The organism is Paenibacillus wenxiniae (assembly GCF_039822605.1).
Lineage (GTDB): Bacteria > Bacillota > Bacilli > Paenibacillales > Paenibacillaceae > Saccharibacillus > Saccharibacillus wenxiniae.
In genome coordinates, this window is the sequence record NZ_JBCGUH010000002.1 from 230687 (window position 1) to 288357 (window position 57671).

The following is a 57671-nucleotide window of genomic DNA, read 5'->3' on the forward strand; positions in this document are numbered from 1 at the left end:
CGCATCAGATCAATCGAAATGATCTGGTTGTTATCATAGGCTGGCGCCAGTGTAGCAAAGGCGAGAATACGTCCTTCAGCTTCACGCAGTAGCGCAATAGGAGCCTGTTGAAGATAAGGCTCTTTGAACCAGCCGAGTGAATAGGCTTTTTCCTTGCGATCGCCAAGCCACTCATTCGAAATTACACGTAGCTCATTCAATAGCTCATTAGAAAAAGGCGGCTGCAACACTTCAAACTGCTGTCCTTCGCGCTCTGACTTGTTTTTAGCCGTTCTCAGCCCTTGATTGCTCTTACCGGACAGTGTGAATTTATCAAGCGGTACGAGCGCTTCTTCACCCAGCTTAAAGAAGTTATAGCCATTCTCATGATAGATCGACAAATACTCTGGTGATACTTGATAAAATACAGCGGTCAATGCATAGTGATCAGCATAACGCTGGAATTCCTGAATGGCTTCACCGACAAGCGCTTTATCACCAATCGGATCGCCCAGCACAACGAGCTTATCGCGTACACGCGAATAGGGGATCAGTACACGATCTTCCTGTGCCCAGTAAAAGGATTTATCTCCCAAATAAAGTAGATGCGAAAGCAGATTACCCTGCTCCTGTTTCAAAAATTCACTCAACTTCTCCAGCTCTGCTGCATCCGGCAAATGCTCAATATGACGATTCGGCCGTAATGCGAAAATAGCAGCCAGCAGAACCAGTGCACTAATAAAAGCAATAACCGCCGTTACCGCATATTCGTGCGGATTGAGAAACCATTCCTGCGCTCGTGCTGGCAGATGACGAAGTAGTTTCGGATGAATCTGCGCACCGACCAGATAATACGATAGGGACGAAATGAACGCAAGCACCACCCAGATTCCCACACTACGTGATGATAGAAGCGCACTTTCTCGATTAAAGCGAGCACGTGACACCCAGAGGATCACAGCCACGACGAGCAAAATAATCGCTTCTTCATAGTCGAAGCCTTTTGCAAAGGTAAACACTGCACCTGCAACGAGCAGACCGGCTGTCCAAATAAACGCACGCCGGATACGAAGTGAAATACCACGTGATACGATAATGAGCATAATCCCGATCACAACCGATAGTTGCTCTGAGAAGCGCATTAAGGGTAGAGACAGTATATTTTCCATAAAACGAAGACGGTTGATCAGACCCGGTGTCGCAGCAGACAGCAGCAAGATAATCCCGCTCGCCAGAACGAGCTTACCGAGCGCCCATGCGCCCAGATCACCGAGCAAGCCAAATTGTGAAGGCCAGCCCCAAAATTTAATCCAGGCATTACGTGATGAATCGACGCCGTTCGTAATCATATCTTTCATTTGACGACGGTTAGGACTAATCTCAAACGCAGACAATACCAATCCGATTAACCACGGAATTAAGAAATAAAAAATACGGAACAGCAGCAACGCCGTAATTGCAGGCGTTGCATCAATGCCGAGTGTTTGCAAACCGAGCAGCGCGGTCAGGTCAAATGCACCGATTCCGCCTGGAGCCATACTAATAATACCGGCGATAGCCGCCACGATATACACACCGATCACAGATGCAAATGGCAGATGATCCAAATCATGATACACGATCAGCCAGAACAGCACAGCCGCACATGCCCATTCCAAAAAAGAAGCAATGACCGAGGCAATAACTACATTCCACGGCAGCTTACCTTCACCTTTATGAAACCATTTTGCAAACAATGAAGAGCGCTGCATCAGCAAAAAGAATGGGAAATATAACGATATGCCCCACACTGCCCAGCGTAGCCACGGATGGGCATCAAACAATCGTTCAGCCGGAAACACGCCGAAAATAACGAGCCAGCCAAGCAAAGATAAGCCAACGAGAATGATCGGTGACAGGAATAGTACAGCAGAACCCATCGTTTTGATCGGAACGCCGCTCTTTTTATAAAGAATGGCGCGTAGTCCAACCCCGGTCAAACCGGCAAAACCGATCATATTATTAAACGTATTCGCAATCCAGGCATAACGAAATGTAGCTTTCCAGTCTACATCCAGCTTGAACTGGCGACGCAGCAAATAGTCATACGCACTCATCGCGGCTACCGCAATAAAAGCAACAAGTGAGATTTCCACGATTGCGGACACCGGCATACGACGTAGTTCAAAAAATACTCTAGCCAGATTAATATGCTGGATTTCCTTGCGTCCTTGAATAAAGATGATGACTAGGATCACAACGGGAATAAGAATTTTAATAATTCTGGCCCTGAACAGGGCAGTAAGCAATTGTAGTATTTTCAGCTTGCGCAGCGATTCTTTCATGAGTGTATAAACTCCACCTTTGTCGATATAATTGGCAATTAGGCTGATGGCTTCAAGCTTACATTAAGTATAGGTTGGTGTGCGGTTTATTAATATTAAATCAATTCCGATTTAAGGGTACACGCAAATAGTTATGTTGTTAACGATTGAGTATAGTACGGAATAATCCGGCACAATGTTCCAGTTATCGGCTCCATGATCGATTTACGGTAAAAATACATCGTACATACATCTATACATCAGTTACTACATCGGTCATCTTATATCTATTCATTATGAAAACGATAAAAATAGTCGTATTGATTTTGACTGCTGACCATTATAGTTGCTTTATGAAGACAGCTAACCGGATCATATAGAAGATATACCCATGATGATTTAACTTCTTACCTATTGTATACTATCCTGCGGTACAATTTAAATCTACGGATAACAGACGAATACATACAGCTAGCCTGATCATACATGCTCTATCATACGGGACGCTACGTTTTTATTGGCTACATTTATGTAACAACTAATAAGGATTCGCCAAACATCGATCTAACGTGTTAATATATAGGTCTGTGATGTTATAAATGAGACGAATCGTAGGTCTAAAGGGATTGCTAACTTGTATCGGATTGCAACTTCAAGGCTATCTGCAAATGATGACAAAAATGTTATAATTCAAGCTCGGTAAGTGTTTTATTTGTAACATTACTGTTTAATAATCCATCACATGGCTCAATAATGAACGTTTTTGCACAATTTAAACGCGTTCATACCGTAATGGATAGACGAAAAGGAGGGACAACAAGCAGCAACACACATAGAAGTTCTGAGCCGAATACTTAACAGCATGATGTACATCAGAATGCAGTACATGGATTCCAACATACAATTATACGGAGGATGATGATGAACATGGTACATTGGTCTAAAAAAGCTTCAGCAGTACTTGCCATTTCTATTTTGACAGCGGGAAGTAGCCTGCTGGCAGCCCCGAGTGCGCATGCAGCGGTTGAAACGAATCAAGTGATGAACGATATTACATGGGATAACGCTTCTGCACCGGCTGCTCCAGATCAAGTATCTGCACGCGCTGGCTCCAATCAAGTTGTTGTCACCTGGGCACCTGTACAGGGTGCTTCTAGTTATGAAGTACGTCGTTATACGGTTATGAACAACACATATAACAGCGTACAAAACAACACGTATGCGATGCTGAGCACAGGTATTACAAATGCTACGTTTACAGACACTTCGGTAACGAACGGTGAAGTATACGGTTATGTTGTCAATGCGGTACTGGCAAATGGTCAAAAAACACAAATGTCCATGCCAGCGATCGCCGCTCCAACAGAGCAATCGGCTAATGTCGAGCAATCACTCGTACTGCAATCCCGTATCGGCAACAGTGGTTCCAATACAATCAATCCAACGATCAACATCTTGAACACAGGTACAGCAGATGTGAATCTGAGTGACATTCGTGTGCGTTACTACTTCACAGGTGGTACAGGACTGACGGCTCGTAATGTATCGTTTAATAACGTTCCATTCAATTCGAGAAATGTAGAAGCTCATATCGTTAATATGCAGCAACCACAATCTGGCGCAGATAGCTATGTAGAACTGCTGTTTAATGCCGAAGCAGGCGTTGTGCCAGCTGGTGGTGAAAGCGGGAATATGACATTTACCATTCAAAGAACATCCGGTAGCGTAAGCTCCGATTATTCCTACAGCGATAATTCCACACTGGCTGAAAATGCCAAAATCGTTGTTTACTATCAAGGTGGACCGGTTTGGGGGAATGACCCAGGCGTGAAAGAGAACGATCGAGTGAACTAATGTCTTGTACGTCTAGTGTGCATGGATACACATGATCGAATATTGAACTGGGTTTACTACAGGTAGCAGATCGCGTGAATAGATCTGCTTACCCACTTCATCATTAATCATAATATCAATAACGAGAATCGTAATATCAATAACGAGTATTAATAATGAAAGCCTCTCATTTGCTGGTGCAGATGAAGAGGCTTTTATTATTGTTATCGTTAATACGTAAGCCCGCTTATTATGGAAAGTCTGATTTATTTCATCTAATGAAGATTCACACCATTACGATATGAACTCATCTCTGCCAGGATGCATCATATTTTATGTGTAGCATAGTCAGTGTACGGGGACAGTTGCGCAAACTTGTATAGGTGTAAGTCAGAGTGGTGTCTGCTTCCGCCAAATCGTTTGTATACATATCCGGGTGCTTTTTTAACGTTTGGTTTAATAAAAAGTGATTTTGCGAAGTGAACATCGGTTATTACGTTTGAGCTTAGGAATGTGTTCTTTTATTCCTTATCATAATGGGGGATGTTCTACAATTTCCTTTAGCTCACATCTTTTAATATATTTTATATAGATAGTTGACTCGATATAAATACAAAATGAACACTTGAATAGTTACTTACAAAATGTTATTATACTAATAAATAATAACTAATACTAAAATTTAATTAGTGAAAGGAAATATTCCTATGTCTACTTCAGTTATTCACCCTGCACTTGAAATCGGTCTTGTTCACATTAAAGTTAGTCAGTTGGAGCGCTCGCTTGCTTATTATACGGAAATGATTGGCTTGCAGGTGCTAAGTCAAACAGCAACAACAGCAGAGCTTACAGCGGACGGTCATACGGTATTGCTGATCATTGAGGAGATTGAAAACGCAACGATTCCTCGTCGTCAATCGGTAGCAGGTCTGTATCACTTTGCCATTTTGTTGCCGGATCGTGTTAGCCTCGGATTGGCTCTACGCAATTTGCTGGAGCAGCGTCAAAATATTGGACAGGGCGATCATCTAGTAAGTGAAGCGTTATATTTGTATGATCCTGATAACAATGGTATTGAAATCTATGCCGACCGCCCACGATCGACGTGGCAAAAAGACGAGCGTGGACAATATATTATGGGTACAGAGCCTGTAGATGTAGAGAGCTTATTGGCGCTAGCAGAAGGACAGCCCTGGCAAGGACTACCTGCCGGCACCAAAATCGGTCATGTTCATTTCCATGTATCCAGTCTGGATGAAGCGCGCAAGTTCTATGTGGATACACTCGGTTTTGAAATTGTATTAACCGATGACCGCTCCGTATTGTTCATCTCAGCTGGTGGTTATCATCATCATATAGGTTTGAATATATGGGCAGGTGCAGGCGCACCTAAAGCACCAGCGAATGCGACAGGTATTGATCATTATACGCTGCAAATGCCCGATCAAGCAGCTATACAGGAAGTGGCTGATCGTGTTCAGGCGGCAGGGCTGCCGCTGGAGTATGATGGCAAAGAGTTGTGGATCACCGATCCCTCCAATATTCGTATTCGCTTTTATGTACCACAGGCTTAATGTGTAACTGTATGAATCTACAATAATACAACTAGAAAAGAGGACAGCATATGGAGTCATGCTGTCCTCTTTTGGTGGGTAATGGGATAAGAGATCATTAATAAAAATCAGAACTATCATTTTGCTGGAAAGTAGGCTCCCAGTAGTCAGAACCATTATTGGAATACTCCTGTAGAGAAACGCCGATAATGACGACGATAAAGATGACGAACAATACATGCAGTAGCAGACCAATAATTCCGCATACAAGACCGCCGACCGCCATGCCTTTTCCATTCAAGTAGGAGAGTTTCAGTTCCTTGAAAGCTAAAATCGCAAAAATAATGGCGAGTACTCCGATAATCGCGCCAAAGCCAGGCAAAAAGAACAGTGAAGCGATAGAGGAGATACCGAGCACGAGCGCTGCAATCGCTTTTCCACTATTCGGCCGATAATTATTGTAAGGATCGTAAGGGTTTTGATTCTGATATCCGTAAGGGGGTTGTGAGCCATACGGAGGCTGAGAGTGGTGTGGGGGTTGATTAGGGTCCATAATATGGATTCCTCCTTTATGATATGTATATCGTGCTAGAATGCACCCGGCTGTATACGATGTATTCAACCATTTTCTATATCATAGCAACAATTTTTTATAAAAGCATTGAAATTCATGGAAAATGTTAGAAGTAAAGGGCTGTCTCGTGTCGCCTGTAAACGATGAGACAGCCCTTTTTAGGTCTGGAAATAGTAATGATACTTCAACGATGCTGATTTCTGTGATGAATTCCTATGAATATAATTAGAGTGAGCTAGGCAACGAACGGGTCATGTTCAAATACACCTGTGTTAATTCGTCGAACCATTCTTTATCTTTGATCACCAGTGCAAGGTCGATCAGTGATTTCAATTGCTCCGATTCCAAAGTAACATGATCTTGGAAAGAAATTTCTGCTGTAGCCGATACAGTACCTTCCGCATCCTGTTTCATAAACACACGAATGGTGCTATCCATATATTCCTGTCTGAGGAAATAAATAACTTCGCTCATCAAAATCGGGCGGGAGTGAGTAGGATATACACAATCCATCACTTTAACCCAGTAATGTTTATTAGTCAGCTCAACTTCGTTTTCATTATTGATCAGGCGGCTATCGGCTTCAATATGATATTGCAACTCCATCGTTTGTACAGGGAAATTGCGATTTAATTGTTTATGAAGGACAGCATAAATTTGCTTTTCGTCTAATTTAATCATGCTAATCATTCCTTTGCTAATGTTCTCGTTTAATGGTAAAAGTTAGTATCCATGTGTTGTGCCCATTTACGGCTTTTTAGGAAGTCAGGTGACGATGCTTAAAAATAGAAATATACTTGGTTGATAAAGTATATCGGTCTATAGTCATATCTTTTGTATAGTATTTTTGTCGAAATAGATAAAAAAATGGTAACAGTATTGATAGAAATGACTATAACGTATGTGAAAGGGGCAAAAAAACATGCCAGCTATACCCGATCATTTGCAGCAGCAACTAAATATTTTATTTGTCGGTTTTAATCCGAGTCTTCGTTCAGGTGAAGTAGGACATCATTATGCCAATCCGCGCAATCGATTCTGGAATATTTTGTATCGTTCCGGGCTAACGCCGAGACTGTACCATCCAGACGAAGATGGCGATCTGTTAGAGCTTGGTTACGGCTTTACGAACATCGTTTCACGTCCTACACGGGGGATTGATGATATTTTGCCGGAGGAATATGCAGAAGGACGGGTAGAACTACGTGAAAAAATTGCCCAATATCGTCCGCGTATCGCCTGTTTTGTCGGTAAAGGGGTGTATACGAAGTATAGTCAGCGCAGTCAGGCACCGTGGGGCATTCAATCCGAACCGGTCACTGAAGGTGTAGTGGAGTTTGTAGCGCCTTCATCCAGTGGGCTAGTACGTATGCCGCTAGACGATATTATCGATATTTATCGTGAGTTGCGTATATACGCAAATGGTGAACAAGATAACGACTGATTTAAATCCAGCTAAAAGTAAGCAAAAAGAATGATCTTCATCATTGTGGGGTTAGCATCGACTGTGAGTAAGGCTGTTATCGAATCCTATTTTATTGGAATGTAGCGAAATGTATACAGACTGATTAGATCAGCGTACAAAGTTTATAGGAGACCATTTACTACTATGTCATGGAGGAAATAAACATACAGGGTAATGAGTTGAAATAAATATACAGGCATCATCTGGAGCAGAGACGGTTTGAATAAAGTCTCTGCTCTATTTAATGCAGAGCTAACAATGAAAGACTACGATATGAGTTGCAAGAAAAGTCGTTATTTTGTTTATGCAATAATTTAAATTATAGATAATTTGACATTTGGCTCATTTCGCGCTTTAATTATATAGACCAATCGTTATAATTGTTAAATAAGCGGATGAATGACGGAAGCGATACGAATGGATTATGCGTTAGAGGAGTGATTTCATTGGGCGAAAAGTCCAATGCTAAGGAACAAATTGTGAACACGGCTGCACGCTTATTTTTCTCACAGGGATATCATGCGACCGGTCTTAGCCAGATCATTAAGGAAAGTGATACGCCAAAAGGCTCGTTGTATCATTATTTTCCCGAAGGCAAGGAAGAACTGGCACTGGTATGTATTGAGAAAGCGAATCTGCATGTGATGGATAAATTTCACGAGAGCTTTTCCAAACATAAGACAACAGGTGATGCCATTTATGATTTTGTATATCATATGGCGATCGAGACGGAGCAGTCAGGATATACGGGATTTATTCCGTTTAGCTTCTGGGCATCAGTAGAAGCATCCTGTATTAGCGATCGATTGCGGCATGCATGTCAGGAAGTTTTTGCAGGCTGGCAGCACATTATTGCAGCACAGCTATTGCAAGAAGGAGCAGACGAAGAAGCGGCAGAGAATGCCGCCATTTTGACGCTATCGATGATGGAAGGTGCACTCATCATTAGCCTGACAAATCAAAACAACAAGCCATTGCTGACGGCTGCACAATATTTGTCCAGTGTGATGAATACCGTTCGTCGTCGTGGTTAAACTGTGCCTGTCTTAGAAGGCATATACTACACATAGAGAAAGACAATCAAGGAGGATGGGAAAGTGGACGCGTCCATGAATCAAGGTTCTGCTGAGAACCAACAAGAAACAAAACAATACAAGGTAATGCCTATTTTATTTGCGATGCTACTGAGTGGTTTTATCGGTTTATTCGGTGAAACGGCACTAAATGTAGCGATCACGCCGCTGATGGGGCTGCTACAGGTCGGACCCACAACGATTCAGTGGTTAACTACAGGTTATTTGCTCGTCATGGGTATTCTCGTTCCGGTGTCGGGTACGTTGCTACAATGGTTTACGACACGTCAACTGTTTACAACGTCGCTAGTATTTTCGATTGCAGGTACAATCGTTGCGGCGATGTCACCTACATTTGAAGTGTTGATGATTGCACGTCTGTTGCAAGCGGTAGGTACAGCATTGCTATTGCCGCTTATGTTTAACACGATTCTCGTTATTTTCCCGGTAGAGAAACGCGGTTCGGCAATGGGGCTAATCGGGCTTGTTATTATGTTCGCTCCAGCTGCTGGTCCGGCGATCTCCGGTCTGATTCTGGCAAGTCTGTCCTGGCATTTTATTTTCTGGATTTCACTGCCGTTCTTTGTTATCTCGCTCATCTTTGGTTTGCGTTTCCTGCCGAATATTTCTAAGCTGACCAAGCCGAAAATCGATGTATTATCGATTATACTGTCTACGCTCGGCTTTGGCGGTATCGTCTATGGTTTCAGTAGTGCCGGTGGACATGGCGAGAGCGGAAGTGGCTGGAGCAGTCCAATCGTGATCACAACGCTTGCGATCGGCGCAATCTCGCTGCTGTTGTTTAGTATCCGTCAATTGCGGATGGAACAGCCGATGATCGATCTGCGCGCCTTCCGTTATCCGATGTTCACGATCGGTCTAGTGCTCGTATTTATTTGTATGATGGTTATTCTGTCTTCGATGCTCATTTTGCCTATGTATTTGCAACAGGGGATGGCACTGAGTGCCTTAACCGCAGGTCTGGTGATGTTGCCAGGTAGCCTGCTCAACGGCTTCCTGTCTCCAGTTATGGGACGTCTATTTGATAAATTCGGTCCTAAATGGCTCGTGACGATCGGTCTGGTCGTTGTGGCAGCTGTATTGTTCCTGTATACAAGCATTCATTCGACGACGCCGATTGCGGTCATTGTCACGCTGCATATTTTCATGATGGTCGGTATTTCGATGATTATGATGCCTGCGCAGACGAATGGTCTGAACCAGCTGCCAAGTCATTTTTATCCGCATGGTACCGCGATTATGAATACGCTGCAACAGGTTGCAGGTGCGATCGGTACTGCGCTGGCTGTTAGTATTCTGAGTGCAGGTCAGAGCGGTTATTTGAGCCGTGTCGCTGATCCAGCCAGTACGACGAATCAGCTCGCTGCCTTTACTGCGGGCGTGCAGAACGCGTTTGTTTTCGCTATGGTTCTGGCTGTTGTAGGCTTGTTGTGCTCGTTGTTTATTAAACGTGTACGTGTTGGCAAGCAAGCTGGACAGGGTTCTGCGCATTAAGATTGTGGTGTAGAAGCGATTAACATTTCAAATATGCGTTTCTAATATAGTGTGTATACCGTGCATTACAGATGATTATATCTGTGATGTGCGGTATTTTATTTTGTAGCTATTGCGGTATTATATTTGCAGTGTTTGGATAAGAAGTAGGGGAAAAGCAGAAGAGGAAAAACAACCTTAATATCGCTCGCTGGTACAGGAGAAAGCTAATTACGTTTGGTTGCCTGCTTTTAGCTGTAAGCCTTAGATAGCACAAAGAAGCTGGATATTGCTCGCTGGTACAGGAGAAAGCTGATTACGTTTGGTTGCCTGCTTTTAGTTGTAAGCCTTAGATAGCACAAAGAAGCTGGATATTGCTCGCTGGTACAGGAGAAAGCTGATTATGTTTGGTTATCTGCTTTTGGCTTTAAGCCTTAGAGCAGGGTATTTCTCTGTTATTGTGCTAAACTGCTGCCGAATCTGCTTTTATGGACCGCGGAATTTTGGTATGCTACGGCGTATAAGCAGCTGTGAATAAGCTGCAAAGGATAGTGATATGACCCGTTGTACCCGATGCTATACATTTGGAAATGGACAAGAAGGGGAGTTAAGCTCCATTTTATCCATTTGCAAGTTTGGATAGACGGGTTGGGTATCGATGTATTGTTTACACTGGCTTGATACTATGGATGAACTACAGGAGGCGTATACAATGATTACGATTGATCCGCAATCGATTTCTACTGTGCAAAATTATAAGTTGGTGACCGGCTCGGTTGTACCGCGTCCGATTGCCTGGGTCAGTACATTGACCGAGGGTGGTGTATTGAATGTGGCGCCATTCAGTTATTTTAATATTGTCGCATCCGATCCGCCGATTGTCTCGGTATCTGTAGCGCGCCGAGAAGGGCAGATGAAAGATACTGCGCGCAATGCGGTAGCAAGCGGCGAACTGGTGATCCATATCGTCAGTGAGCATTTAACCGAGGAGATGAACCGTACAGGTTCTACCCTTCCACCGGAGCAGAGCGAGCTGGAATTGACGAGTCTTAGCACCGTACCTAGTGAGCGTGTAGCGGTGCCAGGTATTCGTGAAGCGCTGGTGCGATTTGAATGTAAGCTGGAACAGCATATTCCGATTAAAAATGATGCAGGCGATATATCAAATGATCTGCTGCTGGCACGCATCGTATGTTATCATTTTGATGAAAAAGTCGTTGACGCTGAAAAGTTTTATGTGCACACGAATGAGCTTAAACCTGTCGCACGTATTGCCGGTAATGAGTATGCACGTTTGACAGATCCGTTTGTCGTTGAACGTCCGCTCTGATTGGCGTTGTTGTCAACTATTGTAACGCTATAGAGATAGAGGGGGAGAAGGCATGTCTAAACCGTTAGAGGGCAAAACAATCGTGATTGCTGGCTCGCGCAAGCTAGATGAGATGACCGCATTAATCGAACGTCAGGGTGGAGCAGCTGTTGTACGCTCTTTGCAGGGTATGACGATGTTTAAAGAGGAAGAGATCCAGCAGGAGCTGCGTACACTGATCCAGCATCCTCCAGACTGGATGATATTCACAACCGGTATCGGTACAAATGCTTTATTTGGAGCAGCAGATCGTCTAGGTATTGGCGATGCGTTCCGAACTGCGATCAAACAATCCCGTCTGGCGATTCGGGGCTACAAAACGTATAATGCGCTCAAAACCGAAAATCTGGCTCCAGATGTACGCGATTCAGATGGAACGGTACGCGGACTGGAAGAGCAACTACAGGAAGTAGATTTGAGCGGTGCGCGCATCTGGGTACAGCTACATGGAGAGCCAGCGCCTGAACTGGTGCAATTTCTAATGAGCAAAGGTGCAGAGGATGTGCATACATTAATGCCGTATTTGAATATTCCGCCAGAGCAAGCGACGTTGGAGCAGCTTCAAGCGGAAATCCAGACTGCTAGCATAGATGCCATTTGCTTTACAACGGCAGTACAGGTGCGTAATTTATTTGCCAGTGCACATGCGATTGGCGATGAGGATGGACTGCGAAAACAACTGAATGAAACAGTGGTAGCCGTTTCGGTCGGTAAAGTCACTTCGCAAGCACTGGAGGAAGAAGGGATCACACGCATCGTTGCACCGGAAAATGAACGTATGGGTGCAATGATCATCGAAATGTGTCGCTATTATGAGCAGCAGTCCGTATAGGGCTGCTGTTTTTTTGAGCAGCATCAGCAAAAGATGCATACGATACTGAAATGGTTATTGAGTGGAAATGCAAGTATAATGGGTAATATTACTATTGATCGTGTTCATGATTTTCTAACACGATGTTCAATAAAAAGGGATGTTGCAAAGCCCAATATGCTACTGCTGAACGTGTTAGCGCTATTGTAACATGAGGTTGAAGAAGAAGTGTGCGTTAAGCCAAATGTCTTACTTCTTTAACAGGTTCGTTTGCCATCGATCTAGTCTCTAATCTATGCAAACGACTACTAACCAATTATTAACGCTTGTATACTCCAGTAGCAGCAATGGAAACTTAGCGACAGCAGTACAGACATTAAACTTTATATTATGGATAGACAGGAGAGGATATTATGTACAAGCAGTGGACAGCGGATATGATCCCGGATTTGACGGATAAACGAATTGTAATTACAGGCGGTAGTGGAGGACTTGGACTGGAGACAGCGCGGGCGTTAGTCGCTCATCATGCTCATGTGGTTCTGGCTGTGCGTAATCTGGAAAAAGGACATCAGGCTGCGGCTGGACTGCTGCGTGAATATCCACAGGCACAGGTAGAGGTGATGCAGCTCGACCTGGCGGATCTGCAAAGTGTGCGTACATTTAGCGAAACATTTTTGCAGCGTTATACATCGCTGGACGTTCTGATTAACAATGCCGGCGTGATGGTTCCACCGCTAGGCCGTACAAAGGATGGTTTTGAGCTGCAATTTGGCAGCAATCATCTCGGCCATTTTGCTTTAACCGGACTGCTGTTACCGGTACTGCTGGATACACCGTCCTCACGCGTGGTGACACTGAGCAGTATTGCTGCACGAAGCGGATATATTTATTTTAACAATCTGAATGCACAGATCGGTTATAGTGCAATGAAATTTTATGGACAGAGTAAGCTTGCCAATCTGTTGTTCGCTCGCGAACTGCAAAAACGTTTGCAGGAAACAGGGGCATCGACGATCAGTATTGCCGCTCATCCGGGTGTTGCCAATACGAATCTGATCTCGCGCGGCTCTGGAAAGCAGGCAGGTAAGGCAGCGAGTTTTGTATGGGGGTTATTCAGTCAACCAGCCGATTTAGGGGCATTACCAACGTTGTACTCAGCAGTCGAGCCTTCGTTACGTGGCGGTGAATATATCGGTCCAGACGGTAAAGGCAGCCGTAAAGGCTATCCGCAACCTGATCTTTCGTTTGAGCATAAATATAATGATTCGACCGCTTCCAAGCTATGGCGCGTATCGGAAGAAATGACAGGCGTACAATTTCCATTCCGTCAACCGGAAGCGGTACAGGAGTGAAAATGGAGCAGCAATTGTTAAATTTAAGTAAATCTTTCTAAGGCGAGAGCATACCGCAAAGCATGATTGAACAGTGTATCACAGCATGTGGTGACAATTGTATGAGACTTGCATTGGATTTTCATGAAAAATGTATATTCTCATGTCATGTTATGTTAAAATGAGACTATCATTGATACAAAGGAGAATCACACCCATGACTATACCGAAAACGTTAACGATAGCTGGCTCGGATACGAGCGGCGGTGCAGGTATACAAGCAGATCTGAAAACTTTTCAGGAGCTAGGCGTGTACGGCATGACCGTGCTAACGACGATCGTGGCGATGGAACCGAAAACTTGGAATCATCAAGTGTTTCCCGTTGATCTGGGCGTTGTTGAAGCACAATTGCGTACTGTAATGGAAGGGATCGGCTTTGATGCCGTGAAAACAGGGATGCTCGGTTCGGTCGAGATTATCGAGCTGGCTGCTAATTATCTCAAACGTTTCCCACTGAACCGTATCGTCATCGATCCGGTTATGGTGTGTAAAGGTACGGATGAAGTGTTACAACCGGAAAATACCGAAGCGATGCTCGATCTGCTCATTCCTGGTGCAGATCTAGTAACGCCAAACTTGTTCGAGGCTTCGCAACTTGCCAAAACAGGTCCGATCCGTACAGAGGAGCAAATGAAAGAAGCGGCTGTGCGTATTTATGAGCATGGCGCAAAGCATGTACTGATCAAGACGCGTGGCAAAGTAAAAGAAGGTAAAGCACTGGATCTGCTGTACGATGGTAAAAACTTTGATTGGTTTGAAGTGGATGCGATTGCGACACAATTCACACATGGTGCTGGTTGCACCACATCCGCAGCCGTAACGGCAGGTCTTGCTAAAGGTCTGACGGTCAAAGAAGCATATGGTGAAGCGAAAAACTTCATTACCCAGGCGATTGCTAACGGCTTCCGCCTGAATGAATTTGTAGGTCCTACCCTGCATGCTGCACATCGTTTGCAGCTTAGCTAACATCTCAGGCACAGGCGAAAGCCGCCAGAGTGGAGGAACATCAATGAATCGCTTAACAAGATGGGTATGGGGAGTTAGCCTGGCGAGTACGATTGTCCTCGTCACTGCTTGCTCGTCGGGCAAGTCGGAAGCACCTGCTCCGTCTGCACAGCAACCTGCGACAGAAGGAAGTTCTTCTGAAGCTACAGGAGCTGGTGGAACAGGAACGACGAATCCTGAATCGTCAGAAGGCAGCATGGATACAGGCTCAGGTGAGACGAATCAAGGTTCCACAGACAGTAACACTGGCAATGGTAGTCATACAGCGCCAGCGCAAAGCTCGGATTCATCGGGTTCGACCGGTAGTAATGCCGGCTCCGAGACGAGCAATAATGCCGATCCCGAACTGACTCCACAGACGACGGAATTGAAAATCAGCTCTGTCCAGCAGGGACCGGGTCAATTGTTTTTACGTGTGGATGAAATGCCTAAAGGTTACGGTGTGAGCAAAATGGAGTGGGAATCTCCAGGTTATAACGAAACAGCCACGTTTGATCAGGCTGTACAAAATGGTAAGAACGGAAAAGATGGTTTTTTTGCAAGCGGTGATCAGCGTAATTTCGGTTTTATTTATAGTGGAAGCCACAGTGGACAGACAGGTAAAGTGACGCTTACGCTGCGTAATAGCAGTGGAGACGAGCTGACCTGGTATGATCATGTGACCTTGCAGTAAATAAAATGAGTATGATGCTTCGCAAAAAAAGCCTCTGCGCTTCTATGGGCAGGGGCTTTGTGCTGCCTTGCCGCTGCCATTTTACTGTAAAAATACAGGCATACAAGGACGATATTTCCATATTCATGCCTGTAGGCTACACATTTTAAAAAAAAATTAAAATTTAAACGTAAAGTCGTGGAAAATGGGTTGAAATTAGAAGGTTGGAAGAGTTATCATTTGGCGTAAAACAAAGATAATAATATTCATAGCGAGCTTGTTGAATGCAAAGCAGTTCAGTATGGAAGCAGTCCCCGTACGCTGGTGTTGCCGGTCGTGCGCTGTAGTGCAGCAATATGGAACGACGATCATTTTTGGATCATTCAACAGGCTGAATAGGATTTCACACCAGCAGTAAAATCATCCCATTATGCCACCATGAGAAAGGATATGAACAAAATGAGAGTACATCAATTTACAGTTCCTAACAATCTTGACCGCGCACACCTGCTGCGTATTGCTACTGAATCTTCCCGCTTTGCTGCGGACATTCGCATCACCTTCGGCCCAGACGAAAGTCGCCGTGAAGTTGACGTGAAAAGTCTGCTCGGCATGATGCTGACTATTATTCACTCCGGTACTGAAGTAACGTTGACTACACGTGGTAAAGATGAACTGGAAGCATTGGAGTATGTACAGGGATTGTTTGAGCAAGCGGTGATTGAGCCGAGTGCGAGCCTGTAATACGCGTTAATTGTACATTTTCTGTATAGATACAATGACTGTAAACAAGATGTATCTATATATTATGTACCTATACATCATGTACGGATACGTACATCGATCATCTTTCAACCGAATTTGAATCGATTGTACGTAATAAAAAGCCCTCTCAACGATTATGTTGCTGTGACTACAGCACGAAACGTTAGAGGGTTTTTTGTATTGGATTAGCAATTAAAGCCTTATTGAGTTTTCTATATTCAACATATGACCACAAGCATGTTTAAATAAGAAATAACATCGACCCGTTCAATAATTATGAAGCATGCATGAGATTAAATATATAGGGTCTAGTAAGAAGACATGCGCTGCTTCACTTCAATTGACCATTCAAACGATGCTGTAACAGATACAATGTGCAAATAAGCATGATGGATACGCACAGAGCGAGGGCAAAGAAATAAGGGGAAAGGACGACTTCTAGTGTTAGCGATTTCCTAACACGGGGTTCAATGAAAAAGGATTTTTGCGAAGCAAAATATCGTACTGCTTCAGTGTTAGTGATTTCCTAACACGGGGTTCAATGAAAAAGGATTTTTGCGAAGCAAAATATCGTACTGCTTTGAGCACGGGAATCTACAATGATCTCCTATTCCGTAGATTCCTGCGTTCCACCGGAGGACGTCCCCTTATTCCTTGACGGAGCGGTGCATGGAGTGCGCGCAAATCGATTTGACCATAATCACAGTTAAGATGGTTTGGAGTATATTTTCTTCGACAACACCAACCAGTTAACTCAACTGCAACCGATACTTTTTCGGCGTAAAGCTACTATACTTTTTAAACGCTTTGGAAAAGGAAAATACGTCCGGATACCCTACAGCATAAGCAATCTCAGCCAGCGAATCGCTCGTTTCAAGCAATAATCGACGTGCTTTTTCCATTTTGAGACTACGAATATATTCGGCAGGAGGGACTTTATACATGTGATGAAATTGCTTGCTAAAATGAGTACGATGGATGCCGACATGTTCGGCTACATGGTTGACGGTAATACTTTTATGATAATGAGCGTGGATATAGTCTATGGCTTCTTCCATCCAGCCGGTTTGTCGTTTCAGCTCAGCATGATCGGTGCGGCTTTCGCTGCACTGGCAAAGTAGGCCGAATATTTTGTATAGCATTTCCATGCGACGTAATTCAGAAGTGAAGGTATCAGGCTCGTGTTTTGTGTTTAATATGGTAGTGTAGCACTGTAATAAACAATCAAACAATTCATGACTTAATTCGCTATAGCCTTCATGCATACCGCTCTGTCGGATAAGCAAATCGGCTTGTGCGCCATTAAAGCCGATAAAAAAAGTTTCCAGCGGTTCGTCTGTATTGTTGATATATTCTAATGTGCTGTGGGAGGGCACGCACCATACGTTATTTTTGCCTAATACATAATTTTGTCCATTTTTGATGATCATGCCATCCTGACGTGTAGCGACCCAGAAGGTCGTACTATTCGCAGAGAAAATGCGTCTGGTGTCCGGATTTAATAGATAGCGACCCGCCTGTGTTACCGTTAGACCGCCCGCCTGTGCAAAAGAGGAGGGGGTCGTGCGGAATCGTTCGCTGCGTTCATATTCGGTAATGATCGTAATATCTTTTGCCATAGGCAAACTATCATCCTTTCCTAATACACTACTAAATTCCATTATACAACACGTTTTGACAAATAAAAACAATACATATTGACATTGTTTGCTAATCTTAAAATTTGCTATGATTTAAATCACGGTATTCCTACTATATTAATGGGAATAGGCTCGCGGAAATAACGTTTGTCCGGTAAGGAATAGAACCGGTTCGCTTGACGAAGCTCTGGAGCTTTTGCCCGATTTGATGCTAACCAAAATGGAGGATAGATCATGAAAACAATCACAGCTAAATGGGCAATGTTGCTCGCCGCCGTACTTCTCGTATCTGGAGTGCTGGCAGCGTGCGGTGGCTCGAATCAAGCCGCAGACGGAAAAGTTACAATCAGTTTTCTTCACTGGCGTGGAGAAGATACACAAGCATTCCAGCAGATTATTGCTGCATTTGAAAAGCAAAACCCGAATATCAAAGTGGATATGCAGACATTAACGTCAGATCAATATCAAACGACTGCACAGGCGAAGCTGACCGATGGCTCGGTTGGCGATGTGTTTGCTTCATTCCCAGGTGCGCAGTTTGCCGCTTTATCCAAAGCCGGTCTGTTCACAGATTTAAGCAATGAATCGTTTGTGAAAAATTATAATGCTAGCCTGATTGACGCAGGTAAACAGGACGGTAAGCAGCTTGCTCTGCCTTACCAGCTTGTTTACAATCAGCCGATCTACAACAAGGCTATTTTTGCAAAATATAATCTGACGCCGCCGAAAGATTGGGACGGCTTTCTGAAAATGTGCCAGACGTTAAAAGATAATGGCATCATTCCGATCGCCTTTGCCGGTGGAGATATCGGACCGGGTCAGCTCATGAACTCGATGGTAATGAACAATGAGCCGAGCGAAGATATTTTCACGAAAGTAGAAGCAGGACAGGCGAAGCTGACCGATGAATTCTGGGTGAAAACATTGTCGCAGTTCAAAGAGCTGAACGATAAAGGTTTCTTCCAGCCGAACTCACTCGGCACCAAAGATGCTGCTGCCGGTGCATTGTTCATTCAGGGCAAAGCTGCGATGCTGGCAAGCGGATCATACCAGCTGACACAAAATGCGAAGCAAAATACAGAACTACAGCAAGGTCTGCTGGCGCCGATTACCGTAGCAGCGGATCAAGCGAAATACGAAGGTGTGCATACGAGTACATTTATGCTTGCTGTGAACAGCCGCTCCAAACATCCAGAAGAAGCGAAAAAGTTCCTCGCTTACTTAAGCCAGCCCGAAGTTGCTGCACAATATGCAAATGCAACCGGACAGAACGTAACGCTGAATGATGTGAAATACGATAGCCCTGAGCTGAAAATCGTACAGGAATGGGCAGATAAGAAAACGATCTTCCAGCCACGCTTTACGATTTTGAAGGCTGAAAACCAGAAAGCGGTGACGAACTCCATCCAGGCTGTGCTTGGCGGTGCAACACCAGAGCAAGCGGCACAGGATGCGCAGGCGATTATCGATCAGCAGGTCGGTAAATAAGTCGGCTTGGATGATGAACAGGTTCGATCATCAAGCAAGTACAACTCAAGTAGAGTAAAGCTAAGCGGATGATCAAAACGATAACAACAGCTACCGCCGGACATATGTTGCTAACCATGTCCGGCGGTAGCTATAACAAGATGAAGTAAAGGGATACGGTAACGCTTATGATCAATCGTAAAATACTGTGGCTGTTCATGCTGCCAGGCATCGTGCTCTATACCGGCTTGTTCGTATACCCGGCTTTATCGGGACTATTTTATTCGTTTACAAATTGGGATGGTGTATCGCCGTCCTATGATTTTGTCGGTATATCGAATTACAAGGACAGCTTTGACAGCATTATTTTCCGTAAGGCTTTTTTGAACAATATTAAATTTATGATCGTTGTGGTAGTCATTCAGACGATTGTATCACTTGTGCTGGCACTGATTTTGGCGAAAAATTCGAAAACAAGCGTGTTTTTCCGTGCGCTCTACTTTTTCCCGGCGATTTTGTCATCGGTATCGGTCGGTCTGATCTGGTCGTTCATTTACGATCCATCGATCGGTCTGATCAATACGGGATTGCAGCATGCCGGACTAGAGCAGCTTGCTAAAAGCTGGACCGGTGATGCTAAAATTGCGCTATATTCGATTGCGTTTGTACAAATTTGGGCGCATGCAGGACAGATGATGATTATTTTCATTGCCGGATTGCAGGCGATTCCGGGAGAACTGATCGAAGCTGCACGAATCGATGGGGCGACTCGATTGCAAGTATTCCGCAAAATTACGTGGCCACTGCTTGCACCATCGGCAGCGATTGTCATTTCGTATACGACGATTCAGTCGTTTAAGGCATTTGACTTGATTTTCGTCATGACGGATGGCGGTCCGAACTATGCGACCGAGATTTTGACGACTTACATTTATCATCTGGCATTTTCGAATTATTCCTTCGGTCTGGCTTCTGCTGGTTCGATGATTTTCCTCGTCCTGCTTGGCATTTTGACGTTCTTCCAGTTCCGTGCGTTACGCCGGGATGGAGCGGCAGGTTAAGCGGCGAGTGAGCCGGATCCATTCAGAGATTATAAAGACGGGAGGAAGGGCTACATGAAGTGGGTCGGACGCATCATTATGATTTTATACGGGCTGCTGATTGCAGCACCGCTTTATTTTGTCGTCGTTTCTTCTTTTAAAACGAGTCAAAGTTTCTATGCCAGTCCTTTAGGCTGGCCGCAACCGTGGAGCTTGCAAAACTTTATTACGATATTTCAGGCGCAGCCAATGCTGCAATATTTTTGGAACAGTGCGAGAGTGACGCTATTTACGGTAGTGATTGTATTGTTCCTCGGCAGTCTGATTTCATATGCGATTGTCCGCTTGGGTGGACGTCTCGGTAAGTTTACGTTTGCTTATTTTGTGGCAGGTCTGATCATTCCATCACAGGTTATTATGCTACCACTCTATTCGCTCGTGCGGCAGCTGGGCTGGTCGGATAATCTGACCGCGCTAATCTTCGTCACCGCAGCCGGATTATTGCCGCTCACGGTATTTACACTTACCGGGTTTATGGAGATGCTGAGCAAAGAAATGATGGAAGCGGGCAGTATGGATGGAGCCGGAGAGTGGAAAATTTACTGGCGACTCGTGCTACCGTTATCCGGGCCTTCGTTATCGGCAACCGCCGCTTTTCTGTTCGTGATGGTTTGGAATGACCTGCTCATTCCGCTCTTGCTACTGAACAGTACAGAAAAGTTAACCCTGCCACTCGCACTAATGCAGTTCCGCGGTGAGTATGTGACCGATTATACGATGCTGCTGACGGGTGTGGTCATTACGGCATTGCCGATGGTTGTTCTGTTTACGTTCCTGCAACGGTTCTTCGTTACCGGACTGACGGCAGGTTCGGTCAAAGGATAATGCTTGCAGACGCAGAAATACTGCTAGGCTATGAAAAGTGTATGACCTGGATAGAAACATCCTGATCTTTCTACCCAATTGCAAAGCTGAAAGGCTCAAATAGTAAGATTAAAGTAAAGCAGGGCAGTATAGCTGCCAATCATTCAATCAAGTGAAAAGAGCAATCATCCTTTGAGTTACCTCATGGATGATTGCTCTTTATTTGTTCATACTTTATAACATAACGAAGAGTGTGTTTAAGCATTACAGATTCAGGTGGCTATTTATAGGGAAAAACTTAATATGGAAACTCTTTTTTTCATAAATCCATTACGATGGTGCCATAATATTCACCATTTATAAAAGTATCATGGCGTAATTGCCCTTCTTTTACTTAATGTACAAATGAACATGAAATGCCTTTCATGTACAATGGAGTTTACACAAAATACGATTAACGAACAAAACCTTGCCGGATTGCTACGACTGCTGCTTGAGTGCGATCTTTAACGCCTAGCTTTTGAATAATATTGTGCACATGCGTTTTAACGGTACTTTCCGATACATATAGCTCGTCAGCAATCTCGAAATTGCGTCTGCCATAAGCAATCGCTTGTAGTACTTCAAGTTCACGTTCTGTCAGTGGCTCCAGCAGTCCATCATAATGCACGCTAGCTGCATGGTTCGTATCGGTATCTTCGGTATCGTTATTCGATGGTGACGTATAAACAGATAACGGACGACCGACCAGTTCCACCAGCGCATTCCCTGCATTGGTCGTATTGTAGATCGCTCCACCGGCACAGATCGAACGAATGCCCTGAATCATTTCGCCCATATCGATATCTTTGAGCAAATAACCGGAAGCGCCAGCGCGAATGCCTTCAATTACATATTCCTGCACATCAAATGTCGTGAGCAATACAATTCGGATGTCGGGCTGGGCGGCCAGAATAGTCTGTGTCGCTTCAATACCGGTCATACCAGGCATTTGAATATCCATTAACATCAGGTCAGGCTGATGCTGCTCGGCGAGTCGAGCGGCTTCATCGCCACTAGATGCCTCGGCGATCACTTCCATATCCGGTTGTAGATCCAAAATATAACGAATGCCCTGACGAATAAGTGCCTGATCGTCTGCCAGAATGATACGAATTGGTTGCTGAGGTATGTTCATAAATAGGCTCCTTTGGGTGATTGCATGTTGTTGCACAATAACAGCATGTTTGTTTATTCATGGTGGGGCGATGTATACAGCGAAATGATGCACATACATTATAATTTATAGCTGAATTAGACGGTGAAGCTTGATGATGATATAGATATAAAAGCTAAATGATCATACAAGCCTGTATTGCTAGTAAGATTCACTGCACAACTCCATAATTTCATAGCTTTATAGCTTTATAGCTTTATAGCTTTATAACTGCCTAACTCCCTAGCCCCATAGTTTCCCAAACGTATGTCCTATTCTCCAGCCGCAGATGCCTGGCTCATGCGAAGTGGCAGGCTTGCTTTAACAGTCAAACCGCCGCCAGCGGTAGGTAGAAACTGACAATCGCCTTGCAGTTCTTTACAGCGGCGCATCATATTTTTGACACCAAAGCCTTGCTTGATCGGCTGTGAGTCACGATAGTTACCGTTATCTGCAATAGTGAGCAGCGCACAATCGGCGGCTTCGCGAATGTCTACGTTCACTTCAGTTGCACCGGAATGACGGACGATATTCGTCAGCGATTCTTGCAAAATGCGATACAGTATACTTTCTACCGCTTCACCCCAGTTGCCATAATCGCCTTCTGTATGGAATGTTAATTGTAGTCCTGATCGCTCGGCAACTTGAGCGGCGAGTAGTCGTAATTCATCTGAAGTATGCTCACTAGCCGACCAATCTTTTACCACGCTGCGTACTTCGGCTAGACCTTGACGCGAAACGTCGAGTAATTGATCGACCGTATGTTCTGCTTGCTCTGGATTTTGCCGAACCATCCATTTGAGTGCCTGTAGCTGTACGATGATCGAGGTAAAATGATGACCCAGTCCATCGTGAATTTCGCCAGCGATGCGCGTGCGCTCTGCCAGTGCAGCATAGCGTACCGATTGTAACGCATTTTCCTGTAATTCGTCATGCGCGCTTTGCAGTTCGCTATGTACCTTTTCCAGTTCTTTCAATTGATCACGATTGATCCGATTAACCGAGATGTAACGAGATAGACTGTGTATGCCAAAATAAGTGCTGGCGAGTGAGATGAGCAGCGAGAACGGGAGATTGCCATCATAACTAATCGCTAGCATAAGCGCCCCGGTTAACAGATTCAGGGCTACAGCCAGTCGATCATTACGGGCTGAACGTACAGCCATCACGGAAAACCATATCCATAGAAAAGGAATATTGTATTTGGTTGCATGTGAGCTAAAGTCTTCATTGATTAAGGTCATACTAAATAGATAGATCGTGGCGATGATAACCGCATAATTGTTCAAATGTACTTTGCGCCATAATAAAAAGCCAAAAAAGAGCATCGGAATCGCATAACTAATCGATGACCAGGCGGGCTGTTCCAGATAAATCGACCAGAAGCTATACAGCAGTACAGCTGTGATCGCCAGGCGAAATAAAGTTTTGTTACTGCGTAACGTTTGTAAAAATGTCATAGGCGATCATCCTTTCTACATTGCAAATTCAAACTTGTCTCATTGTATACTATAACAATTTTAACATCGTATAGAAGTTTGCGATATACATATAGAATTTATTGATTAGAGCATCCATTGACGCTGCTTGAAAGCAAATGCTAGACTTAATTCAAGATTTAACCAACTTAACGGGTCGGAATTATAAGACATGAAAATAATTCAATGGAGCAACGAAAATCATGAGCTTATAGCTGCGATGAAGCAACGAACATGACAAGCTAATAGCTACAGTTTGAGCAATGAATATTATGAGCTTGCAGTTAGAGTGAAAGTAGAAACGAATACGAATTTTAGAATCTCGTTTACTATCGAATTATCGAATGGTAATGGGTCGCTTCATACTACATGATGTATAGGAAAAGAGGTATTGTTTATGGTTACGATCAAAGCACCAGCTGCTTATTACAATGAACCCGGTATATTAGAGCGAAGTGGACAGTACATTCGTTCACTTGGTCATTATGCACTGATCATTGGTGGGCCAACCGCATTATCGATTGCAGGGGAACGATTGAATACATCGCTTCTGGCAGCAGGCATTCGCACGGAGATCAAAACGTTTGCCGGACAATGCACGGTCGAAGAGATTGAAGCGTATACGTCAATCGCCAGAGGGTTAAATGTCGAACTGATTATCGCAGTAGGTGGCGGTAAAGTACTCGATCTGTCTAAAGCAGTAGCCGAGGATGCCCGGTTACCGATTGTCACGATCCCAACGATTCCAGCAACATGTGCGGCATGGTCAGCGCTAACCGTACTTTATGATCCACACGGAAAAGCCGCAGGCTATCGTCCGCTGCTGCGCTCGCCGGAGCTTGTACTGGCAGATACAGCATTGCTTGCTCAAGCACCACGTCGTTATCTGGCAGCAGGGATTGGTGATACGCTTGTAAAATGGCATGAGTTTGCTGTCAATCTGAACGGCAATGCTGGAAGTGTAGCTTTGCGTAGCAGTGTGGCAACAGCAAAGCTAGCGCTGGACATTTTAGAACGCCACGCGACAGACGTATATAACGAAGTTGGACAGCAAGCATACCAACCTGATGCTGCTTTTATCGAAGTGACGGATGCGATTATCTGGCTCGCCGGTTTGGTTGGTTCTATTCAGGATGGATCGGTACATGCTGCTATTGCGCATGGGTTACATGATAGCCTGACGCGTATCGAGGACACCCATCATAGTCTGCACGGTGAAAAGGTTGCTTTTGGCTTATTCACGCAGTGGGTGCTAGAAGGTAAGCAAGGTGCAGAACTTGAAAAGCTTGTTTCCTGGCTACATGAACTCGATCTACCGATCACACTTTCACAGCTTGGCATTACAGGCGATATCAATCAGAATGTTGCAGCTATCGCTGAAGGACTGGCACTTCGTGAAGGAGCAGCCGAGCAGTTGAATTTCGCCGTCACGATCGAGGCAGTTCAGAAAGCGATTGTTCAAGCGGATGCGCTTGGACAGAAGATACACAGTGGCTTATCTCAAAAAGTGATTGTATAGAATATAAAGCTGCTTATCTGTTTAAGCTTCAGACTTGAACTTCGTATTCGGTAAAATCGCCATCGCGTATTTGGCGAAGGATACAGCTTATCCTCAGTTACATGTGTACTCTATCTTTAATTATTCAGTCGTAGATTCGGTTTGGCATCAAACAGATGTTAAGGTGAAGTGTTCATTATAGCTTTTATAGCTCTAGCAAAGCTTGTTCTGTACCGCATTGATAAACGGTGATCATTAATATGACCACATAGAGATCATAAATAAAAGTACCTATTATGGATAAAAGGGTGGAGTTCATGAAACAACGAATTTACAAGCTACCATTACTAGCATTATTAAGTGTACTGCTCATTGTTATGGCAGGCTGCTCTGGGAAAAATTCCAGTCCATCCGCAGATGCAGCAGCAACCGAAGGAGGTCAAGGGGCGGTTGTTATCAAAGTTGGACAGACGGGATGGGGCAATCTGGAACAGGGCTTAAAGGCGGCAGGGCTTGATGGTACGCCCTACAAGATCGAATATAGCGTCTTCCAGGGCGGCAATCTAATTTTGGAAGCGATGGCGGCGAATCAGGTAGACTTCGGCGTGACGAGTGAAATTCCACCGATTTTTGCTTCACAGGCGGCGAATGGGGGCAATTTTAAAGTTGTAGCTGTGCAGGAAGGCAATACGCTCAATCAAGAAGTAGTCGTACCGAAAGATTCGCCGATTCATACACCAGCTGATCTGAAAGGTAAAAAGATCGCTTTTGTCAAAAATACTACCGCTCATTATTTTCTGTTGAAAATATTACAAAATTCCGGATTAACGTGGCAGGATATTCAGCCTGTTGAACTATCTACCGCCGATGGACTAAGTGCGCTCATTAGCGGCAAAGTGGATGCGCTGGCAAGCTATGGCAATGCGATCATCTCTGCTCATCAAAATGGAGCAACTACACTGGCAAGTGCCAAAGATATTTTATCCGGACATTTCCTTGTAGCTGTATCTGATCAAGCACTTGCTGATCCAGCCAAGCAAAAGGCGATTGCCGATTATTTGGATCGTCTCAATCAATTTTATGACTGGACACGCAGTCATCCAGAAGAATGGGCGCAAATTACCGCAGCAGCGACGCATCAGCCAGAGGAGCAGGCATTAACGACATTGAAGGAAGGGGAAGCGCAGCGTCCAAGTAAAATCGTAGCGATATCCGATGGGGCGATTGCTTCGGAGCAGGATGTTGCCGATACGCTCACCGATGCAGGGGTGTTGTCCTCCAAAGTTGAGGTGAGCAAGTTTTGGAGCGATGCGTTAAGCAAGCAGCTTCCAGCGTCGGAAACGACGAAGTCCAAATAACGAAATAAACAAGCAAGGAGGAGGTACACCGATGTCTTCCAAATCATTACCGGGTTCGCTTGCTGGCAAAAAGGTTGATGCTGGTACTTCACATTCGGCAACACCAATCTCTATTGATCCAACAGCGCGCGTTGCGATAGCAGACACTACAGATCGTAACAGACGCTGGAAAAGTGTCGCCAATGGACTGCTGCCGTTTGGCTTACCTGTACTGCTCATTGCAGCCTGGCAGCTTTTATCAACGACGGGCTGGCTCGCTAATCAAATTTTACCATCACCTGCACAGGTGCTCGAAGCCTTTTTCCGCTTGCTTGGCACTGGTGAGCTTGTGAGCAATATTGCCATCAGTACACAGCGTGCTCTTAGTGGTTTTGCGATTGGTGGAGGGCTTGGGTTTATACTGGGAGCGATCAATGGGATTTCGCGTCTGTCGGAAAAAATATCCGATTCTTCGATCCAGATGATTCGTAATATTCCCCATCTGGCGTTGATCCCACTTGTAATCGTCTGGTTTGGAATCGGTGAGGAGGCGAAATTGTTTCTCGTGGCACTGGGTGTGTTTTTCCCGATCTATCTGAATACATTCCACGGTATTCGTTCAGTTGATCCGGGATTGATCGAGATGGGGCGCGTGTATGGGTTAAGCCGAATCGCATTGTATGTGCATGTGATTTTGCCGGGTGCGTTACCCTCTATTCTGGTCGGTATTCGTTATGCACTTGGCATTATGTGGCTAACGCTGATCGTTGCCGAGACAGTAGCGGCGGATTCAGGGATTGGTTATATGGCGATGAATGCACGCGAATTTATGCAAATGGATGTGATCGTGCTCAGTATCGTGCTGTATGCGCTACTCGGTAAGTTATCCGATAGCATTGCGAAACTGCTGGAGAAACGCTGGTTACGCTGGAATCCATCGTTATCGCGTAAATAGATAACGTTTATGAGAACAGTGTAACCCGATCATGTACAGCTAAATTATAACTAACTAATACACAGTTGGATTAGCTATAACGAATACCAATAGAGTTCCAAAATAGAGTTCCAAAAGCCAACTATTATCAAATGGACAGGCTGATTTCATAGGAGGGATGTGCATGACTGTCGCAGAGCAGGAACCATTTTTACGTATTCATGGTGTCCAAAAGCAGTTTGCTTCACGTGTCATACTGGAACAGATCGATGTTGAGGTGCAGCGTGGTGAATTTATAGCTATCGTTGGACGCAGTGGGTGTGGGAAAAGCACGTTGCTACGTATGATTGCCGGACTGGAACAGCCATCAGGTGGACAGATTGAGCTGACTCAACAAGCCGCTGATCGGACTATTCCAATTCCAGCATCGACTTCCACTCGTAAGTCTACAGGCAAGCGCGGCAAGATGAGCAAGACTGCCCGACCACCGCACACTTCAAGACCGAATACACGCTTTCTATTTCAGGAAGCACGCTTATTACCGTGGAAGACAGTGCTGGACAATGTAAGACTGGGCATTCCTGATAAAAGTGTTGAGCATGCAAGTGAAGCGCTGCGACTCGTCGGATTGGCAGATCGCGAACTGGAATGGCCCTCCATTCTGTCTGGCGGTCAGCGTCAACGTGTGGCACTGGCGCGCGCACTGGCAAGTCATCCCGATCTGCTATTGCTGGATGAACCGCTCGGTGCGCTGGACGCACTAACTCGAATCGAAATGCAGAAGCTGATTGAACGGCTCTGGATTGAACAAGGACTGACCGTTGTGCTCGTTACGCATGATGTGAGTGAAGCGGTTGCCCTCGCCGATCGCGTGTTATTAATTGAGGAAGGTCATGTTGCGCTTGATATCCAAATTACACTGGATCGTCCGCGTGAGCGTGATAGCGGATTTGCACATTTTGAAAATTTGATTTTGCATCGTTTACTGCAACCGACGGCACACCCTCATCCACTGGAAGGGCAGCGTCCGCCGAATTTCTCGATCTGATCAGCGGAACGAATTGACTCGTATCGTATAGACTTGTATCGAGTAAACAGTTGCAACGAGGAAAAAGCACATAAGCTGGAACAAAGAGAATGTTACTTTTAACTATAAATCCATGATGTAGCTGGAAATCGATTACGAATAACAGGTTACAGAGTACCGGCAAGCGGAAATCAGGATGAATCAGACTACAACGGTACTAAGCGGTTACTACATCTATGCGAAATGTAGGTCAAGTGCATGCCAAATCCATATTAAACTCATATGAAATGTATATAAGGGAGGAACACGCAATGTCTCAATCATTTAACAGCACAGAATCATTCACGCCTGATACACCACCCCATGTGATCGTCTGGAGCAAGACAGGCTGTCACTTTTGCCAGGAGATCAAAACGTATCTGGAGACGAACGGTTACGCCTATACGAATCTGGAAGTCGCAGGTCATGATGAACTGCGTGACATACTGGAAGCGAAATACGGTATTCGCCATGTGCCTGTCGTAGAGGTTGGTCAGGGAGCGACCTATACCGCTTTACTGGAGCCGGATCTGGAAAAATTGCGTCATTTGCTGGCAGGACAGCCGATTCAGCAGTCGGTATAAATGTGATTTTGTTGGCAGAGCGGATTAAGGTGACAAATGACTAAGCGTACAAAAAATAACCATTAATAAGCTCAAAATGCGCTATTGCACGTACAAAGTAAGCACTATTGCACGTATAAAGCAAGCTTAGATATGGATATGGCATGTACAAAATCATTCACAGCGTCATCTACACGCCGATTCGATGTAGACGCATCGATAAACCACTTCATCAATCCAATGGTTCGCAAAAGTAAAAGCGTTCCTCAATCCGAAGATCGCCATATCAAACTAATAGCATAACAGAGAGGATGAAGATCATGAGCAAGCGTCAATTGAAATTTGGAGCTATTATTCACGGAATTGGAGGTAGTATGTCCACATGGAGACATCCTGAAGTGCAGGCTGATGCAAGTGTAAGCTTTGATTTTTATAAGCGTCAGGCGCAGAAAGCAGAGGAAGGCAAGTTCGATCTGGTGTTTATTGCGGACGGATTGTTCATCAATGAGAAATCACTACCGCACTTTTTGAATCGATTTGAGCCGGTGACGATTTTGTCCGCACTGGCAGGCGTAACTTCGCGTATCGGTCTGGTCGGCACGATTTCGACCAGCTATAGCGAGCCGTTTACCGTCTCTCGTCAACTCGCTTCGCTGGATCATATTAGCGGTGGGCGTGCGGGCTGGAATGTGGTCACTTCGCCGCTGGAAGGTTCGGCGCTAAACTATAGTCGTGACGAACATCCTTCTCATCCAGAACGCTACCGCATTGCCGCCGAATATTTGGATGTGGCGAAAGGGTTGTGGGATTCGTGGGAAGAGGATGCGTTTCTACGGGATAAGGAAAGTGGTGTGTTCTTTGATCCAGACAAACTGCACACGCTCCATCATAAAGGCGATTATTTCTCGGTGCAGGGACCGCTTAACATTGGACGTACCCCACAGGGACAGCCCGTGATTTTTCAGGCAGGCTCTTCGGAAGATGGTAAAAATCTCGCCGCTCGCTCAGCCGATGCGATTTTCACCGGACAGGAGACATTGGAGGATGCTCAGACTTTTTACCAGGATGTGAAAAAGCGTGTAGTCGCCTATGGACGCAGTGAAGATGAGGTGAAAATTTTACCGGGCATCAGTCCAATTATCGGCGCAACCGCAGAAGAAGCAGAACGCAAATACGAGCAAATTGCCAGTCTGGTAACGATCGATAAGGCACTACAATATCTCGGTCGCTTTTTTGATCATCATGACTTCTCACAATACGAGCTGGATGAGCCATTTCCTGAATTGCAGGATATCGGCAGTAATAGCTTCCGTAGCGGTACCGATAAGATTAAGCGTGATGCGAAAGAGCGTGGTTTAACGTTGCGCCAGGTGGCGCTACAGGCAGCGACACCGCGTAGTAACTTCATCGGTACAGCGGAGCAGGTGGCCGATCGCATACAGCAGTGGTTTGAGCAGCACGGCGCTGATGGCTTTATTATTCATTCCGAGCTACCGTCTGGACTGCATGATTTTGTAGAGCAGGTTGTGCCGATTTTACAGGCGCGAGGCATTTATCGTGAAGATTACGAGTATGATACATTGCGTGAAAATCTGGGTGTACCGATTCCGCAAAATCGCTATACGGCTACGCCGGTGAATCAGTAAGAAGCCATATATTTCATTTTCCCATTCTGGCAATAAGCGCCGGGAAGCCGCGTCCTGTCTCGATTTGTTGCTCGTTCACCTTGCAGATGATGCTGTGGCAGAGCAGCAAATCCGTTGACACGGTATAACTCTGGTTCTATGATACATAAAACCAAGTTAAATGATTGGGAAAATAAGCTTTAATCATACAGAAAGGGGAATGCACCGTGAACATTGAGAATATGGAAGCCTTTGTGTACATCCATCATTATGGCAGCTTCAACAAGGCAGCAGAGATTCTGTTTCTGTCCCAGCCGTCTGTCACTGCGCGAATTCAATCGCTGGAGAGGGAGCTTGGCTGTAAGCTGTTCGAGCGACTCGGTCGACAAATCGTCCTGACCGAGGAAGGTCGTCGCTTTCTGCCCTATGCCCAGCAGATGCTACAAATATTGCAAAAGGGCAAGCAGCGCATCCAAACCGTTCGCACGACACCAGAGGAGCTGACGATCGGATGTACACTTTCCGTATCCAATTACGTCATTCCCGAATTGCTGCCACGATTGAAGCAGCAATATCCACAAACGAATTTTAAATTAGTGACGGCGACCACAGATCAGCTCGTTAGCCGCTTGCTCGGCAAAGAGCTGGATATCGCTTTTGTTCGTAAAATGCTCCATCCGTCGATTCGGACGGTGTCGTCTTATGAAGATCCGATCTCACTCTATGTGTATCGCGATCATCCATTTGCTACAAGACAACCCGGCTCCATAGCCGCGTTAGAAGGGCAAAAGCTTGTGTTCTTCGAATGTGGATCACTCGATTGGCTGCGTATCCACCGTGTATTTGAAACGATGGAATCGCCGCCAGAGATTGCTTTCCAGGTCGATCAGGCAGAGACGGCGAAAAAACTTGTGTTACAACAGGCAGGTATTGCTTTTTTGCCGGGATTGAGTGTGCATGAAGAAGTTAAACAGGGGTTGCTAGTAAAAATCCATCTGCCAGAGATTGAAAGTATCTCCTTGCAAACAAGCCTGGTCACCTTAAAGGAGCAACCCGCGCATATGACCGCTGCAATGGCAGAGCTGCTACGTGATCTGGACTATTTCCGTCGTCAGCATCAGCCTGAAACTTCCATTTTACAGCCGGCGGCGATCACAGGGTAACGTCATTTATGAGTAGATTGAAACTGCTGATTAGCGATGAGGAACAAGCAGCAGTTTCTCAAGGAATGCTTCGGTTTGTAGGTTGTTTTTCGATATTCGTTTATGTATTTATAATTCCGACTAAATAGATAAGAATAGGGTGGTTCATACATGTCCAAGTTAACGAGTTCAGATCAATTCATTCATGCCAATCAAGTAATGAAGCAGGAAAGCGGTGGACAACGCGGCGGCGTATATGCTGAATCCGTACAACAAACCACATATGCCCGCTACATATTGCCTAAACGTCCGCTTCTTCAAGCCTCATTATTCCTGTTATTAACATTCGCCCTGTTGTTGTCGGGCTGCGCTTCAGTTAATGAATCAAGCGGCGGCTCAGCCGGAGGAAGTGCCAATGCGTCCGGTAATAATGAACAAACAAGCGGTAGTGGTAATGTACGCAAAATTATCGTCGGTACAGGTACGCAATTTCCAAATGTGTGCTTTATCGATGAAAATGGCAAGCTGACCGGATATGATGTTGAACTTGTACGCGAGATCGACAAGCGTTTACCCGATGTGGAATTTGAATTTAAAACGATGGAATTTTCCAATCTGCTGCTGAGTCTGGAAACGAACAAAATTGATTTTGTCGCTCATCAGATGGAGACGAATCCAGAGCGTGAACAGAAATACCTGTTCAACAAAGTACCGTATAGCATTTTCCTGAACCGGGTCGCGGTTGCTAAGGATAACAATACGATTAAAGGACTGGATGATCTGGCTGGCAAAAAAGTGCTGACCGGCGCAACGAGTAATGCGGCGTATCTGCTGAATCAGTACAACAAAACCCATAACAATGCGATCGATGTTGTGTACACAAGCGGTGCTGCCAATGATACGGTACAGCAAATTTTAAGTGGACGTGTGGATGCGACGATCACGACGGATTTTGCTAATCGGTTTAACACCGATGCCGATGGTAATGTCGCACTGAAAACGGTAGGTGAGCCGCTAAACGAGTCCAATGTATACTTCGTATTCCGTAAAGATGAGCAGCCACTGGCTGATGAGATCGATAAGGCGATTGAAGAAATTAAAAAGGACGGCACATTGAAGCAGCTAAGTGAAAAATGGCTTGGTGATGACTTTACGAAAACGCTAGCTGAAGCGAAAGTTACACAGTAATTCGGCAAAGGAGGCTCAAAATGAGCAGACGTTTTGATATTCATTATGTACTGGATTTCATTCCTAAATTGCTAGCCTATCTGAACATTACGCTGCTCATTGTGGGCAGCTCCATCGCACTCGGACTATTGATCGGATTGCTTGTTGCTTTACCGCGTCTATATCATGTGCCGGGTCTACAGCGCTTGTCACGCATTTATGTATCCTTTTTCCGTGGTACACCGATTCTGATTCAGCTGTTTCTCGTTTATTACGGATTGCCAGAAGTACTGGGCTGGTTACATATCGATGTGTCGCGTATTGCGGTGCTGTACTTTGTTATTTTGACGTATGCATTGAACAGCGGTGCTTTTATTTCGGAAATGATCCGCGGGGCTGTAGAGGCGGTTGATAAAGGGCAAGTGGAAGCAGCACAGTCGATTGGCATGAGTGGGTATCAGACGTTTCGGCGGATTATTTTACCACAAGCGCTTGGGATTTCGGTGCCGCTGTTTGGTAATCTGGTGATCGGAAATCTGAAGGATACTTCACTCGCTTTTACGCTGGGCGTGATGGAGATGACCGGACGATCACAGACGCTCGGTACAGCGACACAGCATTTTATTGAAACGTATATTGCCTTGTCGCTGATCTATTTCGTCATTAGTGTGCTGCTTGAGCGTGTATTCGTCTGGTTGGAACGTTATTTGAATCAGTATGCAGGCAAGGAACAGACGGGACGTCAGCAGCGGATGGCAAGACGCTGGCAAACGCGCTTGATTCCAATCAGTGATCGAGGAGGGAAACAGGGATGAGTTTTGATCCTTCATTTATGTGGACGGCGTTTCTAAGTCTGTTCAAGGCGTTGCCAACTACACTGTTCATTACGATCATCTCCGTAGTCGCAGGCTTTGTGATCGGTACGGTCGTGGCGCTGGCACGTTTGTATCGTATTCCGGTGCTGGCGCAGATTGCCTCTGCGTATGTAACATTTGTGCGCGGTACACCGATGCTGATGCACTTACTGCTCATTTATTTTGGACTACCGATCCTTATTGATAGTATCGCTGGCGCACTGGGTAGCTCGTTCACTTCCGCCTCGATTCCACTGCTCGCTTTTGCATGTATCGCCTTTTCGATTACAGCAGGTGCCTATATGTCTGAAGTGGTGCGTGCAGGAATTTTAGCTGTGGATAAAGGTCAGATTGAAGCTGCGCACGCTGTCGGTATGACGACACCGCAGGCGCTGCGGCGGATTGTATTTCCGCAGGCATTGGCCGTTAGTTTGCCGAATTTGTCCAATTCTGTGATCGGCATGCTGCATGGCTCCACGCTGGCGTATACGATCTCGGTAATCGAAATCAATGCGCAGGCGCAAATCGTTGCCGCAGATAACTGGAAGTATTTTGAGGCGTATCTGGCAGCAGCGTTATTATTCTGGGGCTTGACGGTATTGATTGAACGGGCGAGCGGCTGGCTGGAGTATCGATTGAATAGCTTTCAAAGAGGAGGTGCCGCATGATTCGACTGGAAGGGATCAGCAAGTCGTTTGGCAAGCAGCAAGTACTCGATCGTATTGATCTGACTGTGCAAAAGGGCGAAGTCGTCGTCATCCTCGGACCCAGCGGCTCTGGCAAAACGACACTGCTGCGCTGCATGAATTATTTGGAGCGACCGGATCAGGGCGTGATTGGAATCGGCACTCAGAACATTCAAGGCAAGCATCCGGGCAGACGAGAGATTCATCGGCTCCGGCAGCGAACAGCGATGGTATTTCAGCAGTACAATCTGTTCAAACACAAAACAGCACTTGAAAATGTGATGGAAGGGTTGACCGTTGTACGCGGTATATCTAAGGACACAGCGGCAGAAATTGGCATTGGAGTGCTGGAAAAGGTCGGTCTCGGCGATCGACTGCATTATTATCCGAGTCAGTTATCGGGTGGTCAGCAACAGCGCGTGGGGATCGCACGTGCACTGGCATTGAATCCAGAAGTGATTCTGTTTGATGAACCGACATCTGCGCTTGATCCTGAGCTTGTCGGTGAGGTGCTGGAGGTGATTCGGCGGATTGCCGAAGAAGGCATCACCATGATTATCGTCACCCATGAAATGGGCTTTGCCCGTGATGTGGCGAGTCGCGTTGTATTTATGGATGGCGGGGCGATTATCGAGCAGGGTACGCCGGATGATATTTTCCAACGTCCACGCGAAGAGCGTACACGTCAATTTCTGCGCCGGATTACACCGGAAGCGAATTATTCAATCTGATATTGGAAATGCTAGTTCGGAGTATTTGATCCATCCTCTCTCAATCGTAAATCGACTATGTACGGATTGTACATTGAGCACGAAACTATGATCCATCAAGCACGCAAATCGATTCCATATCGCAGTGGCTAGCAATCAACATAGCAGTCGCTAACAATGAACAAAAACGAATGGAGGCTTACGTATGACTATACCTGTTGGCATACTCGATCAAACGCCGATTTATGAAGGAGAAACGGCAGAACAATCGTTTCAACGCACATTGCAGCTTGCTCAATTGGCGGAGCGGTTAGGATATCAACGTTTCTGGGTATCGGAGCATCATGATTCAGCGCAGGTTTCAGGTTCTTCGCCGGAAGTGCTAATTTCACATCTGCTGGCGCATACAAAAGAGCTGATTATTGGCTCAGGCGGCGTGATGCTTCAGCATTATAGCCCGTATAAAGTAGCAGAGAACTTCAATGTACTGGCTGCGCTTGCACCCGGACGCGTGGAGCTTGGCATCGGTCGTGCGCCAGGTGGTTTGCCTCGCTCCACCCGTGCTTTGCAAGGAGAACAGAGCGATACACGTTCGCTGACAGACAAGTTGGAGGAAACGCGTCGCTTTTTGCGGAACGATGTACCGGATGATCATCCACTGGCAGGCATTCATGTCAGCCCGCAGCCGACTCAGCCTGCACCATTGCTGTTGCTCGGTGCAAGTCGTGACAGTGCCGAACTGGCAGCAAAGCAAGGTTTGCCTTATGTATTTTCGCTCTTTATTAATGGGGATGAAGAGATTGCACTGGAAGCGATTGAGACGTATCGCCAATCGTTCGTACCTTCAGCTGAGCTGGCTGAACCGCATGCTATTTTAGCCTTATCAGTTATCGTAGCGGATACAGATGAGCAGGCGAATGAGCTGGCAGGCGAGAATTTATCGGTTAAAATCCATCTGAACAGTGGGCGTGTGCTAACCGTGGCTACGGTAGAGCAGGCTGAAGAATTTGGTCGTCAGTCGAACGAGCCGTTTCGCATCGAAGTAAAGGAGGCTAAAGTGGTCAAAGGTGCTCCATCTTCTGTTTATACACAGCTGTCGGATATTCGCAATCGCTTTGGCATTCAAGAACTAATCGTGCATACCGTTATTCGTGATTTCGGGCAACGTGTACGTTCATTTGAACTGTTGCAGCAGGTGTTTGCGCAGCATGGTGAGGGTAGGACAGTAGCCGGACAAACAGCGCCGGATCGTGGAGCCGCTGTATCTGCTGGTTGATGTAGAAGAGTATGACGGTTGATAGTTTAGTTTACTATCACGTTGCTGCTTCATATTTCTGACAGTGCGAGCCTGTACCGGATGGTGAATGGAGCAGCAGTAGTACAACGGTCGATAGTTTGAACTTGCGCTTATGATCCCTATTGCTATCGATGGTATAGTTTTCATGATCGTTTAGAAAGCATAACTGAGTATAATGATTAAAATTAGTAAAATGATTAAAATTAGTAAATATGCTCAACGACTGCGGATAGGAGGAGAAAGGAGGCTATATATGATCGGAAGCGAAGCATTGCAGGAGCGTCTAGTAGAAGTTAGACGTCATCTGCATCGACATCCCGAGCTGTCTGGTGAAGAAGTGGCAACGACGGCTTATTTGCGTAGCCAGCTATTGGCGGCTGAGATTCGGCTATTGGAGCTTCCTGGTGTAAACACAGGCGTTATTGCCGAGATTGGTAGCGAGCATGGTCCTGTCGTTGTCTTGCGCGGAGATATCGATGCGCTGGCTGTACAGGAGGAAACAGGGCTGCCGTTTGCTTCCACTGTAAATGGGCGTATGCATGCGTGTGGACATGATTTTCACGCCGCATCGCTGCTTGGAGCAGCCTATTTGCTCAAGCGTCAGGAAGCATCATTACGGGGACGTGTACGATTAATTTTCCAACCGGCTGAAGAAAAAGCGATCGGTGCACAGCAATTGATCGATGCAGGTGTACTGGATGGAGTCGATGTCGTATTTGGATTGCATAACAAGCCTGATCTGAATGTCGGTGAAATTGGTGTGCGAGAAGGGCCACTGATGGCAGCAGCAGATGGCTTTCGGGTAGAAGTACGCGGGCGTGGCAGTCATGCTGCTGTACCGGATGCGGGAATCGATCCGATCGTAGCCGCATCTCATATGATTACAGCGCTGCAATCGATCGTTAGTCGTAATGTGAGTGCGCAAGATAGCGCAGTCATCAGCGTCACTCGCTTGAATAGTGGACATACGTGGAATGTCATTCCCGAGCTGGCTCATTTTCAAGGAACGATTCGTAGCTTTCGAGATGATGTGCGTCAGAAGGTACGGCAACAATTTGCACAGGTCATACATGGTGTGGCCGCTGCTTTTGGTACAGACGTGACGATCCAATGGATCGATGGGCCGCCGCCGGTGCATAATGCTGCCGAGTGGGTTCCGATTGTGCGCCAAGCGGTAACTGCTGCTGGCTTGCAGCCGGTTCTTCCGAACGTATCGCCAGCAAGTGAAGATTTTGCCTTTTATCAGCAGCATCGTCCGGGTGTGTTCATTTTTGTAGGCACTTCAGGACCGCAGGAATGGCATCATCCGGCATTTGATATTGATGAACGAGCACTTGTATCGACGGCTTCGGTGCTGGCAAGCATTGGAAGTTATGCGCTAGAGCATCTGGCTGATGCCAGAGTAGCTACTGAACAGACGTAGGGATGATAAGGATGGAAAATAATCGTGCTACGATAGGAAAGGTGGTGCAATGATGAACAAATCTACTCACTCGCCTGATCTAACGCTGTTGTCCCGTTATATTCCACGCACGCCATCGATCGGCAGCACCACGGTAACACATGAGGATCATGTCCATTTATCATTCGGTTTTGCAGCGCCATCGTTATTTCCACTTGTGGAGCTAGAGCACGCTTCGGGAGCAGCGATTCGTTCACATGGTCAGGAAGCACTGCAATACGCTGGTGCACCAGGTCCGGCATATATTGTGAACTGGATTAAGGAGCGCGCACATCGGAATGGAATCGATGCTACTCCGAATCATATTCTGGTTACGTATGGAGCGACACAGGGGCTGGCGCTGGCTGCACAATTGCTGTTGGAGCCAGGGGATGAGGTCTGGACAGAGGCGCCTACCTTTTTTAGCGCGTTGCAGGCCTTTCGATTGTCTGGCGCGCACATACGATCGTTCCCGTTGGAAGCGGACGGGCTAAATGTGGAGCTGCTGGAGCAGGCATTGCAGCAAGCCAGGACAGCTGGACGTCCCATGCCCAAGTTGCTATATACGATGCCTACGTATCATAATCCGGGCGGGGTCACGCTATCTGTAGCTAAGCGTCATCGGTTGGTGGAACTGGCGCGTGAATACCATTTTTACGTGCTGGAAGATGATGCCTATGGTGAATTGAATTTTACAGGTGAGCTATGGCCGACATTGTATTCGTTAGCACCGGAGCGTACGATTTACTTGAATACGTTCTCGAAAATTATTGCGCCCGGATTGCGTCTCGGTTGGATGATTGCGCATCCGCAGCTTATTGATCGGCTGCGTATTTTGATGCTGGGCGGCAGTACCGGTGTGTTCACACAGGAAATTGTAGCTACACTGCTACAACATATCGATATCGATCGCCATCTGGAGCAGTTACGCACCCATTATCGGGAGCAACGTGATGTGATGGCAGCGGCAATTGATCGCCATTTTGGTGATGCGGTGTATTATGTATTGCCCGCAGGCGGTTTTTTCCTCTGGCTTAACTTCCGTGAAGCAATTGATACGACAAGTTTACAACAGCGAGCGCTGGATTATGGTGTGAGTATTGTAGATGGGCGGAGCTTTTATCCTGAGCGTGATGTGCATCATCAGCTACGCCTATGCTTTAGCTATTGCAGCGCAGAACAGATCGAACAGGGCATTGCGCGTTTGGCAGCGGCTTACAGAGATGATCGAGCAGCAGAGCTGGGAGAAGTAGCACTAACTGCACTGGAGTATCATAATGGAGCGTAATAACGATAACGAATGGTGAACGGGCGAGATAGAGAAAAAGACGATGCTATGGACAACAGGCGAATTAGGACATGTACCTAAACTCGTATACGTGTGCAAGTAGTATGGAAGGAAATAAGGAAAAAGCATGATTTCCAGTGTTAGCGATTTCCTAAAACAGGGTTCAATACAAAGTGATTTTTGCGAAATGAAATTTCTTGCTGATTTTAAAAACGGAATGTACCATGTACTCCTAGTCGGTAGTCCGTCTGTTTATTCCTTATCGAAGTGGTGCCTGTTCCAGCAAACAAGTTTGTATATACAATCTAGTATGATCCCCTTGCAGTAGATAAGAAAAAGACATCGGTTACGATGGACTTTTATCCTATCAACAAAAGGGGATTTTTTGTGACCAAAAGGACAATCTGTGGCTAAAAAGGCAACTGTTTTAACGAAACATCTTACAATGAATATTCTAATTAAACGTACACCTGGCTTCAAGCGACCCGGTTCGTGAACGAACAATAGGTAATTCGTTGTGCACGGACTCATCGAAGTTTATTTTACAGACAACATGGAGTACGTTAATACCGATTTTGCATTTGTCCTATTTCCTTCAAATTCTGAATATATACAACATCGTTCCAAATTTTCTCCCCTACCTATTTCATCGTACAGTTGGTAAATTAGCTTTGGAACAGATTGTAATCGCTTTCTGTTTTGCAAAGTACAATGTACCGTCCCGTTTTACCATTCTATGTTAAAGGAGATTTCACATGGGAAAAAGAAAAACATGGGGTATCGGTTTACTTACAGTTGGTCTGGTCGCATCGATGATCGGGCCTGTAACACCAGCTAAGGCAGCAGCCGAGCAGCTAACGGTTGATGTTTCGCAAAACACGGGGGATATTAAGCATGGCGCATCGGGTTTTCTGTACGGATTGGGTAGTCCTGGCGTGCCTAATCTGAACATGCTTGCACCGCTTAGTCCACAGGCAATCGCGCAAAAAGCACCGGATGGACTACAGCATCCAAACGGTGATGCATTAAAGGTAGCTCCCGAATTTGTTGAAGCAGGCGGCAAAGAAATCCAGATCTACATGCAGGACATTTACAAAAACTGGCCGTATGAGAATCTTGGGCTGGACGATTATTTAAATAAGATTGATCAAATGGTGCCAAAAGTAGTCGCTGATCCGAATCATTCCAAATACGTATACATTCCTTTCAATGAGCCAGATGGCATCTGGTATCAGGGCTTATTTCAAACGAACAGCGATGCACAGAAGAAATTTTTCGCCGATTGGAAAACGGTCTACCAGCGCATCCGTTCCCTTGATCCGAATGCTCAAATTGGCGGTCCGAACACAGCGGTATACAACGCTAAGTTTATGGAAGACTTCTTTGCCTTTGCCAAACAAAACAATGTAGTGCCCGATGTAGTGACCTGGCATGAGCTGAACAATGACTTCTTCACTGACTGGTACAATCACTACAACCATTACAGAGGCGTAGAGCAGCAAGTTGGCATTAGCAAGCTGCCGATTGCGATCAATGAATATGCACGTCCATCCGATCTGGCTATACCGGGCGAACTTGTACAATGGATGACACGTCTGGAAAATAGCAAGGTGGATGGTATGCTTGCGTACTGGTCAACAGCAGGTACATTAAACGATCTGGTCACGCAAAATAATAAACCGACTGGCGGCTGGTGGCTATACAAATGGTACGGTGAAATGACCGGACATACGGTAGCTACTACACCAACCGCAACCACGGGTTCTTTCCAGGGTCTGGCTACCGTCGATGACTCGAAAAAGCAAGTGCGTGTTCTGTTTGGCGGTTCTTACCCTGACAATACGTACACGACGAATATTAATGTCAAAGGTCTCTCCGCAAATACGTATGGACAGCGTGTTCATGCTACTGTCTGGGGTGTAGACAGTACCGGAACTTCGCCATCTAGCGGTCCGTATGTTGTACAGGAAGGCGACTACAATGTATCCAACGGGCAGATTAATGTACCGCTGAGCGATTTGAAAGCAAAGTCTGCGTATCAGCTTATCGTGACGCCAGATACCAGTCTGTCAACGGTAAACAATACCGGTCGCTATGAAGCGGAATATGCTAAAGTAGATGGCGCAGCCACTGTGGATTACGGTAACCGCACAGGTTATTCCGGTACCGGTTATGTCACATTGCCTGGAGCACAGCAAGCGTCCAGCCAATATATCGTACAGGTTCCTGCTGACGGTTATTACAATCTGGATCTGCGCTATGCTACGACTGAAAGCAATAAAGCCGATATTACGGTAAATGGAGAAGCATTAACGACGGTGTCGCTGGCGCCTACTAATTCGTGGAGTACAGAAAGCCTGACTGTCTACTTACAGGCAGGTATTAATCGGATCAACTACAATAATGCAAGTGGCAATTCAGTCTCCACTTTACTCGATTATTTGAATGTATCGCAAGGTACAGGGAATGTGGGCATCTATCAAGCAGAAGCAGGCGACAATACATTGTCTGGTGACGCTAAAGTAGAAAACTCTTCTAGCGCATCTGGTGGACAATATGTAGGCTGGATCGGTAATGGAGCGAATAATACACTGCAATTTAACAATATCAATGTACCGCAAGCAGGTACGTATCGAATGGTCGTTACGTTTGCCAATGCAGAGGTCGAAGGCAATCATGAATACAATACAAACATTGTAGATCGACTTGCCCATATTACCGTCAATGGAGATCAAACGCAATCGCGTTATTTCCACAACACTCGTAGCTGGAGCAGCTTCCAAACGACTACATTTGATGTAGAACTCAAAGCTGGAGCGAATACGATCAAGTTTGGCAATGCAGACGGCTATGTGCCGAACATTGATCTGATTCAAATCGCCGCTCCATTCGTAACACCGGTTCCGGTCGCTAGCAGTGTAACGGAAAATACGTATCAATCCCAGAGTGAATAAACTGTATAGTGCGTTAAACCGATATACACTATAGACAGCAAGCATAAATGAATAACACGGGATGGATGCACTGCGTATATGCGTGCATCCATTTCCCGTATGCATACTTACGGGTGTACAATTTGAACGAGCGGGTGAAGGGAAATGAAGACGAGAAGGATACGTACCAAAATCGCACTGGCTATGCTACTCACAACGATCTGTCCATTATTGCTCACATCGATCGTTATTTTATGGCAGGTATCGCAAAATATCGAACAAAATCGTCTGTTTGCACAAACCCGAATCTCGGAAGATTTAAACTTGCAAATTCAACAATATATGAACGAGATGCAGGAAACGTCGTATCAGATTTATTCCAACTATACGATGGTGCATAAGTTATATAAGAGTGTACAGGAACATCCCGGTAAAGCCCCTAATTATGATGTTACTTTTCAGCTAAAGGAATTTTATTTGAATACGTATAGCCGCCTGGAAGAAAAAGATGTCAAAGGCATGTACATTCTTGACTTTGAAGGCAATGTGTACGCCGACTTTTTCCCTTATTATTATTTGCGGCTCAGTCAGCAGTATAACAAGGAAACGATTTCTCCACTGCAAGCACCCTACCAAAAACCGACATTTACGATTCATCAGGATAGTATTTATGGACAGCCGATTTTGCGCTATTTGTATCCGATCAAAATGGTCGGTCGTCCATTTGCCGTGCTCGTCATCGATATGGATGAAAAGCCGTTTGCTGAACTGTTGGAACGATACAATATTTTTGAAAATGGACAAATTACGATCTGGAACGCTAATCATGACCTTATTTATCGTACATCGCAATCTAAGCCATCCACCGATTATTCAGAAATGATCCAGCTTCAGATTCCACCGGGAGATAATCAGTTACGATATGAATTTAATATTGCGCCGCAGCTCATCTTTTTCCGTAGCTTTGCGATTGGTATTATTGCGTTCTCCATGTTGCTTAGTATTATTTTGAGCGCGTGGTTAAGCCACAATATTACTAGACCGATCATCGAATTATGCAGCAAAATGAATGAAATTAGGCGTGGCAAATACAATGTGCGAGTCAGATTGTCTACGACAGATGAAATCGCTTTTCTCGGTAAGCAATTTAACGAGATGGCGCATCGGATTGAGCAGCATGTCGATCACGAGTTAAAGCTGCAATTGAAAAATCAGGAGTCTCAGATCAAGGCGCTACAATCGCAAATATCACCGCATTTTCTATTCAATACACTACAGTTAATGTCTAATATCGCGATCATGAATCAGGTGCCAGAAATGCGCTTCATCTGCCAGGCTTTAAGCAATATGTATCGTTATAATATCGATATTAATCGCGAATGGGTGCAGGTGAAAGACGAAATTTCTCATGTGCGAAATTACATGCTGATCATTAACAAACGTCTGCCAGACGGCATCAAAATTTCTATTCATCTGGAACCGTCGGTTCGCAATCTGTGGATTCCTAAATTGATTTTGCAGCCTGTTGTAGAAAATGCGGTTGAGCACGGTTTACTGCCATTAATGAAAGGCAAAAAGCTAATGCGCATTAGCGCCTCTGCCGATTGGGAGCAGCGCACGCTCACTTTTCATGTGCTGGATAATGGTGTCGGGATTCCAGAGGAAACGTTACAGAAGCTGCGCCATTCACTTAATCATGATGAAATTTTCTCGCAGGCATCAGGTGCTTCGATCGGTTTGTTAAATATTCAAACGAGAATCAAGCTAATTTGTGGTACGAGCTACGGGATCGAGATGAGTAGTAAGCCGAATACCGGCACATTACTGACATTCAGACTACCATTGAAGGAGGTTGATCAGGCATGAAAGTATTAATTGTCGATGATGAAGTGACGATACACAGACAGCTGGAGCAATGCCTTGATTGGGCGCAATATGGGTGGGAAATTGTAGGGCATGCCTACAATGGTGAGGAAGCATGTCAGATCGTAGAGCAGGAACAGCCGGATGTGATTTTAACCGATATTCGGATGCCCCATATGGATGGATTGCAGTTTTTGACATGGCTTAAACAATCGTCCAGTCATGCGAAAGTCGTTGTACTCAGCGGCTATGGAGATTACGAATATTCGCGGGCTGCCTTTTTGTTGCAGGTGACCGATTATTTACTCAAGCCGGTTAATGAAGCAGAACTGCTACATCTGCTTAGTCGGCTGGAGGTGGAGCTGCTTCAAGAATCACAGTCCCGCTATCAGCATCGTGAACAACAGGTAGCGTTATATCAAGGCTTACAACTGATGCAGGATGAATGGATTAGTCATCTGCTGAGCACTCATACCCGTAATGAAAATGAAATTATCGTAGAAGCAGAGCAGCTAAAAATCGCTGTGCCGGAAGAAGCGTATCATATCGTGATGATCAAGCTATTGGATGTGAAGTCCAGCATTGCCAGTCGATATGAAAGTGATAAAGGCTCATTTTATTTTGCCGTGCGTAATATTGTGAGGGAAAGTATGGCAATTTATGACGAGCAGACGGATATTTTTCGCAATTTAAATGGATATCATGAGTTTTTATTTTTCCAGCCTGCTGAGAAAGATCGTCTGACGTTACAGCATATGTTGAAAAAAATACAGACCGCGTTGTCTTCCTATTTGCGTGTGAGCGTCAAGCTAGGAATTAGCGCTCGCAAAAAGCGAATTATTGCGATGGAGAGTGCATATCAGGAAGCACGACATGCGGTCAAACAGCTACGCCTAACTGAGCGTGATACGATCGCTTTTTATGACGAACTGGATGGAGCTACAACATCATATAGCAATGCGGCGGCATGGGAGGATGTACATGAATGGCTGGGCGTTATGCTCACGACAGGAGCATTGCATAGTCAGATGCCACTGATGGATAAGCTGGAATATTTACTGGAAGGTAGCCAGCTGGAACAGATGAGTATGAATGAATTACAGACGAATATTACGCGCCTGCTGCAACGTTTGGAATCGGAGCAAAAAGATGAACATACGCTGATGCTACTAGCCCAAATTCGCTCCAGCATGCAGGAGCTTGATCTGGAACAGATGAAGCATCGTTTGTATGAGCTGATTACCTACCATATGAATCAGTCATCCGAGCAAAATAAATCTAAAACGGCACGCCAGTTAATTTCGCTTATTAAACGATATGCGAGTGAGCATTATTGTACGGTGACGCTGGAGGAGATTTCACGCCGCTTTTTCATTAATAAAAATTATTTCTGTACGTTGTTTAAAGAGGAGAATGACGAAAGTTTTCTGGAGTTTTTAACCCGAATCCGGATGGAACAGGCCAAAAAGCTACTGCTGAATACCGATCTGAAAACATACGAGGTTGCGTCACGTGTCGGCTATGCCGATGCTCGTTACTTTAGCCAGGTGTTCAAAAAAGCAACCGGTACACAGCCAAGCCAGTTCAAACAGGAGCACATCGGAAGTTAATCGATAAAGGGAATCGCCGGAGTGAGAAGATTATCGATAAAGTGTTGAATAATTTCAACTATAATCTGAATTTCACCTTATCGGCACATGGGCACGGCCTGCTTACAATAGAGCTAGGCCAACAAGCCCGATTAAGATGACGGCAATTAGAGAAAGGACGAAGACAATGAAATTAACTAAAGCGTGGAAGCTGACAATTGTTGCCGGGGTAGTGCTCAGCCTGCTGGCAGGCTGTAGCAGCGGAAGTAGTTCATCGAATGCAACGAACAGCTCCAGTAATGAGAGCGCTGTAACCACACTGAATTTCTGGGCGGCACTTGATCCAAGCACCGATCAGGGCAAAGAAATTCAGCAGCAAATTCAGCAGTTCAATAGTGAGCACAAAGATGTACAGGTAAATATGCAGGTCATCTCCTATGATGTAATGCATCAGAAACTGATTGCTGCGGTTACAGCAGGCGATGCACCGGATATGACATGGGGACTTGGTGAATGGTTTGGTGAGTTGAATCAGATGGATGCGCTTGCTGATCTCACCCCATATGTAGACAAATGGGCAGATAAAGACAAATTGTATCCGAATATCTTGCAAGGGCTTACAATTGACGGGAAAGTGAAAGCGCTTCCTAACTATATCGGTATCCGTGCACTGCTGTATCATGATAATTTGCTCAAGCAAGCCGGTTATAATGCACCGCCAAAAACGTGGGATGAACTATTAAAAATGGGTCCGGTGATTAAACAAAAAACAGGCAAATATGCCTTTGGTATTGCAGCAAGCGGCGTGCGTTCTTCACAAGAGCTGATGACCTATCTGGCGCAAAATGATGTACAGCTTGTGAAAGATGAAGGTGGCGGCAAATATAAAAACACATGGCAGGAAGACCCGAATGAGCTGAAAAAAGCAACACAGGTATTCCAATTTTACAAAGACCTGGTGAGCAGCAATACGATTGATCCGAATGCGAAAACATGGGGCTGGGAAGAGGAAGATCAGAACTTTGTGCTCGCACAGTATGCAATGGTCGTTAACGGAACATGGATCGAAGGTCGTACAAACGAAAATCCTGAAGGCATGAAAGATGTCAAAATTGCACCACCCCCTTATGGTAGCAAACCAGCTACATTCCTGGAAATTGCTCCATTATATCTGTACAAATCCGATCATCTCGATAAAACATGGGAATTTGCTTCTTTCCTGATGAGCAAAGATTATCAATCGAAAGTCAATCCATCGTCTGCACCACGCAGTGATGCGATCACCGGCGCATGGGGCAAGCAGTTTATGGAGTTGACTTCACAGGGTGTGAACTTCCCACCCATCTCCCTCGGCGGTGTAACACAGGCAATGCAAGATTCACTCGCACGCCTGATGCTGCAAAATGATTCGCCAGAAGCAGTAGCAACATGGCTCAGTGGAGCGATTAATGACAGCTTGAAAGCAAGCGGACAGTTAAGCGGTAGCTAAATATTTTGGTAGAGTCATGATGTGAGTAGACGTATTAAGCTCATAAAGTAGCAAGAGATAATAAAAAGTAGTATGAAGCAAGCAAAAATAGAAGCAAGCAAAAATAGAAGCAAGCACAAGTAGAATTAACAAGACTTCATTGTAAATAGTGAAATCGGTAACTCTAAATCAATAGAAATAGAGCGGATGAAGCAAACGGAGCTTGACCATACTCGTGTTAGCTGGAGAAACTGTCAGCTCCGTTTACTTCCATTACTCAGAAAAAGTGGTGAGTGGTTTGACTTTACGAGAGAAACGAATTCGCATGGTCGCTTATTATTTCGTCATTCCGGCGTTATTGTTTTTTATATTACTTAATGCGTATCCACTTTTGACAGTGGTATGGGACAGCTTTCAATTGATCAATATGCTGAATAAAGCATTATCTGGCTTTTCGGGTTTGTCCAACTATGTAGCCGTGCTACAAAATGAGAATTTTAAGGCTGCACTATTGCATACATTCATATGGACGATATTGTCTGTTGCCGGTGAATATGTGTTTGGATTGATAACCGCATTAGCACTCAATCAGAATATTCGCTGTCGGGCATTGTTCCGCGGCATCATTATTATTCCGTGGGTCGTACCGATCGTGATCGCCGGTATGACATGGACATGGATGCTTGATCCGAATTTTGGCATTATCAATTACTGGCTAGTGAAAATGGGCATCATTGCACAGCCGTACAATTGGCTCGGTCAGATGAATACCGCGCTCTATGCTGTCATTTTCGTTAATATCTGGCGCAGCTTTCCGTTTTATACGATCAGTTTGCTGGCAGGCTTGCAGTCGGTATCCAAAGATATACTGGAAGCAGCAGCAATCGATGGAGCCGGCGTAAGAGTACGGTTTTTCAACGTCGTATTGCCGCAATTAAAAAGTATATCGCTTACGATCATCTTTATTCACCTGATCTGGACAGCGATCAATTTTGACTTTATATGGGTGATGACGGAAGGTGGGCCATTATACGCGACCGAGACATTACCGATTCAAATTTTCCGCTATGCGATGCAAACGTATAATTTTGGCTATGCGTCTGCCTTAGCATCGATGATGCTTGGATTTATGATGACTGCATTCCTGTTGTATTATTTTATGTCTGTTCGCAAAACGAATCGTTAACACGGAGAGGGGAGAGAGCGGTATGCTCATGAGCAAACAAAAGCAATTGTTTTTTCAAATTCTGACCTATGCTATTTTACTCGGCTTTTCCTTTTATTGTTTGTTTCCTTTCCTGTGGATGGTCGTGACGGCGTTAAAGCCAACGGATCAGATTCGAACGGTTACGCCTACCTTTATCGTAGCTCATCCGACAATGGAGCATTTTATTAATGTTATTACGCAATCAAAGTTTTTGACGTATTTTCGCAACAGTATATTCGTCTCGGTGATCGTAACTGTGTTATCGCTCATGATCTCCATTTTTGCTGGCTATGCGCTTAGTCGCTTTATTCGCTTCCGTGGCATTAAATTGTTCAGTGTGGCGATGCTACTGTCGCAAATGATTCCCGGTGTGCTGTTGCTGATTCCGCTCTATTTAACGATGAAAGATCTGGGATTAATCAATACGTACACTTCGCTTATCTTAGCGTACACGACATTTACTGTACCGCTGTGTACGTTTATGATGAAGGGATTTTTCGATTCGATTCCGATGGATATGGAGGAGGCGGCAGAGATTGATGGCTGTTCGCGCGTGTCATTGATCTTCCGGATTTTATTACCTGTGTCGCTACCGAGTATGATTGCGGCGGGGATGTTTGCCTTTTTGAATTCGTGGAATGAGTTTATGTTTGGATTTGTATTTATTAACGATGATGAGCATCGGACACTAACGCCAGGCATTTACCTGTTTAAAGGGTTGTTTCAGACCGATTGGGGCAGCCTGATGGCTTCGTCCGTACTAAGTGTGTTACCGGTTGTACTGATGTTTGTATTTATGCAGCGATTCCTGGTTGAAGGAATGACTGCGGGGTCGGTAAAAGGATAATGGCTTGAAATGATCGTATGAAAATGAGCATATGAAATGGCAAAGAGCACAAACTGTGATTTGTGCTCTTTTGGTATTACGCTGTAATTTGTGGATCGATTATAAGATAAATCGCTTGTTTATGCGTAGAAGATTATTTAATATATAAGTAAGTGATTATATATTAAAAGAGTAGATGATCACATACAAACCGTCACGATTGTTTTCTTGACCAAAAGGGAGAGTATACACATGTGTAAAAAAACACTGTATTTTTTATGTACAGGTAATTCCTGCCGTAGTCAGATGGCAGAAGGCTGGGGGAAGACGTATTTGAGCGACGAATGGAATGTATATAGTGCAGGCATTGAAGCACATGGATTAAACCCCAATGCTATAAAGGCGATGAATGAAGTAGGCATGGATATTTCCAATCAGACGTCAGATGTGATCAACCTGGAAATATTGAACCGTGCGGATTTGATTGTAACTTTATGTGGCGATGCCGCAGATAAATGCCCTATTACGCCTGCACATGTACGTCGCGAGCACTGGGGCTTTGATGATCCGGCGAAAGCAGAAGGAACCGATGCAGAGAAATGGGCTTTTTTCCAGCGTGTACGGGATGAAATTGGAGAGCGGATCAAGTATTTTGCGAAAACAGGAAAATAACAAAAGGGAGCGGATATAATCTGCTCCCTTTTCTTGATGGTAAAAAATAGCATTGTACCGGATAAAAGATACGATAAACAGCATTCATTTAGTCCATTCAGGATGCTATATGAGGATTTGATTATGACATAGTGATCTACTTTGTGCTGATTATACTTGATGAGGTGTCGTACTTATTTCGTACAAGCGAGCGATCTTATTTTGCTTAAATTCGAAATGGATCGTATTACCATGTACATGATACGATGTGTTCTTATCTTCTGCTGGATTAGGGTACAGTTGGATAACGCTCTGAATCGATTTTGCTGGATCATGCACGCTAAAATGGTCATTTAAGCTTTCTGTGCGCCAGACAGCAAGGTACAGACGGTCAGGTGTTTCAATACCGAAGCTAAACCATTCATCATCAATAAGCGGAATGCCGGTTAGCCAGACCGGACGACCGGTTGGAATATGCTTACGGATATTTTTATACACGTCGATTGCTTGTTTGACAAGCAGCAACCGATCTTCGGTCAGCTCGCCCAGATGTCCACTCTGGTGAATGCGTAATAGCATCGTATTCACCATATTGAAAATGACTTCTTCATGGTCGCCTTCGCGCAGCGGATACGACCAGATCGCCGCTTGTTCTGGCGTGACATTGGCTGCGCAGGCGGCAGCGATTGCACCATTACGTATATATTCCGTCTGGTCGGTAATCGATTGGATGCTATGTCTGGCGAGCATCTGGTAGTCGTGGCGCATGCCGCCACTGCCACAATTCTCGATCACAAGCTGTGGATAGAGGGTGAACATACGATCCAGCCATTGTAAATACGCACGATTATGCTCCAGCAAACCATCACCCATACTGTCACTATGTTGATCCGTACCAATGCCGGTCGTGATATTGTAGTCCATTTTGATATAGCCGATGCCGTACTCTTGTACAAGTCGCTGTACGACTGAAGTCGCATAATCACGTACTTTCGGATTGCGAAAATCGAGATGGTAGCGGCTATGGTCGATGATACGTTTACCATGACGCATAAAAAACCAATCATCTGGTAAACTTGCCGCTAGTTTGCTATTAATGCCCATCACCTCAATTTCCAGCCATAGACCGGCAATCATACCTTTGGATTGGATATAATCAATAACCTCAATCAGTCCACCTGGAAAACGTTGCTGCGATGGTTGCCATTCGCCCACATTGTCCCACCAGTAGCCATCTGAATACCATCCACAATCGATGACAAAATATTCACAACCAGCGGCAGCTGCGGCATCAATAAGCGGAAGTTCTTTAGCAGTTGTCGGATCACCGGACAGGCAATTCATATAATCGTTAAAAATGATCGGCAGCTGCTGATTGTCTTCATTGGGACGACGGATTGCACGACGATAGCGAGTCAATTCCCAGATCGCTGCCTGCCAGCCGCCAGGGATCGCCCCGAATGCTACGGGAATGGTCGTAAATGAGGCACCAGGCAATACATTTTTCCACCATTGATTATGCAATTCGGTCGGACCGCTCAGCCGCAGTGCAAGCTCTTTGCCCAGTGCTGCATCGGTAAGCTCCCAGTGCCATGCGCCATTACTTTCCAGTTGCCAGAATGTAGCCATGCCGGTATGATCATTTTCGACAATACCGATCGGCGCGAATTGAGAGCAGGACCAGGAGGAATTATTAGAAACGGAAATGACCTTCGTAGAATCCTGCAATTTCTCTCCGTCCAATGCATAGAGCAGACCTAGCTCAGGCAGACTATATTTACGCCATTGATTTTCCCCTGTCCATGAATTATGGGGAAGATACACATGATTGGCAGTGTAGGGAAGCGAAGATCCATCGTTATTTAAACCAACAATATTCAGTGAGGATATATACTCAATCCCAAATGGTTCTGTGCCTGTATTCGTAATCTCATTCCATACTTTAACGACACGTATACTAGCAAAAAACTGCATATACGTTGTAACGGTCAGCGAGCAGGATTGTTCATACGTCTGTGTAATGATTAGCTGATTTTCCTGCTGCACGATTTGTTGGAACGTTAGCTCTGTACCGGGTAGGGTGTTCGATAGCCTTGTTCCTTTATGCCCCGGACTATTAAATCCGGTTAGTTGAAGCTCGACCAGTACACTCGCCTGCTTGCGCTGTTCGAGCATATTATCAGCGTTTGGTAAAGGGGCACTCGACAAATGCAACAATCGGATACGTTGCTGATCATTCCGTTCAAAGAGAGCGTTTACACCATAGATCTGATATTCATATAAGCGAGTCATTCCGTTCACTCCTCCTCAAGTCCAATCCAATACAGTCGCTTTGGCGATCCATAGTTAAGCTGCCAAAAGCCAGATAGCGCTTATCTTGATTGTATGCTTTTGCCGCCGTATTCCTATAACTGTATCAAACCAAAACTATACCATTTCCCATATGATGAACTGCCGATCGATATAAGAAAAAGCACCCTCTACCCGAAGTAGAAGATGCTTGCTGAGTCATAAAATTCCACAAAACAAAAAAGCATATAAACAAAAAGATAAATAAAATTAAAAAGTAACAAAATTAAACAGCAATGAAAATAAAGAAGGATGAAGGTAAAGAACGATGAAAGTAAAGAAGAACCTTCTACTATTCGGATCACCACCTAAAGTAATGACCAGTAGAGGCTATCGATTATACCGATGATCGTTTCTATAACAGTCTAGTCAGAATGGCGATGGCGCTTGCTATAAAAGCCTGGCGCCACACCAAATAAGCGTTTGAATGCTCGCGCAAACGACAGCGGATTTGTATAACCAACCGCATGAGCTACTTTTTCCACCGTGTAATCGGTATGTTCCAGCAGAAATTTACCGCGTACCATCCGATAATTCGTAAGATATTGCAGTGACGTTTGCTGTAATTCGGTACCTGTCAACTGTGTAAGATAAGTCGGATGGATGCCGATCTGTCTGGCAATACTGTTCACCGTCAACTCCGGATTTCCATACGATGTACGTACATGAGCGATAAATAGATCTACATAATGTTTGGGACTGCTAGGATTGTAAGCGATCTGGCGAATAGGCTGATCGATGCGAAAATAAGACAACATCCGAAAAAAGTCACCTTGCACCCGTAACATCGAATGCTGCCGCACCAGATTATCGGTAATGAGCGCATGAATATAACTCTCGGCTTCCGAGCGATCCTGTAACGTTCCCACCTGTGCACGATCATGAAAGCCAAGCTCTTTCACCACTGCTGCCGCACGTTCCCCTTGAAAACCAATCCATACATATTCCCACGGCTCCTGTGCATCCGCTTCGTACACCGCATACACATCATTCGGTGCAATCAAAAAGAAATTCCCTGCCTGCAAATGATACGTTGCATCCCGTGCCCGAAACTGCCCTTTGCCACTCAACACATAATGCAGCACATAATACTCCCGAATTTGCGGCCCAAAGCTATGTGAAGGCAAACACTTTTCATACCCTACATTCATCACATACAACTCATTCAAAAGCCGCTCTGTAAAGAAGATTTCTCGCCGCTCCTCACTCTCCATAAACATCACCGCATAACCTCACTTTATGTAATCTGCCGCTCCATTACTAGCAATATGAATGTACCAGATTAAGTAACCAGATTGAAGCATGAATCCGTAGCTTGTGAAAGCAGAGCAGGCAATACCAATAGCTACAACCAATTGCTGACTAGAAGTGGTATATGCCAACCCATCCTAAGAAACATCAACTAAGAAACATTAACTAACAAACACTAACTAATAGACACTATAATCTGCTATAACCTCCCTGCCTACTATGTTCCGCTAAAAACCGCATAAAAAAAGAACGAACCCCTCATAATGGAGTTCGCCCTTTCCCAATTTAGCCAACCAGTGCTTGCTCACGACAAGTATCCGAACAATAATGCTCATGTTCATCTTCGCAGCTATCGCAAACAACATGCTGCAAATTACACACCGGACAATTTACATAATGATCGGTTGTGTCTTCACAATGGAAACACTTGCCTACAACGATATCTTCATCGGTATGATTGATTTTAACCGAAATACGCTCATCGAACACATAACATTTGCCGTCAAACAGTCGTCCCTGTACTTCAGGGTCTTTACTGTACGTCACAATACCGCCATCTAATTGAGCGACATCGTTAAAGCCTTCATTCATCAGGAAGCCGGACAGTTTCTCACAACGTACACCACCTGTGCAGTACGTCAAAATCTTTTTATCTTTATATTGACTCAGATTTTCACGAATCCATTGCGGAAATTCACGAGACGATTCCACTTCCGGACGAATCGCACCGCGGAAATGACCGATATCGTACTCGTAGTCATTGCGACCGTCCAGTACGATCACATCATCGCGCTGCAATTGCTCATAAAATTCTTTAGGCGACAGATGCTGGCCTGTCGTTACGTTAGGATCAACATCCTGATCCAGACGGAAGGTTACTAATTCTTGTTTATGCCGTACAAAAATCTTTTTGAAAGCATGACCTTCGGACTCGTCGATTTTGAACACCACGTCAGCGAAGCGAGCATCCGCGCGCAAATCATTCATATACTGCTCGGTTTGCTCCCATGTGCCAGACAATGTGCCGTTAATACCTTCCGGCGAGATCAAAATGCGACCTTTAACGCCGAGGTCTTTGCAATATTGCAAATGCTCAGCCGTCAGCGTTTCCGAATCCTCCAACGCTACAAATTTATAAAACAATAAAATCCGGTATGGATGTGTGGACATTAATATCACCTTTAATCATATAATATAGAAAAGCTTCATCTTGCATACATTCTGTCATCCGTTAAACAATGAACGCAATTTAAAATTTTACGCCTGTTCACAAGCTTAGTCAACGGATATGTTGAAAAAGTTATGAAAATGATACGATGCATGCAGAGTAGACACCACTCTGGGAAGGAATAAGGGGACGGACTCCGGTCTCGCACAGGAATCTACGGAGTAGGAGAGAATGTAGATTCCCGTGCTCAAAGTAGTACGATATTTTGCTATGCAAAAATCCTTTTCTCATTGAACCCCGTGTTAGGAAATCGCTAACACTGTAAGTCGTCCTTTCCCCTTATTTCCTCCCCGCAGTGAAGTGCAATTTGCATATATGTATCGCCTCATAAAAAGTGATGAGTAGTCATGAAAAATGTCCAAGTAGTCCGTTTTTTGAAATATGAAAAGAATATTATATTTTTATGCTTTGGTTTTCAAGCGTGCATATCATATAATGGAAAAGATGCAGGTATAGGTGAATAGATTATTGTCCAGTAATCGTGTAAATGGATTGGAATGTATGCTGCTATGATCATGTTAAAGAGCATAGATAAAGTGCCTAATGCAGTGCTACAGACAATAAGCTATACGGGGCAATACGCTATACTGAACTGCGATGACCGTTTCATACGGGACGATCTATACTTATAAATATGAGAGCTTATACAAGGTAGAGCAGAGGGGTTACGATGAATTTGAATACGCTACAATTTGATGAATTATGCCAGTTAAATGCAAGTTTGGCGCCTTACTCAACCTATGAGATTGGTGGTAAAGCACGTCATCTCGGTCTTCCAGCAACAACGGAGGAACTGGCGGTGCTGCTCGAAGGGAGTAAGCATAAAGGGTTAGATGTGAAATGGTTTGGGATGGGTTCGAATATTCTGTTTCCAGATCAGCCGCAGGATGATACGCTCTTTCTGTCGCTCAAGCGTCATATCGAGCTGACATTTAACGAAGATCGTTTATTTGTATCGGCAGGCGTGCCGATGACATGGCTTGCGCTGATCGGTGTGATGACCGGTATAAAAGGAATGGAATTTACGTATTTGTTGCCGGGCACGATGGGTGCAGGCATTTATATGAATGCGAAGTATTTCAATTATGATATTAGCGGTCTGCTAGATCGCGTTTATTATATTGATGTAACACGTCCCCAGCAAGGTGTGCAGCATATCGGTGTTGACCAGTGCCAGTACGCATACAAGCAATCTATTTTCCAGCAAAATCCGTGGGTAATCGTAGGTGCAGATCTGCATGTAGGTGAATATGAATTGCCGCAAGCAGAAAGTTGGACAGAACTGATGAAGGAAATGCAAGTATCGAGTGCGGCTTCATCCGTATTGCCAGATTATTTCCGTTATTATCAGAACTGGATTGGTCGCCTGTCTGCTAAAGGGTATGTTGTACCGCAGGAATTTCATGATGTGATCGCAGATCGCGGAGGCAAGCATCATTTTGACCATGCCTGTTGTGGCTCGGTGTTCAAAAACAATTATGACTTCGGTCAGCCGACCGGTAAGCTCGTTGATGAATTAGGTTTACGTGGTACACAGCGCGGCTATGCACGTATTTCCCCTTATCACGGCAACTTTATTCAAAATGTCGGTGGTGCGACCGCTGAGGATGTATTGTATTTGATTCGACTAGTGCAGGATGGTGTGCATACACGCTTCGGTTTTGTACCGGAGCCGGAAGTTGTGATTTTGTAAGCAGTCGTTGTTGATATTGTAAGTAGTCATTGTTGAACTTGCGAGGTGTACGTGCCGCGGCGATGTTTTAATTTGCTGTAGGTAATAGAGGGTAAATCATAGTACGGTCAAGCTGTGTTAAACCGTTATAGGTGAAGCTATTCGATGCAAAACGGTGATATGAAAAGCTATGCTGTGTAAAGCGGTATATTGGAGAGCGATATATTCAAAATAGGCAAAACAGGTCCGATTATTCGGGCCTGTTTTTAGTATGACTTCATATATGGCATCTACACATATAACTTATGATCCAAGCTTGATTAAGCCACTCGATATACGTTGCGATATAGCAGCACAGCAGCAACGCCGATGAAAATCACACCCATCCATGCAGGGGCAGCGTAACCAAGCGATACATACAACTGTCCGCCAAGCAGTGGGCCAAACACACGTGCCAGCGATTGAATCGATTGACTGCCACCTTGCACACGTCCCTGTCGACTGGCATCCACAGACGTAGACAGCAATCCGTTAAACGATGGACCAAAGATCGAATCGCCAAATCCGAATACAAACATGCCTGCGAGAAATAATCCGTAGGAAGCAAAGGCGACCGAGGCAGCGATCAGAGCATATCCACATAGCTCTGCGACCATACCGAGGATAGCAATCGACACACCTTTCATCCTTGTTAGCAGACGAGGCATAATTAGACTTTGTGACAAAATATCCTGAATCCCGATAATGGAGAAAATGAGACCGATCCAGATCGGTTGCCAGTGAAACATATCGAGCGTAAATTGTGCGAGCACAGCTTGCATCGCACCATTGGGAAGCCACAGCAGAAACGCAGCCAATAGCAGTCTTTGTAACGATTTGACAGATAAAATGCTGGTTAATTGTAGCAGCGGGTTCAGGCGGTTGAGCGTAATACGTTCTGTACGCAGCTCTGGCGCCAGACTTTCCGGCATGTACAGCCAGCCATATAGCGCATTGAGCAGTGTAATGCCGGCACCGAAATATAGCGGCGCGGTATAACTAATGCCAGCAAGTAGACCGCCGAGTGAAGGG

The 57671-nt window shown here is 45.1% G+C and carries 46 protein-coding genes (2 of these 46 running past the window's edge); 36 read left to right on the forward strand and 10 right to left on the reverse strand.

Annotated features, from left to right (window positions below; all coding sequences use genetic code 11):
- On the reverse strand, positions 1–2303 hold the 5' portion of the coding sequence (mprF, locus tag AAHF22_RS04150; protein WP_347323709.1) for a bifunctional lysylphosphatidylglycerol flippase/synthetase MprF. It extends 346 nt beyond the left edge of the window; 2303 of the gene's 2649 nt are visible here — the first part of the coding sequence; its start codon is at positions 2301–2303; its stop codon lies off the left edge, out of view.
- A gap of 900 nt (positions 2304–3203) precedes the next feature.
- Here mprF and AAHF22_RS04155 point away from each other — a divergent pair.
- Positions 3204–4136, forward strand: a complete 933-nt coding sequence (locus AAHF22_RS04155) for a cellulose binding domain-containing protein (RefSeq protein ID WP_347323710.1) — start codon at positions 3204–3206, stop codon at positions 4134–4136.
- A gap of 686 nt (positions 4137–4822) precedes the next feature.
- On the forward strand, positions 4823–5689 hold the full coding sequence (locus AAHF22_RS04160) for a VOC family protein (RefSeq protein WP_347323711.1): 867 nt from the start codon (positions 4823–4825) through the stop codon (positions 5687–5689).
- Positions 5690–5786: 97 nt separating this feature from the next.
- Here the strand turns inward: AAHF22_RS04160 and AAHF22_RS04165 are convergent, their stop codons facing one another.
- Together AAHF22_RS04165 and AAHF22_RS04170 are read right to left on the reverse strand one after the other, a co-directional pair.
- Positions 5787–6221: a DUF4190 domain-containing protein gene (locus AAHF22_RS04165; RefSeq protein WP_347323712.1), complete on the reverse strand. Its 435-nt coding sequence runs from the start codon at positions 6219–6221 to the stop codon at positions 5787–5789.
- A 246-nt stretch (positions 6222–6467) separates the two neighbouring features.
- Positions 6468–6923, reverse strand: coding sequence for an IDEAL domain-containing protein (locus tag AAHF22_RS04170; RefSeq protein WP_347323713.1), 456 nt, complete (start codon positions 6921–6923; stop codon positions 6468–6470).
- A 241-nt stretch (positions 6924–7164) separates the two neighbouring features.
- Here AAHF22_RS04170 and AAHF22_RS04175 point away from each other — a divergent pair, with 241 nt between their 5' ends.
- The 9 genes from AAHF22_RS04175 to AAHF22_RS04215 all read left to right on the forward strand — a co-directional run bounded on the left by AAHF22_RS04175 (position 7165) and on the right by AAHF22_RS04215 (position 16250).
- Positions 7165–7686: a mismatch-specific DNA-glycosylase gene (locus AAHF22_RS04175; RefSeq protein WP_347323714.1), complete on the forward strand. Its 522-nt coding sequence runs from the start codon at positions 7165–7167 to the stop codon at positions 7684–7686.
- A 467-nt stretch (positions 7687–8153) separates the two neighbouring features.
- Positions 8154–8741, forward strand: coding sequence for a TetR/AcrR family transcriptional regulator (locus AAHF22_RS04180; RefSeq protein WP_347323715.1), 588 nt, complete (start codon positions 8154–8156; stop codon positions 8739–8741).
- 75 nt (positions 8742–8816) lie between these two features.
- Positions 8817–10295: an MDR family MFS transporter gene (locus AAHF22_RS04185; RefSeq protein ID WP_347324098.1), complete on the forward strand. Its 1479-nt coding sequence runs from the start codon at positions 8817–8819 to the stop codon at positions 10293–10295.
- A gap of 691 nt (positions 10296–10986) precedes the next feature.
- Positions 10987–11604, forward strand: a complete 618-nt coding sequence (locus AAHF22_RS04190; RefSeq protein ID WP_347323716.1) for a flavin reductase family protein — start codon at positions 10987–10989, stop codon at positions 11602–11604.
- 52 nt (positions 11605–11656) lie between these two features.
- Positions 11657–12475 (forward strand): uroporphyrinogen-III synthase, encoded by an 819-nt coding sequence (locus tag AAHF22_RS04195; RefSeq protein ID WP_347323717.1) that lies wholly within the window; start codon positions 11657–11659, stop codon positions 12473–12475.
- Positions 12476–12867: 392 nt separating this feature from the next.
- Positions 12868–13809 (forward strand): oxidoreductase, encoded by a 942-nt coding sequence (locus AAHF22_RS04200; protein WP_347323718.1) that lies wholly within the window; start codon positions 12868–12870, stop codon positions 13807–13809.
- A 196-nt stretch (positions 13810–14005) separates the two neighbouring features.
- On the forward strand, positions 14006–14815 hold the full coding sequence (pdxK, locus tag AAHF22_RS04205) for a pyridoxine/pyridoxal/pyridoxamine kinase (RefSeq protein WP_347323719.1): 810 nt from the start codon (positions 14006–14008) through the stop codon (positions 14813–14815).
- Positions 14816–14858: 43 nt separating this feature from the next.
- On the forward strand, positions 14859–15527 hold the full coding sequence (locus tag AAHF22_RS04210; RefSeq protein ID WP_347323720.1) for a hypothetical protein: 669 nt from the start codon (positions 14859–14861) through the stop codon (positions 15525–15527).
- Between the two features lie 438 nt (positions 15528–15965).
- On the forward strand, positions 15966–16250 hold the full coding sequence (locus tag AAHF22_RS04215; protein WP_347323721.1) for an HPr family phosphocarrier protein: 285 nt from the start codon (positions 15966–15968) through the stop codon (positions 16248–16250).
- A gap of 770 nt (positions 16251–17020) precedes the next feature.
- Here the strand turns inward: AAHF22_RS04215 and AAHF22_RS04220 are convergent.
- Positions 17021–17890, reverse strand: a complete 870-nt coding sequence (locus tag AAHF22_RS04220; protein WP_347323722.1) for a helix-turn-helix transcriptional regulator — start codon at positions 17888–17890, stop codon at positions 17021–17023.
- 255 nt (positions 17891–18145) lie between these two features.
- Between AAHF22_RS04220 and AAHF22_RS04225 the strand changes: the two genes are divergently transcribed.
- The 3 genes from AAHF22_RS04225 to AAHF22_RS04235 all read left to right on the forward strand — a co-directional run bounded on the left by AAHF22_RS04225 (position 18146) and on the right by AAHF22_RS04235 (position 21303).
- Entirely contained in the window at positions 18146–19399 is a 1254-nt protein-coding gene (locus tag AAHF22_RS04225; RefSeq protein WP_347323723.1) for an ABC transporter substrate-binding protein, read from the forward strand.
- A 167-nt stretch (positions 19400–19566) separates the two neighbouring features.
- Positions 19567–20439, forward strand: coding sequence for a carbohydrate ABC transporter permease (locus tag AAHF22_RS04230; protein ID WP_347323724.1), 873 nt, complete (start codon positions 19567–19569; stop codon positions 20437–20439).
- A gap of 54 nt (positions 20440–20493) precedes the next feature.
- Positions 20494–21303 (forward strand): carbohydrate ABC transporter permease, encoded by an 810-nt coding sequence (locus AAHF22_RS04235; RefSeq protein ID WP_347323725.1) that lies wholly within the window; start codon positions 20494–20496, stop codon positions 21301–21303.
- Between the two features lie 433 nt (positions 21304–21736).
- Here AAHF22_RS04235 and AAHF22_RS04240 read toward each other — a convergent pair whose 3' ends face one another.
- Complete coding sequence (locus tag AAHF22_RS04240; protein WP_347323726.1) at positions 21737–22459, reverse strand: response regulator; 723 nt, start codon at positions 22457–22459, stop codon at positions 21737–21739.
- 290 nt (positions 22460–22749) lie between these two features.
- Positions 22750–23937: a sensor histidine kinase gene (locus AAHF22_RS04245; RefSeq protein WP_347323727.1), complete on the reverse strand. Its 1188-nt coding sequence runs from the start codon at positions 23935–23937 to the stop codon at positions 22750–22752.
- A gap of 415 nt (positions 23938–24352) precedes the next feature.
- On the opposite strand from AAHF22_RS04245, the gene AAHF22_RS04250 reads away from it, so the two are divergent.
- The 21 genes from AAHF22_RS04250 to arsC all read left to right on the forward strand — a co-directional run bounded on the left by AAHF22_RS04250 (position 24353) and on the right by arsC (position 50121).
- Positions 24353–25474, forward strand: coding sequence for an iron-containing alcohol dehydrogenase family protein (locus tag AAHF22_RS04250; protein ID WP_347323728.1), 1122 nt, complete (start codon positions 24353–24355; stop codon positions 25472–25474).
- Between the two features lie 296 nt (positions 25475–25770).
- Positions 25771–26811 carry an ABC transporter substrate-binding protein gene (locus tag AAHF22_RS04255; protein ID WP_347323729.1) on the forward strand — a complete coding sequence of 347 codons (1041 nt, stop codon included), beginning with the start codon at positions 25771–25773 and terminating at the stop codon, positions 26809–26811.
- 31 nt (positions 26812–26842) lie between these two features.
- Positions 26843–27745, forward strand: coding sequence for an aliphatic sulfonate ABC transporter permease SsuC (gene ssuC, locus AAHF22_RS04260; RefSeq protein ID WP_347323730.1), 903 nt, complete (start codon positions 26843–26845; stop codon positions 27743–27745).
- Positions 27746–27908: 163 nt separating this feature from the next.
- Complete coding sequence (locus AAHF22_RS04265; RefSeq protein ID WP_347323731.1) at positions 27909–28772, forward strand: ATP-binding cassette domain-containing protein; 864 nt, start codon at positions 27909–27911, stop codon at positions 28770–28772.
- A 290-nt stretch (positions 28773–29062) separates the two neighbouring features.
- Complete coding sequence (locus AAHF22_RS04270) at positions 29063–29374, forward strand: glutaredoxin family protein (RefSeq protein ID WP_347323732.1); 312 nt, start codon at positions 29063–29065, stop codon at positions 29372–29374.
- A gap of 299 nt (positions 29375–29673) precedes the next feature.
- Entirely contained in the window at positions 29674–30999 is a 1326-nt protein-coding gene (locus tag AAHF22_RS04275; protein ID WP_371834014.1) for an LLM class flavin-dependent oxidoreductase, read from the forward strand.
- Between the two features lie 206 nt (positions 31000–31205).
- Positions 31206–32141, forward strand: a complete 936-nt coding sequence (locus AAHF22_RS04280) for a LysR family transcriptional regulator (protein WP_347323733.1) — start codon at positions 31206–31208, stop codon at positions 32139–32141.
- Between the two features lie 150 nt (positions 32142–32291).
- Entirely contained in the window at positions 32292–33308 is a 1017-nt protein-coding gene (locus AAHF22_RS04285; RefSeq protein ID WP_347323734.1) for a transporter substrate-binding domain-containing protein, read from the forward strand.
- Positions 33309–33328: 20 nt separating this feature from the next.
- Entirely contained in the window at positions 33329–34102 is a 774-nt protein-coding gene (locus AAHF22_RS04290; protein WP_347323735.1) for an amino acid ABC transporter permease, read from the forward strand.
- Entirely contained in the window at positions 34099–34809 is a 711-nt protein-coding gene (locus AAHF22_RS04295; protein WP_347323736.1) for an amino acid ABC transporter permease, read from the forward strand. Before AAHF22_RS04290 ends, AAHF22_RS04295 begins: the two co-directional genes overlap by 4 nt.
- The gene (locus tag AAHF22_RS04300) at positions 34806–35558 is read left to right on the forward strand and encodes an amino acid ABC transporter ATP-binding protein (RefSeq protein ID WP_347323737.1); all 753 of its coding nucleotides are present in this window, start codon (positions 34806–34808) and stop codon (positions 35556–35558) included. Before AAHF22_RS04295 ends, AAHF22_RS04300 begins: the two co-directional genes overlap by 4 nt.
- Positions 35559–35742: 184 nt before the next feature.
- Positions 35743–36813, forward strand: a complete 1071-nt coding sequence (locus tag AAHF22_RS04305; RefSeq protein ID WP_347323738.1) for an LLM class flavin-dependent oxidoreductase — start codon at positions 35743–35745, stop codon at positions 36811–36813.
- A 274-nt stretch (positions 36814–37087) separates the two neighbouring features.
- Positions 37088–38257 (forward strand): amidohydrolase, encoded by a 1170-nt coding sequence (locus AAHF22_RS04310; RefSeq protein WP_347323739.1) that lies wholly within the window; start codon positions 37088–37090, stop codon positions 38255–38257.
- A 52-nt stretch (positions 38258–38309) separates the two neighbouring features.
- Positions 38310–39563 carry an aminotransferase-like domain-containing protein gene (locus tag AAHF22_RS04315; protein ID WP_347323740.1) on the forward strand — a complete coding sequence of 418 codons (1254 nt, stop codon included), beginning with the start codon at positions 38310–38312 and terminating at the stop codon, positions 39561–39563.
- A 755-nt stretch (positions 39564–40318) separates the two neighbouring features.
- A complete protein-coding gene (locus tag AAHF22_RS04320) occupies positions 40319–42517 on the forward strand; it encodes a CBM35 domain-containing protein (RefSeq protein ID WP_347323741.1) in 2199 nt (732 codons plus the stop codon).
- Positions 42518–42661: 144 nt separating this feature from the next.
- Complete coding sequence (locus tag AAHF22_RS04325) at positions 42662–44362, forward strand: sensor histidine kinase (RefSeq protein WP_347323742.1); 1701 nt, start codon at positions 42662–42664, stop codon at positions 44360–44362.
- Positions 44359–45969, forward strand: coding sequence for a response regulator (locus AAHF22_RS04330; protein ID WP_347323743.1), 1611 nt, complete (start codon positions 44359–44361; stop codon positions 45967–45969). Before AAHF22_RS04325 ends, AAHF22_RS04330 begins: the two co-directional genes overlap by 4 nt.
- A 166-nt stretch (positions 45970–46135) precedes the next feature.
- On the forward strand, positions 46136–47437 hold the full coding sequence (locus tag AAHF22_RS04335) for an ABC transporter substrate-binding protein (protein ID WP_347323744.1): 1302 nt from the start codon (positions 46136–46138) through the stop codon (positions 47435–47437).
- Between the two features lie 268 nt (positions 47438–47705).
- Complete coding sequence (locus tag AAHF22_RS04340; RefSeq protein WP_347324100.1) at positions 47706–48602, forward strand: carbohydrate ABC transporter permease; 897 nt, start codon at positions 47706–47708, stop codon at positions 48600–48602.
- Between the two features lie 22 nt (positions 48603–48624).
- Positions 48625–49470 carry a carbohydrate ABC transporter permease gene (locus AAHF22_RS04345; RefSeq protein ID WP_347323745.1) on the forward strand — a complete coding sequence of 282 codons (846 nt, stop codon included), beginning with the start codon at positions 48625–48627 and terminating at the stop codon, positions 49468–49470.
- A 231-nt stretch (positions 49471–49701) separates the two neighbouring features.
- Positions 49702–50121, forward strand: a complete 420-nt coding sequence (gene arsC, locus AAHF22_RS04350; RefSeq protein ID WP_347323746.1) for an arsenate reductase (thioredoxin) — start codon at positions 49702–49704, stop codon at positions 50119–50121.
- A 150-nt stretch (positions 50122–50271) separates the two neighbouring features.
- On the opposite strand, the gene AAHF22_RS04355 is transcribed toward arsC, so the two are convergent.
- From AAHF22_RS04355 to trhO, 3 genes are all read right to left on the reverse strand, one after another.
- Entirely contained in the window at positions 50272–52392 is a 2121-nt protein-coding gene (locus AAHF22_RS04355) for a glycoside hydrolase family 36 protein (RefSeq protein ID WP_347323747.1), read from the reverse strand.
- Between the two features lie 422 nt (positions 52393–52814).
- Positions 52815–53669, reverse strand: coding sequence for an AraC family transcriptional regulator (locus AAHF22_RS04360; protein ID WP_347324101.1), 855 nt, complete (start codon positions 53667–53669; stop codon positions 52815–52817).
- A gap of 316 nt (positions 53670–53985) precedes the next feature.
- Positions 53986–54870 (reverse strand): oxygen-dependent tRNA uridine(34) hydroxylase TrhO, encoded by an 885-nt coding sequence (gene trhO, locus AAHF22_RS04365; protein ID WP_347323748.1) that lies wholly within the window; start codon positions 54868–54870, stop codon positions 53986–53988.
- Positions 54871–55598: 728 nt separating this feature from the next.
- Between trhO and murB the strand changes: the two genes are divergently transcribed.
- Positions 55599–56621 (forward strand): UDP-N-acetylmuramate dehydrogenase, encoded by a 1023-nt coding sequence (gene murB, locus AAHF22_RS04370; protein WP_347323749.1) that lies wholly within the window; start codon positions 55599–55601, stop codon positions 56619–56621.
- Positions 56622–56920: 299 nt separating this feature from the next.
- Here murB and AAHF22_RS04375 read toward each other — a convergent pair whose 3' ends face one another.
- On the reverse strand, positions 56921–57671 hold the 3' portion of the coding sequence (locus AAHF22_RS04375; protein WP_347324102.1) for an MFS transporter. 440 nt of this gene lie beyond the right edge of the window; 751 of the gene's 1191 nt are visible here — the last part of the coding sequence; its start codon lies beyond the right edge, outside the window; it ends in the stop codon at positions 56921–56923.

What these genes read in the sequence shown, in the direction of transcription:
- AAHF22_RS04220 (WP_347323722.1), bottom strand. Translation starts at nt 17,890, where the DNA reads ATGGCAAAAGATATTACGATCATTACCGAATATGAACGCAGCGAACGA.
- AAHF22_RS04320 (WP_347323741.1), top strand. Translation starts at nt 40,319, where the DNA reads ATGGGAAAAAGAAAAACATGGGGTATCGGTTTACTTACAGTTGGTCTG.
- AAHF22_RS04290 (WP_347323735.1), top strand. Translation starts at nt 33,329, where the DNA reads ATGAGCAGACGTTTTGATATTCATTATGTACTGGATTTCATTCCTAAA.
- AAHF22_RS04215 (WP_347323721.1), top strand. Translation starts at nt 15,966, where the DNA reads ATGAGAGTACATCAATTTACAGTTCCTAACAATCTTGACCGCGCACAC.
- AAHF22_RS04295 (WP_347323736.1), top strand. Translation starts at nt 34,099, where the DNA reads ATGAGTTTTGATCCTTCATTTATGTGGACGGCGTTTCTAAGTCTGTTC.
- AAHF22_RS04155 (WP_347323710.1), top strand. Translation starts at nt 3,204, where the DNA reads ATGAACATGGTACATTGGTCTAAAAAAGCTTCAGCAGTACTTGCCATT.
- murB (WP_347323749.1), top strand. Translation starts at nt 55,599, where the DNA reads ATGAATTTGAATACGCTACAATTTGATGAATTATGCCAGTTAAATGCA.
- AAHF22_RS04345 (WP_347323745.1), top strand. Translation starts at nt 48,625, where the DNA reads ATGCTCATGAGCAAACAAAAGCAATTGTTTTTTCAAATTCTGACCTAT.
- AAHF22_RS04170 (WP_347323713.1), bottom strand. Translation starts at nt 6,923, where the DNA reads ATGATTAAATTAGACGAAAAGCAAATTTATGCTGTCCTTCATAAACAA.
- AAHF22_RS04200 (WP_347323718.1), top strand. Translation starts at nt 12,868, where the DNA reads ATGTACAAGCAGTGGACAGCGGATATGATCCCGGATTTGACGGATAAA.
- AAHF22_RS04240 (WP_347323726.1), bottom strand. Translation starts at nt 22,459, where the DNA reads ATGAACATACCTCAGCAACCAATTCGTATCATTCTGGCAGACGATCAG.
- AAHF22_RS04305 (WP_347323738.1), top strand. Translation starts at nt 35,743, where the DNA reads ATGACTATACCTGTTGGCATACTCGATCAAACGCCGATTTATGAAGGA.
- arsC (WP_347323746.1), top strand. Translation starts at nt 49,702, where the DNA reads ATGTGTAAAAAAACACTGTATTTTTTATGTACAGGTAATTCCTGCCGT.
- AAHF22_RS04185 (WP_347324098.1), top strand. Translation starts at nt 8,817, where the DNA reads ATGAATCAAGGTTCTGCTGAGAACCAACAAGAAACAAAACAATACAAG.
- trhO (WP_347323748.1), bottom strand. Translation starts at nt 54,870, where the DNA reads ATGTCCACACATCCATACCGGATTTTATTGTTTTATAAATTTGTAGCG.
- AAHF22_RS04315 (WP_347323740.1), top strand. Translation starts at nt 38,310, where the DNA reads ATGAACAAATCTACTCACTCGCCTGATCTAACGCTGTTGTCCCGTTAT.
- AAHF22_RS04300 (WP_347323737.1), top strand. Translation starts at nt 34,806, where the DNA reads ATGATTCGACTGGAAGGGATCAGCAAGTCGTTTGGCAAGCAGCAAGTA.
- AAHF22_RS04195 (WP_347323717.1), top strand. Translation starts at nt 11,657, where the DNA reads ATGTCTAAACCGTTAGAGGGCAAAACAATCGTGATTGCTGGCTCGCGC.
- AAHF22_RS04275 (WP_371834014.1), top strand. Translation starts at nt 29,674, where the DNA reads ATGAGCAAGCGTCAATTGAAATTTGGAGCTATTATTCACGGAATTGGA.
- pdxK (WP_347323719.1), top strand. Translation starts at nt 14,006, where the DNA reads ATGACTATACCGAAAACGTTAACGATAGCTGGCTCGGATACGAGCGGC.
- AAHF22_RS04335 (WP_347323744.1), top strand. Translation starts at nt 46,136, where the DNA reads ATGAAATTAACTAAAGCGTGGAAGCTGACAATTGTTGCCGGGGTAGTG.
- AAHF22_RS04285 (WP_347323734.1), top strand. Translation starts at nt 32,292, where the DNA reads ATGTCCAAGTTAACGAGTTCAGATCAATTCATTCATGCCAATCAAGTA.
- AAHF22_RS04175 (WP_347323714.1), top strand. Translation starts at nt 7,165, where the DNA reads ATGCCAGCTATACCCGATCATTTGCAGCAGCAACTAAATATTTTATTT.
- AAHF22_RS04225 (WP_347323723.1), top strand. Translation starts at nt 18,146, where the DNA reads ATGAAAACAATCACAGCTAAATGGGCAATGTTGCTCGCCGCCGTACTT.
- AAHF22_RS04355 (WP_347323747.1), bottom strand. Translation starts at nt 52,392, where the DNA reads ATGACTCGCTTATATGAATATCAGATCTATGGTGTAAACGCTCTCTTT.
- AAHF22_RS04235 (WP_347323725.1), top strand. Translation starts at nt 20,494, where the DNA reads ATGAAGTGGGTCGGACGCATCATTATGATTTTATACGGGCTGCTGATT.
- AAHF22_RS04360 (WP_347324101.1), bottom strand. Translation starts at nt 53,669, where the DNA reads ATGTTTATGGAGAGTGAGGAGCGGCGAGAAATCTTCTTTACAGAGCGG.
- AAHF22_RS04325 (WP_347323742.1), top strand. Translation starts at nt 42,662, where the DNA reads ATGAAGACGAGAAGGATACGTACCAAAATCGCACTGGCTATGCTACTC.
- AAHF22_RS04250 (WP_347323728.1), top strand. Translation starts at nt 24,353, where the DNA reads ATGGTTACGATCAAAGCACCAGCTGCTTATTACAATGAACCCGGTATA.
- AAHF22_RS04210 (WP_347323720.1), top strand. Translation starts at nt 14,859, where the DNA reads ATGAATCGCTTAACAAGATGGGTATGGGGAGTTAGCCTGGCGAGTACG.
- AAHF22_RS04255 (WP_347323729.1), top strand. Translation starts at nt 25,771, where the DNA reads ATGAAACAACGAATTTACAAGCTACCATTACTAGCATTATTAAGTGTA.
- ssuC (WP_347323730.1), top strand. Translation starts at nt 26,843, where the DNA reads ATGTCTTCCAAATCATTACCGGGTTCGCTTGCTGGCAAAAAGGTTGAT.
- AAHF22_RS04245 (WP_347323727.1), bottom strand. Translation starts at nt 23,937, where the DNA reads ATGACATTTTTACAAACGTTACGCAGTAACAAAACTTTATTTCGCCTG.
- AAHF22_RS04265 (WP_347323731.1), top strand. Translation starts at nt 27,909, where the DNA reads ATGACTGTCGCAGAGCAGGAACCATTTTTACGTATTCATGGTGTCCAA.
- AAHF22_RS04310 (WP_347323739.1), top strand. Translation starts at nt 37,088, where the DNA reads ATGATCGGAAGCGAAGCATTGCAGGAGCGTCTAGTAGAAGTTAGACGT.
- AAHF22_RS04165 (WP_347323712.1), bottom strand. Translation starts at nt 6,221, where the DNA reads ATGGACCCTAATCAACCCCCACACCACTCTCAGCCTCCGTATGGCTCA.
- AAHF22_RS04330 (WP_347323743.1), top strand. Translation starts at nt 44,359, where the DNA reads ATGAAAGTATTAATTGTCGATGATGAAGTGACGATACACAGACAGCTG.
- AAHF22_RS04270 (WP_347323732.1), top strand. Translation starts at nt 29,063, where the DNA reads ATGTCTCAATCATTTAACAGCACAGAATCATTCACGCCTGATACACCA.
- AAHF22_RS04190 (WP_347323716.1), top strand. Translation starts at nt 10,987, where the DNA reads ATGATTACGATTGATCCGCAATCGATTTCTACTGTGCAAAATTATAAG.
- AAHF22_RS04160 (WP_347323711.1), top strand. Translation starts at nt 4,823, where the DNA reads ATGTCTACTTCAGTTATTCACCCTGCACTTGAAATCGGTCTTGTTCAC.
- AAHF22_RS04230 (WP_347323724.1), top strand. Translation starts at nt 19,567, where the DNA reads ATGATCAATCGTAAAATACTGTGGCTGTTCATGCTGCCAGGCATCGTG.